Raw genomic sequence first — 56,256 nt, forward strand, 5'->3', positions numbered from 1 at the left:
CTGAAGCTAGAGGATCATCCGATGGAGCCGGTGCCGGGCGCGTTTCCCGGCGGGTTCGTGATGGGCGCGAACCTTGCCTTCACGCGCGACGTCATCGCGCGCACGGGCCGGTTCGATACGCGGTTCGGCGCCGGCGCGCGGTTCGTGGCGGCGGAGGATACCGATTTCCTGTTCCGCGCGATCGCGGCCGGGGTGGTCGTGGCCTATGACCCCTATTTCGCCGTCGAGCATCATCATGGGCGCTGCCGGCCCGATCAGGTGATCGCGCTGCTCGCGGGCTATGGCTATGGCGACGGCGCGCTCTACGCCAAGCATATCTTGACCGACCGTCGAATCCTGGGCGCGATCCGCCGCGACCTTGGCGATGCGCTCGGCGAAATCCGCGCGGGGACGCGGCCCTTTCCCTATATCCGGCGCTTCCACAGCTTCCGCCTGCGCCACATGCTGCGCGGCTTTCTCGCTTTTGCGGGCGCCGAACTTACAGCGCGCGTACGGCTTTCACCCACACACGAAAAGGCCTGATGCCGCGGCGTCGCAGCATCAGCCTTTGATCATTCGTATCGATTGAGCCCGCAGGCTCAGGCGGTGATTACTTCGAGCGTTCGACCTGCTCGAACTCGAGCTCGACCGGGGTAGCGCGACCGAAGATCGACACCGACACCTTGACGCGGCTGCGGTCGAAATCGAGTTCCTCGACCAGACCATTGAAGCTCGCGAACGGACCGTCGAGCACCTTGACCTGATCGCCGATCTCGTAGTCGACCTTGACCTTCTGCTTGGGAGCGGCCGCGGCCTCTTCCTTGCTGTTCAGCATCCACGTGGCCTCAGCCTCGCTGATCGCCTGCGGCTTGCCCATGCTGCCGAGGAAGCCGGTCACCTTGGGGGTGTTCTTGACGAGGTGATAGACGTCGTCGTTCATGTTCAGCTTGGCGAGCACATAGCCCGGCATGAACTTACGCTCGACCGCGATCTTCTTGCCGCGGCGGGCCTCGGTGATCGTCTCGGTGGGGACTTCGATCTGCTCGACGAGCTGCTCGAGACCCATGCGGGTCGCCTCTGCCATGATCGAGTCGCGGACCTTGCCCTCGAAGCCCGAATAGGCGTGAATGATGTACCAGCGCGCCATGTGCGGACCTTATTGAGCGAGTTTCAGAAGGGCGGTGACGATCGCCTGAAGGATCGAGTCGACGCCGAAGAAGAAGAGCGCCAGGATCGTCGTCATGATGACGACCATCACCCCGGTCATGATCGTCTCGCGACGCGTCGGCCACGTAACCTTCGAGGTTTCGGTGCGGACCTGCCGGATGAATTCGAGTGGGGACGTTTTAGCCACGGTGCTGTTCGAACCCGCCTGATGGAGACATGAAAAGAAGCGAGGCATAGACCCATAACCCGCTCCCTGTGAAGGGTCGCCCCGTCAATAGGGCCCCGTCAAAGGGGTCGGGCATGCGTCCGTCTCGCTGTCGGATGGCGGCGCAGATAGCTTCCGCGCCGACGGAACGCAAGGGGCGGGGCGGCAGCGTCCGCCGGGCGGCCCTGTGATGGCCCGACTCGGCAGCGCGTACGCCGCGATGCACCAGCCTTTCGCACACGGTTAAAAGCATAAGGGGATGCGTAGGAGGCGGGACCGGAAGGCGCGGGGGCGGGCGGTTGCGCCCTCTCCCCCGCCGGCCGTCAACCGGTGCCGGTCTTGCCGGCGGCGCTCTCCTGCGTTTCTGTTATGTTTGCCGGCGTGACGGACCGACATCGGTATATCAGCGCGCAGACCCAAAAAAAGGCCGGTCAAAGACCGGCCGTAAAAGTTTTAGGAGAGGATGCCTGAAAGGCACAGTCTTTGTGCATCGCAGCAGCGAATTTCACAACTGCGCAAATTGCATTATGAAATGCGTTTTGTGCAATCGTGACAGGCGCAGTACGTCGGCCGCTGACCAATGGGTAACGGCAGCTGTCGATCGGCGATGTGAGAAGATCTGGCAGGAGTGCTCGGATTCGAACCGAGGGCCTTCGGTTTTGGAGACCGACGCTCTAACCAACTGAGCTACACTCCTGTGCGGTGGCGGGCTCTAGCGCCATGTCCGCGGCAGGGCAAGCACCTGTTCATGCCCGACGCACGATTGTCGAACGTGCAACCAATCTGGCGTCGGGTTCAGGGCAGGGTGGGGTGATCCCCGTGTTGACCGCGGCTGACTCCTGACCTATAGGCGCGCCCTGTTCTTCGGGAGTCTTTCCCGCCGGGCATGCTTGAACATTGCTGGATGCATTCCAGGGCCTGAGGAGCGTTTTGCGCTTCCTAGGGTCCTTTTTGTATTCTCAGGCGCCTCAATGGCTCCAGCAAAGTAACCATTTGAAAGGTGAAGGCTTCAATGCCGACGATCAACCAGCTGGTCCGCAAGGGCCGCGATCCGCAGAAGGCCAAGTCGAAGGTCCCTGCGATGGAAGCCAACCCGCAGAAGCGCGGCGTTTGCACCCGCGTCTACACGACGACCCCGAAGAAGCCGAACTCGGCTCTGCGCAAGGTGGCCAAGGTTCGCCTGACCAACCAGCGCGAAGTCATCAGCTACATCCCGGGCGAGGGCCACAATCTTCAGGAGCATTCGGTTGTCCTGATCCGTGGCGGTCGTGTCCGCGATCTTCCCGGTGTTCGCTATCACGTCCTGCGCGGCGTGCTCGATACACAGGGTGTGAAGGACCGGCGTCAGTCGCGTTCCAAGTACGGCGCCAAGCGTCCGAAGTAAGCCGATCAATGCCAACCGACGCAAGTCGGCACTGGTATGTTTGATCACACAGGCTGAAGTTTAGAAGGAATATAAAATGGCACGTCGTCGTCGTCCCGAAAAGCGGGTCATCCTGCCTGATCCCAAGTTCGGGGATGAGGTTCTGTCGAAGTTCATGAACAGCGTCATGCTGGACGGCAAGAAGTCCGTCGCAGAGCTGATCGTGTACGGTGCATTCGAAACCGTCGAGAGCCGCGCCAAGCGCGACCCGATCGGCGTTTTTCACGATGCGCTCAACAACGTGAAGCCGGGCATCGAAGTCCGTTCGCGTCGCGTCGGTGGTGCAACCTACCAGGTTCCCGTCGAAGTGCGTCCCGAGCGTGCACAGGCGCTGGCAATCCGCTGGCTGATCGGTGCGGCACGTTCGCGCAGCGAGAACACGATGGCCGCACGGCTGTCGGGCGAGCTGATGGACGCGGCCAACAACCGCGGCAACGCGGTCAAGAAGCGCGAAGACACGCACCGGATGGCAGAAGCCAACCGTGCATTCTCGCACTACCGCTGGTAACAGCGGGCTTCGAAGCCTAGCATTGGTAACCGTGTCACGGGCGGTCTTTCGCCCGTAACGCAAACACCTATATATTGGGGAGCCGGCACGTTCGGCTCCCCATATCCTTAAGGAAGCACGATCATGGCCCGCAGCCATCCGCTCGACCGTTACCGCAACATCGGCATCATGGCGCACATCGACGCCGGCAAGACGACGACGACCGAGCGCATCCTCTATTACACCGGCAAGTCCTACAAGATCGGCGAAGTGCATGAAGGCACCGCGACGATGGACTGGATGGAGCAGGAGCAGGAGCGCGGGATCACGATCACGTCGGCTGCAACCACCTGCAAGTGGCGCGCCGAAGAAGGTAAGGGTGAAGAGCACCTTATCAACATCATCGACACCCCGGGCCACGTCGATTTCACGATCGAAGTCGAGCGTTCGCTGCGCGTCCTCGACGGCGCGGTCGCGTGCTTCGACGGCGTTGCCGGTGTCGAGCCGCAGTCCGAGACCGTGTGGCGTCAGGCTGACAAGTACGGCGTGCCGCGCATGTGCTTCGTCAACAAGCTCGACCGCACCGGTGCCGACTTCTACTTCTGCGTCGACTCGATCATCGAGCGTCTCGGTGCGCGCCCGGCGGTCCTGTACCTGCCGATCGGCATGGAAGGCGGCTTCAAGGGCCTGGTCGACCTCGTCGAGAACCGCGCGATCATCTGGCTCGAAGAGAGCCTGGGCGCGAAGTTCGAATATCAGGACATCCCGGCGGACATGGCCGACAAGGCCGCGAAGTATCGCAGCGACCTGATCGAGATGGCTGTCGAGCAGGACGATGCTCTGATGGAAGCCTATCTTGAGGGTAACGAGCCCAGCGTCGCCGACCTCAAGAAGCTGATCCGCAAGGGTACGCTCAGCATGGCGTTCGTCCCCGTGGTCTGCGGTTCGGCGTTCAAGAACAAGGGCGTCCAGCCCCTGCTCGACGCCGTGGTCGACTATCTGCCGTCGCCGCTCGACGTTCCCGCGATTCAGGGTCTGAAGCTCGACGGCGTGACGCCGGACGAGCGTCCTTCGTCGGACGAGGTTCCGTTCTCGGCACTGGCGTTCAAGATCATGAACGATCCGTTCGTCGGCACGCTGACCTTCGCCCGCATCTATTCGGGCAAGCTGGAGACCGCATCGCAGGTCACCAACTCGGTCAAGGACAAGAAGGAAAAGGTCGGCCGCATGCTGCTCATGCATGCGAACAGCCGTGAGGACATCCAGGAAGCGTTCGCGGGCGACATCGTCGCTCTCGCAGGCCTCAAGGACACCACGACGGGCGACACGCTTTGCGCGATGAACGCACCGATCATCCTCGAGCGGATGGAATTCCCCGAGCCCGTGATCGAGCTGTCGGTGGAGCCGAAGACCAAGGCCGACCAGGAGAAGATGGGCGTCGCGCTCAATCGTCTCGCACGCGAGGATCCCTCGTTCCGCGTGTCGTCGGACCCCGAGTCGGGCCAGACCATCATCAAGGGCATGGGCGAGCTCCATCTCGAGATCCTGGTCGACCGCATGAAGCGCGAGTTCAAGGTCGAGGCCAATGTCGGCGCTCCTCAGGTCGCGTATCGCGAATATCTGAAGAAGCCGGTCGACGTCGACTACACGCACAAGAAGCAGTCGGGCGGCACCGGCCAGTTCGGTCGCGTGAAGGTCAAGGTCACGCCGGGCGAGCGCGGTTCGGGCATCACGTTCAAGGACGAGATCAAGGGCGGCAACATTCCGAAGGAATATCTGCCCGCGATCGAGAAGGGCTTCCGCGAGACCGCTGCTTCGGGTTCGCTGGTCGGCTTCCCGATCATCGATTTCGAGATCGTGCTGTATGACGGCGCGTATCACGACGTCGACTCGTCGGCTCTGGCGTTCGAAATCTGTGCACGTGGCGCAATGCGCGAAGTGGCGCAGAAGTCGGGCATCACGCTGCTCGAGCCGGTCATGAAGGTTGAGGTCGTCACCCCGGAGGACTATCTGGGCGACGTCATCGGCGACATGAACAGCCGTCGTGGCCAGATCCAGGGCACCGACAGCCGCGGCAACGCGCAGACGGTCGAGGCGATGGTGCCGCTGGCCAACATGTTCGGCTATGTGAACTCGCTCCGCTCGTTCACGCAGGGCCGCGCGCAATACTCGATGCAGTTCTCGCATTATGATGAAGTGCCGCAGAACGTCGCTGACGAGGTGAAGGCGAAACTGGCCTAACCCTTTAAGGAGGTAGGGCTAGCGTCAGGCTTTAACAGCCGCTATGGGGCCGCGTTCGCGCGGTTCCCGGTGTGGCACCGGAATACGAATCAGAAGGTAGGAAACAATGGCCAAGGCAAAATTTGAGCGGAACAAGCCGCATCTCAACATCGGCACCATCGGTCACGTCGATCATGGCAAGACGTCGCTCACCGCTGCGATCACGAAGGTTCTGGCAGAGACGACCGGCGGTACCGCTGTCGACTTCGCAAACATCGACAAGGCACCCGAGGAGCGCGAGCGCGGCATCACGATCTCGACCGCACACGTCGAGTACGAGACGGCCAACCGTCACTACGCGCACGTCGATTGCCCGGGCCACGCCGATTATGTGAAGAACATGATCACCGGCGCAGCCCAGATGGACGGCGCGATCCTCGTCGTTTCGGCGACCGATGGCCCGATGCCGCAGACCCGTGAGCACATCCTGCTCGCACGCCAGGTCGGCGTGCCCGCAATGGTCGTGTTCATGAACAAGGTTGACCTGGTCGACGACGAGGAAATCCTCGAGCTGGTCGAGATGGAAATCCGCGAGCTGCTCAGCTCGTACGACTTCCCGGGCGACGACATCCCCGTCATCAAGGGTTCGGCAACCTGCGCGCTGTCGGGTTCGAACCAGAAGCTCGGCGCCGACGCCGTCACCGAGCTGATGCAGGCCGTCGACGACTACATCCCGCAGCCCGAGCGTCCGCTCGACAAGCCGTTCATGATGCCGATCGAGGACGTGTTCTCGATCTCGGGTCGTGGTACGGTCGTCACCGGCCGCGTCGAGACCGGCATCGTCAAGGTTGGCGAGGAAGTCGAGATCGTCGGTATCCACCCGACCGTTCGCAAGACCACGGTCACGGGCGTCGAGATGTTCCGCAAGCTGCTCGACCAGGGCCAGGCTGGCGATAACGTCGGCGCGCTGATCCGCGGCGTCGCTCGCGACGAAGTCGAGCGTGGCCAGGTGCTCTGCAAGCCGGGCACGATCAAGCCGCACACCGACTTCAATTCGGAAGTGTACGTGCTGTCGAAGGAAGAGGGTGGCCGTCACACGCCGTTCTTCGCCAACTACCGCCCGCAGTTCTACTTCCGTACGACGGACGTGACCGGCACCGTCGAGCTGCCTGAGGGCACCGAGATGGTCATGCCAGGCGACAACGTGTCGCTCGGCATCAAGCTGATCGCACCGATCGCCATGGACGTGGGCCAGCGCTTCACGATCCGCGAAGGCGGCCGTACCGTCGGTGCAGGCGTCGTCAGCCAGATCGACAAGTAAGCATCCGCTCCTTCGGGAGATGATCGAAAAGAGCCCGGCTTCTCGCGAGAGAGGCCGGGCTTTTTTCGTGTTTGGACGTGCTAAAGTTGGAAATCCGGCTAGCTGCAATATTTGCCTCATGCTTGCGCACGTTGTTGCGAGATCTGCCACTAGGCGGACGACGAGCCCGGCAGTTATCCCTTGACCAAGGCCGAACAGTGCGATGTCCAAACCAGGTCGTCAGTTCATTTCTAGGATTGTTGCTGCTTGTGACATAGATGCGGAACGATATTCGCAGACTGGGGGCCCTGCCTATGGAGCATGACTACACGGCGCTAGGGCTATCGCTTGATGCAGGCAGCTGGGCCGATTGGTTCGCGGGCACCATGTCTCTCGGGGCGGTCGTTACTGCCCTTATGGGCTACTGGGTCGTTCACCGGCAGCGGGTCGCAGACCTTAACGATCGAGAAAAGCGCGTTGCAGAATCGGTCGGTTGGAACGCTCTTCAAACTTTCAACGATACCGCGACTATCGCAAAACATCTGAAGGAGAGCCTGGAGGCTGATGTCGACGTCAGGTTTCAGGGGCGGAAATTTGCACGCGTGCGTCCACTCGGAATACCGAGCAAGCCCACCGCCGATTTGAACCAGGAAGAGGTCGGCCTTTTGCTGAAAGCGAGAGCGCCAGAATTGTTGATGGAGCTTCAAGATGCGATCGCGCGCTATGACTCAATCCGCTTTGCTATGCAGGAATATAAAAAGTCGGCATGAGGCACTCTATCAATTAATGCCGACACCGATTGCAACGGACGGTGCTCGTATGACACACGAGCTGACGAGAGAAGAGCATGACAAGGTGACGCCCTACGCGGTCATGCTCGATGTTTTGCTGGAAAGCATCATCGATTTGGTTGCGGAGGGAGTTGAGAAGGGGGCTTCTCTATTGATTCTTTATGGTGGCGCCGTGAAGGTCTACTTCGGGGCGTGGCACTTGGAATTCTCAAAAGACGTTGCCGTAGCCGATCTGACCGTGTTCCGATCGATGCCGTTGGATCGTTCTAAGGTGTCGCCTTAGGTGTTTAGCCTGATGCGAAATGCGCTGCGACTGCCATCAGAGACGGCAGCATGCTGCGGAAAAACCGAGGCCCCCCCGGTTGCATTTCACCCGACTCTCCCGTAATGGCCCGCCTTCGGTTTAAACATCAACCAGCAAGAGCCCGGAAACGGGCCCGCTCTTTCGCATCGGTAGGGACTATGGACAGCAATATCCGCATTCGTCTGAAGGCGTTCGATCACCGTGTGCTCGATCAGGCCACTGGCGACATCGCCGACACCGCACGCCGCACCGGCGCGCTCATCCGCGGTCCGATTCCCCTTCCGACGCGCATCGAAAAATTCACCGTGAACCGCGGCCCGCACATCGACAAGAAGTCGCGCGAGCAGTTCGAGGTGCGCACGTACAAGCGTATGCTGGATATCGTCCAGCCGACGCCGCAGACGGTCGATGCGCTGATGAAGCTGGACCTCGCCGCTGGCGTTGACGTCGAGATCAAGCTCGCCTAAGGGCGAGCGCGGCGCGGTCGACCGGTAACGGTCCCGCGCCGTTCGACATTGGGATACCGCCGTCGGTGCAAACTGACGGGGCAGCGTCCCCCGTCACGTTCCTGCTTTCGCAGGAACACCAGCCCGGGACGGGGCGCGTTTCGTATTTACCGGGTTGATCCGACTCCATTCAGGGCTTTTGCCGGGGATGGGGTCAGGTGGATGCATCATGGAGCTTGCTCCGGACATGGTCCGCAAGCCCCCGAGGAATAGTCCGACGGGGCCTCTGTCTAGGAAGGGACAAGATCATGCGTACTGGCGTGATCGCGAAGAAGATGGGGATGACCCGCCTGTTCCAGGAAGATGGTCGGCATGTGCCGGTCACCGTTCTGGCACTTGAAGGCAATCAGGTCATTTCCGTTCGCGAAATGGATCGTGACGGCTACACCGCCGTCCAGCTTGGTGCAGGCGTTGCCAAGTCGAAGAATGTCGCAAAGCCGCAGCGCGGCCATTTCGGCAAGGCCGAAGTGGAGCCCAAGGCTGTCGTCCATGAGTTCCGTGTGAACGCAGACGGCCTGCTCGACGTTGGCGCCGAGATCTCGGCCGACCATTATGTCGCAGGCCAGATCGTCGATATCCAGGGCAAGACCCAGGGTAAGGGCTTCCAGGGCGGCATGAAGCGTTGGGGCTTCGGCGGTCTGCGGGCAACCCACGGCGTGTCGGTCTCGCACCGTTCGCTCGGTTCGACCGGTCAGCGCCAGGATCCGGGCAAGGTCTTCAAGAACAAGAAGATGGCCGGCCACATGGGCGACAAGTATCGCACCCAGCAGAACCTCGAGATCGTATCGACGGACGTCGAGCGTGGTCTCCTGTTCGTCAAGGGTTCGGTTCCTGGCTCCAAGGGCGGCTGGCTCTTCGTCAAGGACTCGGTCAAGGTCGCGCGCCACGCCGACGCACCGTTCCCCGCCGGTCTCAGGACCGCCAACAGCAACACCGCAGCAGACACGCCGGCCGAAACGACCGACGCACCTGCAGCCGACGGCCAGGAGGGCTGAGCGTGAAGATCAAGCTTTCATCTTTCGCCGGCACCGAGGGCGCGGACATCGAGCTCAACGACGAGATCTTCGGTCTCGATCCGCGCGCCGACATCCTGCACCGTGTGGTCACCTGGCAGCTCGAGAAGCGTCGCGAGACGGCTCGTGGCACCCGTGAGCGTGCAGACGTCGCTCGCACCGGCAAGAAGTTCGGTCGCCAGAAGGGCGGCGGTACCGCACGTCACGGCGATCGCCGCGCACCCGTGTTCATCGGTGGTGGTAAGGCTCACGGCGCTCGCGTCCGTGACTTCAACCCGTCGCTGAACAAGAAGGTTCGCGCGCTCGGTCTGCGCATGGCGCTCAGCAGCCACGCTAAGGCGGGTTCGCTGGTCATCATGGACAGCCTGGCTGTCGAGGGTGGCAAGACCAAGACGCTGCAGGGCGATCTCGCCAAGCTCGGCTTCGGCAAGCGTCCGCTCGTCATCGACGGCGACATGGTCGACACCAGCTTCGCATTCGCTGCGGGCAACCTGTACGAAGTGAACGTGATGCCGGCAGCCGGCGCCAACGTTTACGACATCCTGAAGCATGACACGCTGGTGCTGACGCGCGCCGCTGTCGAAAAGCTGGAGGCGCGCTTCCATGGCTAAGAAGCAGAAGGCGGGCATCGATAATCGTCATTACGACGTTATCCTGGCCCCGCACATCACCGAGAAGACGACGACTCTGTCGGAGCACAACGCGGTGGTGTTCAAGGTGTCCAACGACGCCACGAAGCCCGAGATCAAGGCGGCCGTAGAGGCGCTGTTCGACGTGAACGTCGTCGGCGTGAACACGCTCGTCCAGAAGGGCAAGACCAAGAAGTGGAAGGGCACGAACTACTCGCGCTCCGACATGAAAAAGGCAATCGTGACGTTGAAGGACGGTCAGTCCATCGACGTGACGACGGGGATCTGAGGCCATGGCACTCAAGCATTATAATCCGACATCGCCGGCACGCCGCGGTCTCATCCTGGTCGACAAGTCGTCGCTCTGGAAGGGCAAGCCCGTCAAGGCGCTGACCGAAGGCAAGCACAAGACCGGCGGTCGTAACAACAAGGGTCATGTAACCTCGCGCGGCATCGCCGGCGGTCACAAGCAGAAGTACCGCTACATCGACTTCAAGCGTCGCAAGTGGGACGTCGAAGGCACTGTCGAGCGGATCGAGTATGATCCCAACCGCACCGCGTTCATCGCCCTGGTCAAGTACCCGGACGAAGAGCTCGCCTACATCCTGGCGCCGCAGCGTCTGGCCGTTGGCGACAAGGTCCTCGCGGCCAAGAAGACCGACGTGAAGCCAGGCAATGCCATGGAACTCGGTCAGATGCCGGTCGGCACCATCGTCCACAACGTGGAGATGAAGCCGATGAAGGGTGGCCAGATCGCCCGTTCGGCCGGCACGTATGTGCAGGTCGTCGGTCGCGACAAGGGCATGGTGATGGTCCGCCTGAACTCGGGCGAGCAGCGCTACATCCGCAGCGATTGCATGGCGACGGTTGGCGCGGTTTCGAACCCCGACAATCAGAACCAGAACCTGGGCAAGGCAGGGCGTTCGCGCTGGCTTGGTATTCGTCCGCTGACGCGCGGCGTCGCCAAGAACCCGGTCGACCATCCGCACGGCGGTGGTGAAGGCCGCACCTCGGGTGGCCGTCATCCGGTCACGCCGTGGGGCAAGCCGACGAAGGGTGCGCGCACGCGTCACAACAAATCGACCGACAAGATGATCATCCGGTCGCGTCATTCGACGAAGAGGAAGGGCTAACATGGCTCGTTCAGTCTGGAAGGGTCCGTTCGTGGACCTTCATCTGCTCAAGAAGGCAGAAACCGCCCAGGACACCAACGCGCGTTCGCCGATCAAGACCTGGTCGCGTCGCTCGACGATCCTGCCGTCGTTCGTGGGCCTCACGTTCAACGTCTATAACGGCCGCAAGTTCGTGCCGGTCTCGGTCAACGAGGACATGGTCGGGATGAAGCTGGGCGAGTTCGCGCCCACGCGCTACTTCCCCGGCCACTCCGCCGACAAGAAGGGCAAGCGCTGATGTCTAAGCAAGTCAGCCCGCGCAAGGTCGCGGACAACGAGGCGCTTTCGGTCGGTACGCAGATCCGCGGTTCCGCACAGAAGCTCGGCCTCGTCGCTGCGCTCATCCGTGGCAAGAAGGTCGGCGATGCGATGAACATCCTCGCCTTCTCGACCAAGGGCATGGCGATCGAAGCCCGCAAGGTGTTGGCCTCGGCCATCGCCAATGCGGAGAACAACCACAACCTCGACGTCGACTCGCTGGTCGTCGCCGAGGCATCGGTTGGCAAGTCGATCACGATGAAGCGCTTCGCGACCCGCGGCCGCGGCAAGTCGACCCGCATCCTCAAGCCATTCAGCCGTCTGCGCATCGTCGTGCGCGAGCAGGAAGAAGCATAATGGGTCAGAAGAGCAACCCCATCGGTCTGCGTCTGCAGATCAACCGTACCTGGGATAGCCGCTGGTACGCCGAAGGCGCCGACTATGGTCGGCTCCTGCTCGAGGATCTCAAGATCCGCGCATATATCATGAAGACGCTGCCGCAGGCTGCGATCTCCAAGGTTGTGATCGAGCGTCCGGCCAAGCTGGCCCGCATCTCCATCTTCGCTGCACGCCCCGGCGTGATCATCGGCAAGAAGGGTGCGGACATCGAGAAGCTGCGTTCGACGATCGGCAAGATGACGTCGTCGACCGTGTCGCTGAACATCGTCGAGATCCGCAAGCCGGAAGTCGATGCGCGTCTCGTTGCACAGGGCATCGCCGATCAGCTCGAGCGTCGTATCGCCTTCCGTCGCGCCATGAAGCGTGCGGTTCAGTCGGCGATGCGTCTCGGTGCCGAAGGCATCCGCGTGAACTGCGGCGGCCGTCTTGGCGGCGCCGAGATCGCACGGTCGGAGAGCTATCGTGAGGGTCGGGTTCCGTTGCACACGCTGCGCGCGAACATCGATTATGCCGAGGCTACGGCGCACACGTCTTACGGCGTTTGCGGCGTGAAGGTCTGGGTCTTCAAGGGCGAGATTCTCGGCAACGATCCGACGTCGTACGACCGCATCATGATGGAGGCTCAGACCTCCGGCGTGCGGCCGCAGCGCGACGATCGTCGCTAAGGGGCAGGAACAGACATGCTGCAACCAAAAAAGACCAAGTTCCGGAAGGCCTTCAAGGGCAAGATTTCGGGCGACGCCAAGAGTGGCTTCTCGCTCAATTTCGGCTCCTACGGCCTGAAGGCCATGGAGCCCGACCGGATCACCGCACGCCAGATCGAGGCGGCCCGCCGCGCGATCACGCGTCACATGAAGCGCCAGGGGCGTTTGTGGATCCGCATTTTCCCAGACCTTCCGGTCTCGGGAAAGCCAGCCGAAGTCCGCATGGGTAAGGGCAAGGGCGCGCCGGAATATTGGGCCGCTCGCGTCAAGCCGGGTCGGATCCTGTTCGAGCTCGACGGCGTCGACGGCAAGATCGCCGCCGAGGCATTCGAGCGGGCGGCCATGAAGCTGCCGATCAAGGTAAAGGTCGTTGCCCGCCTGGGCGACACCTCGCATCTGGGAGGCGAGTAAGATCATGGCTCGTATCGACGACATGAAGGCCAAGAGCGACGACCAGCTGTCGGAGTCGCTTGGTGAACTGAAGCGCGAGCAGTTCAACCTGCGCTTCCAGGCCGCCACGAACCAGCTCGAAAAGCCGAGCCGCGTTCGTGAGGTCCGCCGCGACATCGCTCGCATCAAGACCCTGCAGGCTCAGCGCACCAGCGCTGACGCCGCGAAGTAAGGAACACATCATGCCGAAGCGCGTGCTGACCGGTCTGGTCGTGTCCGACAAGGGCGACAAGACGGTGGTCGTGACGTCGAGCGTAAGGTGAAGCACCCGCTCTACGGGAAGATCATCCGTCGCTCGAAGAAGTATCATGCTCATGACGAGAGCAACGAGTTCAAGCAGGGCGAGACCGTGCGGATCGAAGAGACCGCACCGATCTCCAAGCTGAAGACCTGGAAGGTGATCGAGCGGGTCAACACCCACGCGACGCCGGAGCGGGCTTCGGCCGAGGGCTGAATCAAACATGAGGGCAGGGGGGCAACTCCCTGCGCTCTTGTTTTCGTAAACGGGAACGGCTAAGCGGCCGCTCCTCCCCGCTGCGGATTCGTCCGCGGCGGGGTGATTTTTTAGGCGGGGTTCGGTCGGTATCGACCCCAGAGACAGAGAAGGGATACGGATCCATGATCCAGATGCAGTCCAATCTCGACGTCGCTGACAACAGCGGCGCGAAGCGGGTGCAGTGCATCAAGGTGCTTGGGGGTTCCAAGCGTCGTGTTGCAGGCGTTGGCGACATCATCGTCGTCAGCATCAAGGAAGCGCAGCCACGGGGCCGTGTGAAGAAGGGCGACGTTCACCGCGCGGTGATCGTGCGTACCGCCAAGGATATCCGCCGTGCAGACGGTACGGTCATCCGCTTCGACGGCAACGCCGCGGTGCTGGTCAACAAGAACGAGGAGCCGATCGGCACCCGTATCTTCGGCCCAGTCGTTCGCGAGCTGCGTGGCAAGAAGCACATGAAGATCATCAGCCTTGCGCCGGAGGTGCTGTAATGGCGAGCCAGCGTATCAAGAAGGGTGACAAGGTCATCATCCTGTCCGGCAAGGACAAGGGCAAGACCGGCGAAGTCACGATGTCGATGCCGAAGACCGACAAGGTCGTCGTCTCGGGCGTGAACATCGCCGTGCGCCACACCAAGCCGACCCAGGGTGACCCGCAGGGTGGCCTGGTCCGCAAGGAAGCGCCGATGCACGTCTCGAAGGTCGCGCACGTGACCGCAGACGGCAAGCCGACCCGCGTCCGCTTCGAGGAGCAGGATGGCAAGAAGGTCCGTGTCGCCGTCAAGACCGGGGAGAAGATCAATGGTTGATCAGAACACCGCCGCTGGCGCCGAGGCCGCCTACACGCCGCGCATGCGGAAGATGTATGATGAGACGATCATCAAGGCGATGACGGAAAAGTTCGGCTACAAGAACGTCATGGAGATCCCCCGGATCGACAAGATCGTGCTGAACATGGGTGTCGGCGAGGCGACGCAGGACAAGAAGAAGGTCGACCAGGCAGCTCAGGAAATGGAGCTGATCGCCGGCCAGAAGCCCGTTGTGACCAAGGCCAAGAAGTCGATCGCGCAGTTCAAGCTGCGTGAGGGCATGCCGATCGGCGTGAAGGTTACCCTTCGCCGCGAGCGCATGTACGAGTTTCTTGACCGTTTCATCACGATCGCTCTTCCCCGCGTCCGCGATTTCCGCGGTCTCAACCCGAAGAGCTTCGATGGCCGTGGCAACTATGCCTGCGGTATCAAGGAGCAGATCGTGTTCCCAGAAATCAGCTATGACCGGGTCGACAAGGTCCGCGGCATGGATGTGATCGTGACGACGACCGCCAAGACCGACGACGAGGCTCGCGAGCTTCTCCGTCTCTTCGGCTTCCCGTTCCCGATCGAAGACGACGCTGCCGACGAGAAGAAGGCAGCTTAACTACCAACCGCCGCCCCTGACCTCGTGTCACGGGCGGCGCTTCAGGAAAGAAAGAACTTAAGTCGATGGCGAAACTGAGTTCAGTCAACAAGAACGAGCGCCGCAAGCGCATGGTCAAGCAGTATGCCCCGAAGTACGCGGCACTGAAGGCAATCGCAGCGGACAAGACGCTCGACGATGGTGAGCGTCTGATCGCTCGCCTCAAGATGGCGGCAATCCCGCGCAACGCGAACCCGACCCGCATCCGTAACCGGTGCGAGCTGACCGGTCGCCCGCGCGCTTATTACCGCAAGTTCCGGCTCTGCCGTATTCAGCTGCGCGATCTGGCCAACAAGGGCCTGATCCCCGGCGTCACGAAGTCGAGCTGGTAAGGACTACATCATGGCAGTGACCGATCCCCTGGGTGATTTGCTCACCCGTATCCGTAATGGCCAGCGCGCGAAGAAGGACTCCGTCCTGACTCCGGCGTCGAAGCTGCGCGTCCGCGTGCTCGACGTTCTGCAGCGTGAAGGTTATATCCGTGGCTATAGCGAAGAGCAGATGGGCCCCGCGGCCGGCCTTCGCATCGAGCTGAAGTATTTCGAGGGCCAACCTGCGATCAAGCATGTCGCGCGCGTCTCGAAGCCCGGCCGTCGCGTCTATTCCGGTTCGCAGGAACTTCCCCGCGTCCGCAACGGCCTCGGCATCACCATCGTCTCGACGCCCCGCGGCGTGCTTTCGGATTCCGAAGCACGTGAGCAGAACGTCGGCGGCGAAGTCCTCGCGGAGGTGTTCTGATGAGCCGTATTGGTAAGAAGCCGGTCACCGTACCGGCGGGCATCACGCCGACGATCGAGGGCAAGCAGCTGACGATGAAGGGCCCCAAGGGGACCCTGAAGATGCCGCTGCGCGACGAGATCAGCTACACGATCGAAGACGGCGGCATTTCGGTGCAGCCGGCCAACGACACCAAGCGCGCTCGCGCGTTCTGGGGCATGCAGCGGACCATGGTGCAGAACCTGGTCACCGGCGTGTCGGAAGGCTTCACCAAGAAGCTGCTGATCAGCGGCGTCGGCTATCGTGCCGCAGCCCAGGGTCGCAACCTCAAGCTGCAGCTCGGCTACAGCCATGACGTCAACATCGACGTGCCCGAGGGCATCGAGGTGAAGACGCCGGACAACACGACGATCGAGATCTCGGGTTCGGACAAGCAGATGGTTGGCCAGCTGGCCGCGGAGATTCGTCAGTGGCGCAAGCCCGAGCCGTACAAGGGCAAGGGCATCAAGTACGACGGCGAGTTCATCTTCCGCAAGGAAGGGAAGAAGAAGTAATGACCAAGGGACTTTCTCTTTTCGCCAAGCGGCGTCGCCGCAACCGTACCGCGCTGCGCGCACGCGCGGGCACCCGTCCTCGCCTGTCCGTGCATCGCTCGGGCAAGCACATCTATGCCCAGGTGATCGACGATGCCGCCGGCACGACGGTCGCTTCGGCCTCGACGCTGGAGAAGGACGTGCGCGGCACGTCCGGCGCCAACATCGACGCGGCGACTTCGGTCGGCAAGCGCGTCGCCGAGGCTGCCAAGCAGCGGGCGTGACCCAGGTCGTGTTCGATCGCGGCGGCTTCCTCTACCACGGTCGCGTGAAGGCTCTTGCCGATGCCGCGCGCGAAGCCGGATTGGAGTTCTAAGACATGGCTGACGAAAACAACACGCCAGCGGTAATCGCACCCGAGACGACCGCACAGGACGTCACGGCTCAGAACGTGCCCCAGAGCACCGGATACCAGGGCAACAGCGGCGGTGGCCGTGGTCGTCCGGGTGGCGGCGGCGGTGGCGGTCGTGGTGGCCCCGGCGGCAACCGTGGCGGCGGCCCCGGTGGCAACCGTGGTGGTCGCGATGGCGGTCGTGGCGGTCGTGACAATCGTGGCGGTCGTCCGGGTTCGGACGATGGCGGCGAAGAGCTGATCGAGAAGCTGGTGCACATCAACCGCGTCTCGAAGACGGTCAAGGGCGGCAAGCGCTTCGGCTTTGCAGCACTCGTCGTAGTCGGCGACGGCAAGGGCCGTGCAGGCTTCGGTCATGGCAAGGCACGCGAAGTGCCGGAAGCCATTTCGAAGGCGACGCAGCTGCCAAGAAGAAGATGGTTCGCGTTCCGCTCAAGGACGGTCGCACGCTGCATCATGACGGCAACGGTCACTTCGGTGCCGGCAAGGTCACGCTGCGGTCGGCGCCTCAGGGTACGGGCATCATCGCCGGTGGCCCGATGCGCGCCGTCTTCGAGTCGCTGGGTGTCGCAGACGTCGTGACCAAGTCGGTCGGCACGTCGAACCCCTACAACATGATCCGCGCAACGTTCGAAGCCCTTGGCGAGCAGACCTCGCCCAAGGCCGTCGCACAGCGTCGCGGCAAGAAGATCGCCGACCTGCTCGGCCATGGTGGTTCGAAGACCGCCGAGGCCGATGCAGCTGCGATCACGGAGTAAGCGATCATGGCTACCATCAAGATCACGCAGACCGGGTCGCCGATCCGCCGCGAGAAGGACCAGCGCGCAACGCTGGTCGGTCTCGGTCTGAACAAGATGCACAAGACCCGCGAGCTGGAAGACAGCCCAGAGGTCCGCGGCATGATCCGCAAGGTGCAGCACATGGTGTCGGTCGAAGGCTGAGCCTTCACGACCCACGTGACAAATACGGGAAAGGGGGCTAACGGCCCCCTTTCTTATTCCAGAATCCAACCCGGTTTTTCAACCAGCGCGTAACAAGCGAAAGCGAGTGCATTACCATGAAGCTCAACGAACTCCGCGATAACGAAGGTGCCCGTAAGTCCAAGATGCGCGTCGGACGCGGCATCGGCTCGGGCAAGGGCAAGACCGGCGGCCGCGGCCAGAAGGGCCAGAAGAGCCGTGAGGGCGTGTCCATCGCCGGCTTCGAAGGCGGCCAGATGCCGCTCCACATGCGTCTGCCTAAGCGCGGCTTCAACAACATCTTCCGCAAGGACTTCGCAGAGGTCAACCTCGGCGCGATCCAGCTCGCGGTTGATGCCGGCAAGATCGAGGCGAACGCCACGCTCGACCACAACGCGCTCAAGGCCGCTGGCCTCGCACGCGGTGGCAAGGACGGCGTCCGCCTCCTCGCCAAGGGCGAGCTGACCACGGTCCTCTCGTTCACCGTCGACGGCGCGTCGAAGGGCGCGATCGAGGCGGTCGAGAAGATCGGCGGCAAGGTCGAGGTGATCCACTTCGTCCCCGCAGCCGAGAAGGCTGCCGCCAAGAAGGGCGTGAAGTACAAGGAGCGTGCGGCGCACAAGGCGTCGTTCAAGGCCTGAGCCGAACGAGAAAGGGGGCGGGTGCGAGAGCGCCGGCCCCTTTTTTTTATATGCCTGACCTGGCGGCTTCCTGTCGCCCGCTTTCGACCCGCCCGTTTTTCAGGACCACCCTTCCTCCGTTCGCCCTGAGCGTAGTCGAAGGGTACGTCACCTGGGGCAACGTCCTTCGACTTCGCGCAGGACGAACGGGGCAGGGGGCGACCGAGCGCCCCTCGGGCTCGCATAACGCACCTAGGCATTAGACAAGCGCGCTCCTGCGCCTATATGAGCGGCGGGGGCGGTCACAACGCTTCCCGCCTTCTTTGTTTCCAGGACGATCACACGTATGGCATCCGCAGCCGACCAGATGGCGCAAAGCGTCAGCCTGTCCAAATTCGCCAAGGCGACCGATCTCAAGAAGCGGTTGTGGTTCACGATCGGCGCCCTGATCGTCTTCCGCCTGCTCAGCTATGTTCCGTTGCCGGGTGTCGACCCGACCGCGCTGGGCCTGTTGTCGCAGCAGACACAGGGCGGCGTGCTCGACTTCTTCAACACCTTCTCGGGTGGCTCGCTCAGCCGCATGTCGCTGATCGCGCTCGGCGTGATGCCCTACATCACCGCCTCGATCGTGGTGCAGCTCGCGACCTCGCTGAGCCCCACGCTTGCCGCGATCAAGAAGGACGGCGAATCAGGCCGCAAGCGGCTGAACCAGTATACCCGCTACGGCACGGTCGGCCTGACCGCGGTGCAGGGCTATTTCATCGCCGTCGGGCTCGAGACGCTCGGCGCGAACCAGGGCATCGCCGCGGTGATCGAGCCGGGCATGACCTTCCGCATCGCGGCGGTCATCTCGCTGATCGGCGGCACGATGTTCCTGATGTGGCTCGGTGAGCAGATCACCAGCCGCGGCATCGGCAACGGCGTCTCGCTGATCATCATGGCGGGCATCGTCGCGCATCTGCCGACGACCCTGGTGAACTTGCTCGAGGGCGGCCGTTCGGGCAGCCTCGACCCGATCAAGCTGATCGGCATCATCGTCGCGGTCGTCCTCCTCGTCCTGTTCATCTGCTTCATGGAGCGCGCGCAGCGTCGCATCCTGATCCAGTATCCCAAGCGCCAGACGCAGCGCGGGATGCAGGCCGATCGCAGCCATCTGCCGCTGAAGATCAACACCGCGGGCGTCATCCCGCCGATCTTCGCCTCGTCGCTGCTGCTGATGCCGCTGACGATCTCGCAGTTCGCCGGACAGCGCGTCGCGGGTGAGTCGCAGTGGGGCGATTTCATCATCACCCTCAACCAGTATCTGCAGCACGGCAGCCCCGTGTACATGCTGCTCTACGGTGCCGGCATCATCTTCTTCTCGTTCTTCTACACCGCGATCGTCTTCAATCCCGAAGAGACGGCGGACAATCTGAAGCGGCATGGCGGGTTCATCCCCGGCATCCGTCCGGGCAAGAACACCGAGAACTATTTCGATTACGTACTGACGCGCATCACCGTCATCGGTGCCGCCTATCTGACGATCATCTGCCTGCTGCCCGAATATCTGGTCACGGCGCTGTCGATCCCCTTCTATCTCGGCGGCACCAGCCTGCTGATCGTCGTCAACGTGACGATGGATACGGTGACACAGATCCAGAGCCATCTGCTCGCGCATCAATATGGCGACCTGATCAAGAAGGCGAAGCTGAAGGGCGGTCGACTTCGCTAAGTTGCGGGGTTACCGGTTTATAATCCTGCACGAACGAGGGGAGTGCGTTTCGTGAATATCATCCTTCTTGGCCCGCCAGGCGCGGGCAAGGGCACGCAGGCCGCGACGCTCGTGGCCGAACGCGGCATGGTCCAACTGTCCACCGGCGACATGCTGCGCGCTGCGGTCGCAGCGGAATCGCCCGTCGGCCTTCAGGCGAAAGCCGTGATGGCCGCCGGGGGCCTGGTCAGCGACGACATCGTGTCGGGCATCATCGGTGAGCGGCTCGACCAGCCCGATACCGCAAACGGCGTGATCTTCGACGGCTATCCGCGCACCGCGGCCCAGGCCGAGGCGCTCGACGGGCTGCTTGCAGCCCGGGGCCGTACGCTCGATTACGTGATCGAGCTCGGTGTCGACGAAGCCGCACTGATCGACCGCGTGGTCGGCCGGTATACCTGTGCCAACTGCGGCGCCGGCTATCACGATCGGTTCAAGCAGCCGGCGGTTGCCGGGGTCTGCGACGTGTGCGGCTCGACCGAGTTCAAGCGCCGTCCCGACGACAATGCCGAAACCGTCAAGACGCGGATGGCCGAATATCGCGCCAAGACCGCGCCGATCCTGCCGATCTACGATGCGCGCGGGCTTGTACGCCGCGTCGACGGGATGGCGGACATCGGCCATGTCGGCGTCGCGATCGCAGCGATCCTCGACGACCGCTGATTGGACGATCACCGGCCCGAACATGACAGGTTTGTCATGTTCGGGTCATCCCCCTGTCGAGTGCCCGATCCTAAGAGACACGTGTCGCCCGAAAGAGCGGCGCGAGTTTCCAGAGATCGGTGCCCGTCACTCCCGGGGGGTACCGTGGGGGCCGGCGGGAAGTGATTTCCGCCGGCCTTTCCGTTATGGGACAGGGGAAAGCGATGACGCCGTGAACCGCAAGATCCTGATAGTCGAAGATGATGTGTCCACCGCGAGCTATCTCGCAAAAGGACTGACCGAAGCGGGCTACGCCGTCGAGACCTGTGGCGACGGGCGTGACGGACTGTTTCTTGCCAGCGAGGGGATCTTCGACCTCATCATCGCCGACCGGATGCTGCCGGGGCTCGACGGCCTCGCCATGGTCAGCGCGGTCCGCGCGGCCGGCATCGTCACCCCGGTTCTCATCCTCTCCGCGCTCGCGGCGGTCGACCACCGCGTCGACGGGCTGAAGGCCGGGGCCGACGACTATCTGTGCAAGCCCTTCTCGTTCGCGGAACTGTCGGCGCGTGTCGAGGCGCTGGTGCGCCGGTCGGACCGGCTGGCGAGCGACCCGCAAAAAACCAAGCTGTCGGTCGGCGATCTCGAGATCGACCTGCTTTCGCGCGTCGTGTCGCGCGGCGGGCACACCATCCGCTGGGTGCGCGTGAATTCAACCTGCTCGAATTCCTCGCCCGGCATGCGGGGCAGGTCGTGACGCGGACGATGATGCTCGAAAAGATCTGGAACTATCACTTTGATCCAGGATCGAACGTCGTCGACGTTCATATCGGGCGGTTGCGGCGCAAGCTCGAGGACGGGTTTCCGACGCCGATCCTCCATACGGTACGCGGGGCAGGATACCGGCTCGCCATGGAGGGCTGAACCGCGATGCGCCTGTCGGTCACCGCGCGGATCGCGCTGCTCGCGATCATGCTGTCGCTGGTGTCCAATCTCGCGCTGATCGGCTTCGTCTGGAAACAGACCAGCGCCGATGCGATCGATGCGATCCGGCGCGAGACCACCGAACAGTCTGATGCGCTGCGCACCGTCTGGCAGGTCGGCGGTATTCCCGAACTGCGCCAGGCGATCGACGAGGCGGTCAGCCCCGGCGACGTCTCGCTGGTACTCGCGCTCGTCGACGCGGACGGACGAACCGTCCAGGGAGTCGCGCCTGCGCGGCTGACCGTGCCGCTGCGGATGACCCGCTTCAGGATCGCCCGGCTTGGCGACGACGCGTTGTGGAACGCGCGCGAGACGGGGTACGCGCTGTATCCGATCGGCCGGCAATGGCTGCTGACCGGCCGCAACCTCGACCTGATCGCGGCGGAGGAACGTGCGATGGAGCGCGCGCTGGCCTTCGCCATCACGCTGTCGCTCGCGCTCGGCATCGTCGGAGGACTCGTTCTCGCGCGCTATGTCGGTCGGCGTCTCGACGGGATAGCGAGCGTAGTCGAGGCCGCGGGCGAGGGGGACTTGTCACGCCGGGTGGCCGTGGTCGCGGGTGGCGGTGACGCGTTCGACCGGCTGGCCGCGCGGCTGAACGTCATGCTCAGCAAGCTTGAGGGGGTGATGGCCGAGCTGCGCGTCGTGACCGACAGCCTGGCGCACGACCTGCGCTCGCCGCTGGCACGGTTGCGGACCAAGACCGAGCAGGCGGTGCTGATCGCGGACCCCGACGCGCGTGAAGTGGCATTGGGCGGGTTGCTGACCGAGACCGACCTGGTCATGCGGATGTTGACGATGGTGATCGAGATCAGCCGGTCGGGATCGGTGTCGCGCGACCGGTTCATCCAGGTGTCGCCTGCGAATCTGCTCGAGGAGATCGGTGAGCTCTATGCCCCGGTCGCCGAGGATGCCGGCCTGAGCTTCGACGTGGCGATCGACGATCGGCCACCGGCCATGGCGTTGCACCGCGAACTGCTAAGCCAGGCGATCACCAACATGATCGACAACGCGCTGCGGCACGGGGCCAGCGGCGGCACGGTGACGCTTCGCCTGCTCGAGCGCGGTGACGGCGTCGCGATCCAGGTCGAGGATCGCGGGCCCGGAATCGCGGTGGCGGACCACGCGCAGGCGCTCAAGCGGTTCGGGCGGCTCGACAGCGCACGCACGACCCCGGGGGCGGGGCTGGGCATGGCGCTGGTCGAGGCGGTCGCGCGGCTGCATGACGGGCGGTTCGAACTGGGGGACAATGCGCCCGGCCTCGTTGCGCGGATCGTCCTGCCAGTCTGACTGCGAGCGGGGATGGCTTTGTGCGGCCGGACGCGCCAAGGGATTGGCGATGGACGCACTTTCGCTTTTCGGGCTTGCCGCAGTCTCCTTCACCCTGCTGTGCTATGCCAGGGAATCGGGATCGCACTGGTGGACGTTCGGCTTCGCGGTGGGGTGCCTGTTCGGATCGGCTTATGGCTTCCTGCAGGGGGCATGGCCGTTCGGGCTGGTCGAGCTGATCTGGTTCGTCGTCGCGCTGCGGCGCTGGATCGTGCTGCGACGGGTGGCCGAGCCCCGGCCCTGACGCGGTTGCACGGCGCGCATCGCGGGGGCGCACCACGCGGGCGGCGGAACCCGCGGCTTGACAGTTCATTAGCGCGCGCCTAATTCGACCTCCCCGATACGACGGTTCCCGGCGGCGCTCTTTTGCGTTCGCCGTTATCGTGCGTTTCGGATCATCGCTAGGAGATGAGGGCCGTGCAGCCATGCCGGACCTCGTGGAGCAGGAGAACCAAGTTCATGGCACGTATCGCGGGTGTTAATATCCCGACCAACAAGCGCGTGGTGATCGCGCTGACCTATATTCACGGCATCGGTTCGACCAAGGCCAAGGAAATCGTCGCGAAGCTCGGCATTGCCGACACCGCGCGTGTCCAGGACCTGACCGACCAGGAAGTGCTGCACATCCGTGAGGCGATCGACGCCGACTACACCGTCGAAGGCGATCTGCGTCGCCAGGTGTCGATGAACATCAAGCGCCTGATGGATCTCGCCTGCTATCGTGGTCTTCGTCACCGTAAGGGCCTGCCGGTCCGCGGCCAGCGCACGCACACCAATGCGCGCACCCGCAAGGGCAAGGCTAAGCCGATCGCCGGCAAGAAGAAGTAATCCGACTCAACCCCGGATTACTCCGCCGGCGCTGGTCCCGAGGGACCGCCCGGCGTCACGCAGATACAGGTCAGGAAATACACCATGGCACGCGAACCTCAGCGCATTAAGCGGCGCGAGCGCAAGAACATCACCTCTGGCGTCGCACACGTGAATGCCAGCTTCAACAACACCATGATCACGATCACCGATGCCCAGGGCAACGCGATCTCGTGGTCGTCGGCTGGCGCAATGGGCTTTAAGGGCTCGCGCAAGTCGACTCCGTACGCGGCGCAGGTCGCAGCGGAAGACGCCGGCAAGAAGGCCGCCGAGCACGGCGTCCGGACGATCGAAGTCGAAGTGAAGGGGCCCGGTTCGGGCCGCGAGTCGGCACTGCGCGCGCTGCAGGCAGTCGGTTTCCAGATCACGTCGATCCGCGACGTGACCTCGATCCCGCACAACGGCGTTCGTCCTTCGAAGCGTCGTCGCGTCTGATTTCTCCGACGTTGCCCGTGCGCGGTTGATCGCGCGGCACGGGTGCATATTCATGGCCGGTGGACGTCCTGTCCGCCGGCCCCCAAATTAGGGGAAGCAAGTGTCTGTCAACGCAAAGAACTGGCAGGAACTCAAGAAGCCCAGCGGCCTGGAGAAAAAGGCCGGTGGCGACACCAAGCGCAAGGCGACCTTCATCGCCGAGCCGCTCGAGCGTGGCTTCGGCCTGACGCTCGGCAACGCGCTGCGTCGCGTGTTGCTTTCGTCGCTGCAGGGCGCGGCCGTGACCTCGATCAAGATCGAGAACGTGCTGCATGAGTTCTCGTCTCTGGCCGGCGTCCGCGAGGACGTGACCGACATCGTCCTCAACGTGAAGCAGATCGCGATCCGCATGCAGGGCGAGGGGCCCAAGCGCCTCCAGCTCTCGGCAACGGGTCCGGGTGAAGTCAAGGCCGGCGACATCGCCGTCTCGGGCGACATCGAGATCATGAACAAGGATCTCGTGATCTGCCACCTCGATGAGGGTGCGACGCTCAACATGGAGCTGACCGCCGACATCGGTAAGGGTTACGTGCCCGCGACCGCAAACCGCCCGGCCGACGCGCCGATCGGTCTGATCCCGGTCGATGCGCTCTACTCGCCGGTACGTCAGGTGTCGTACAAGGTCGACCCGACCCGCGTCGGTCAGGACTTGGATTACGACAAGCTGACGCTGACGATCGAAACCGACGGCACGATCACCCCGGAAGACGCAGTCGGCTATGCCGGTCGCATTCTCCAGGACCAGCTCGCGCTGTTCGTGCACTTCGACGATTCGTCTGTCACCCGTTCGTCGGCCCCGATCGGCCAGGCAGCACCCGCTGCCGGTGGTGCGGAGCCCGCAGGCGACACGCAGCAGATCAACCGTTACCTTCTCAAGAAGGTCGACGAGCTCGAGCTGTCGGTGCGTTCGGCGAACTGCCTCAAGAACGACAACATCATCTATATCGGCGATCTGGTCGGCAAGACCGAAGCCGAGATGCTGCGCACGCCTAACTTCGGCCGCAAGTCCTTGAACGAGATCAAGGAAGTGCTGTCGTCGATGGGTCTTCGCCTGGGCATGGAAATCCCGGGCTGGCCGCCTGAGAACATCGAAGAGATGGCCAAGAAGCTCGAGCAGGAAATCATGGGCTGATCTGGCACCGGGGCAGCCATGCTGCACCGGAGACCAGACAGCCCGGCCGGCGGGTCGGTTTCGACCGACCCGTTCGACGACACGGCTTTGCCGGGTCGCCACCCGGCTGAAGACAAAGTGGGCAAGGTGCGGGTTTCGTGATTGACGGAACCCGTCCTTGCCGTCTTTACGAAGGCAACGGTCGCCGGCCTTAACGGCGACCAGCTCCCGGGTACCTCATACGGCCCCTGAACGAACGAAAAGGTATTAAACATGCGCCATCGCGTAGGCGGCCGTAAGCTTCAGCGGACCTCGGCCCACCGTCTTGCTCTGTTCCGCAACATGAGCGCCGCGCTCATCAAGCACGAGCAGATCACCACCACCGTCGCCAAGGCAAAGGAACTGCGTCCTTACATCGAGAAGCTGATCACGCTCGCGAAGAAGGGTGGCCTGTCCAACCGTCGTCTCGCGCACGGCAAGCTGCTCGACGATGCCCAGCTGGTGAAGCTGTTCGACGTTCTGGCGACCCGCTATGCGGATCGCAACGGCGGCTACACCCGCGTCATCAAGGCCGGCATCCGCATGTCGGACGCCTCGCCGATGGCCGTCATCGAGTTCGTCGACCGCGACGTCTCGGCGAAGGGCCAGGATTCGGGTCCGGTGATGTCGGACGAGGATTACAACGAAGCGGCATAATCCCCGCCTCTCGTTAGTCGAATTGCAGGCCGCGTTTCCCATCCGGGAGGCGCGGCCTCTTTCGTTACGGGTCCCATCCGGCTATGCGCCCGACATGGAGCACCCAGACAGCATTCTCATCGTCGATTTCGGCAGCCAGGTAACCCAGCTGATCGCCCGCCGCGTGCGCGAGGCGGGCGCTATAGCGAGATCGCCCCCTTCCAGTCCGCCGCGGCCGCGTTCGAGCGGATGCAGCCAAAGGGGATCATCCTGTCGGGTGGCCCCGCCTCGGTCACGACCGAGAACAGCCCCCGGGTGCCGCAGCATTTCTTCGAGGCGGGGATCCCGATCCTCGGCATCTGTTACGGCCAGCAGGTCATGTCCGCGCAGCTCGGCGGCAACGTGATCGTCTCGGGTGACGGCGGCGAATTCGGCAGCGCGTTCGTCGAGGTGAAGTCGCCTTGCGCGCTGTTCGACGGGCTGTGGGCCGAGGGCGAGCGGCACCAGGTATGGATGAGCCATGGCGACAAGGTCGACGCGATCCCGCCGGGCTTTACCCCCGTCGCGGTATCGACCGGTGCCCCCTATGCGATCGTCGCGGACGAGGCGCGGCGCTTCTACGGCGTGCAGTTCCATCCCGAGGTCGTCCACACGCCCGATGGCGGCAAGCTGATCGCGAACTTCGCGCGGCACGTCTGCGGTCTCAGCGGCGACTGGACAATGGCCGAGTTCCGCGAGACCAAGATCGCCGAGATCCGCGCGCAGGTCGGCAGCGGCCGAGTCATCTGCGGTCTGTCGGGCGGCGTCGATTCGGCGGTCGCGGCGGTGCTGATCCACGAGGCGATCGGCGAGCAGCTCACCTGCGTCTATGTCGATCACGGCCTGATGCGCGCGGGCGAGAGCGAGCAGGTCGTCAGCCTGTTCCGCGGCGCCTACAACATCCCACTGATCCATGTGAACGTCGAGGAGCTGTTCCTCAGCGGTCTCGCGGGCATCACCGACCCCGAACTGAAGCGCAAGTTCATCGGCAAGACCTTCATCGACGTGTTCGATGCCGAGGCGAAGAAACTGGGCGGGGCGGAGTTCCTGGCTCAGGGTACGCTCTATCCCGACGTGATCGAGAGCGTCAGCTTCACCGGCGGGCCGTCGGTAACGATCAAGAGCCACCATAATGTCGGCGGTCTGCCCGAGCGGATGAACATGAAGCTCGTCGAGCCCTTGCGCGAACTGTTCAAGGACGAGGTCCGCGCGCTTGGTCGCGAGTTGGGCCTGCCGGAGATCTTCGTCGGCCGTCATCCGTTCCCCGGACCCGGCCTCGCGATCCGCATCCCCGGCGAAGTCACCAAGGAACGCTGTGACATCCTGCGCAAGGCGGATGCGATCTACCTCGAGGAGATCCGCGCGGCGGGGCTCTACGACACGATCTGGCAGGCGTTCGCGGTGCTGCTGCCCGTGCGCAGTGTCGGCGTGATGGGCGACGGCCGCACTTACGACAACGTCCTCGCCCTGCGCGCAGTGACGTCGACCGACGGGATGACCGCGCAGGCGTTCCAGTTCCCCGGCGACTTCCTGCCGCGCGTGGCGACCCGGATCATCAACGAGGTCAAGGGCATCAACCGCGTCACCTACGACTATACGTCGAAGCCGCCCGGCACGATCGAGTGGGAATGATTCGGGGCCATTTTTGGCTATCGCGATCAATCGGCAAAGCTCGGTCAAAGCATTGAAATAAAAAAGACTATCTCACGCTATCTATCGAGGTCAATCGCGGAGCAGCGGTTGGCCCTGGCGTCCTGCGTGACGGTATCCGGCAAACTTGCACTTGGCCCAATCCAGCGATACCGTCAGAGGTATTGAAGCCAGTGACGGTATTCTTTCCGCACTAAGCCATTGTAAATCATGCGACAATTTCGGCAGAATTGCCGAAAATCGCCTGACGGTATTTTGCGTAGAGGAGGTCGGTATGCTCACCGATGTTGCCCTTAAGAACCTGAAACCACGCGAAAAAGCATACAAGGTCACGGACCGTGACGGCCTTTATGTTCAGGTCTCAACCTCCGGGACGCTGACGTTTCGGCTGGACTACCGGCTGCATGGGCGACGCGAGACGCTGACGCTCGGGAAGTACGGTCCCTCCGGTTTGTCCCTTGCTCGAGCCCGTGAAGCGACGATCGACGCTAAACGTGCAGTCTTCGAAGGCAGGTCCCCTGCCCAGGAAAAGCAGCGCGACAAACGCCGGATCAAAGAGGCCAAGAGCTTCGGTGAGTTTGGTGAGCGCTGGTTGGTGAAGGCGCCGATGGCGGACAGCACCCGCGCAATGCGGCGTTCGATCTTCGAACGAGAGCTTCTGCCAGTCTGGAAGAATCGGCTGCTGACAGAAATCACGCCGGATGACCTGCGCGCCCACTGCGGCAAGATCGTCGATCGCGGCGCTCCGGCGACTGCGATCCATGTCCGCGACATCCTGAAGCAGATCTACGGATTTGCGATCTTGCACGGCGAGAAGGTCGCCAATCCGGCCGACGATGTCGGCCCCGCCTCGATCGCGAAGTTCGTTCCAAAGGACCGGTCGCTGTCGCCGACGGAAATTCGCGTGATGCTCAAGCAGCTCGACCATGTGGCGACGCTGCCAACGATCCGACTCGGGATGCGCCTCTTTCTGCTGACAATGGTGCGCAAGAGCGAGCTGCAGGATGCGGTCTGGGACGAGGTGGACTTCGAGAACGCCGTGTGGACGATCCCCAAGGAACGCATGAAGCGATCCAAGGCGCATAACGTCTATCTCTCGCAGCAATGCCTCGACATCATGATCGCGTTGAAGACCTGCGCGGGTAACTCGCGCTACCTTCTGCCGTCTCGGTATGATGCGGATGCGCCGATGTCCCGGGCGACCTTTAATCGCGTCACCTATGCCGTCGTGGAGCGTGCGCAGAAGGAAGGCTTACCGCTGGAGCCGTTCACGGTACATGACTTGCGCCGCACCGGATCGACCCTGCTCAACGAACTGGGGTTCAACAGTGACTGGATCGAAAAGTGCCTGGCCCATGAAGATGGGCGATCCTCGCGCGGCGTCTACAACAAGGCGGAGTACGAGCATCAGCGGCGGCATATGATGCAGGAGTGGTCTGATATCATCGATGCTTGGGTGGCGGGGCAGAAGCGCGTGCCGGTCCTGATTCCGCCCTCGATGCCTATGCTCGTGCCTGATCCGGCGCTTTGACGGGGCGCGCCTTGCGCTTGCGTACATCAGGATGCGGCGCGCGGTCGATGGGCGATCGCCGAGCTGTCGCCAGGCGCTCGGTCAGCCACGCTTCGACCTCGGCCAGATCCCACACCACACAGCGCGGGGTGAGCGCAAAGCGACGAGGGAATTCGCCGCGCAGTTCCATCTCGTAGATGGTGGTGTCGGCCAGCGGTATGATCTGCCGAAGCTCATGGCGGCGGATCATCCGCTTTTTGAGGGCCTCAGGTTTCGTCGACATAACTCTACTCCAACGGGATTGGCGTCTGATGCCGATTGGAGCCGATAGACCCGACATGAAAAGAGCGAACACACCGGCGTAGGGCCCGCGGCGGCAATGGCGTACAAATCGGCGGGCTCGTTCTGGTTGTCCCTTGGCCCTAGTCATGCGCAGGACGCAGTCCGTCGAGCGGAGCGACGACGTCAACAAACTGCCGGCGCAGGCTTGCCAGTCCGATTGCCAGAGCCAGGTCTTGCCAATCCGAAAGGCCGCGTATCGTGCGTAGATCAATAAATTGAAGTGAAGAAGCAGTCGCCCTTAATCCTGCGCCAGCTTAACTGCTCAATCTTGAACTCCCGACCGAAGTTGCATCGTCACCTCCCGTTCCATACAGACCGTATTTCGGTGTCGACCACAGCAGCGTCTCCTCAGTCAAGGCGCCGTTATGGTAATTCGGTAACTACCCCAAAGGCGACACCAGGGCATGACAGGCGGAGGGATCACTGATTTGTTCCGATAGACGTGGTCGAGGAATCCGTTGCCAATCCTTGATAGGTCGATTCCTGCCACCCGAGTCCGAGTGATTTTTGGATGGCGATATAACTTGCCGTAAGAGCCGCAACCGCACTTTGAAGGTTTGATGCAGCAAGCACTTTCTGACGACCGGACTCGAGTGCGTCACTGCGGGAAATCACCTGTCGCTGGAAGCGTTGTTGTGTCAAAATGTCTGACTCGTCAGCCGATCGCTTGATCTCGGCGAGCGCTGCCACATTGCGACGTTGCTGTGCAAAGCGCGCGAGCGAATTCTCGGCGTCCTGGAACGCACCTAGAACGACCTGTCGATACTGTGCCTCAGCTTCGTCTCGTCCAGCGCGCGCTTGCGTTATCTGGGCCGAAGTTCGTCCAAAATCGAGCAACCCCCATTGTAGCTGGGGCACGGCAATGTTGGAGATATTTCCCAGATCGACCAGGTCTCCGACAGACGTTCCGCCGATGCCTAGGATCCCCATAAAGCTGATCTTGGGAAAAACGCGCTGCTTCAGCGACGCCAATCCGGGCGGTCGTGGCCGCCAGATTGCGCTCGGCGGCGCGTATGTCGGGTCGACGGCGAAGTAGAGAGGCGGGATCGCCGATGGCGACGACCTGTGGTGGCAAGGGGACGTCACGCGGGATAGCCAGCAAGGAATCGAGCCTCCCTGGCGCCTCCCCTGCAAGCACGGCGAGCGCATTGAGATAAATTCCGATCTCCGCCTCAGCCGTAGCGAGATCGCCGTTGGTAGCCTGAATGGCGCGGTTCGCCTGACCAATGGCAAAGGCCGGCACCGTGCCCTGCTGAAAGCGTTGCCGAGCGAGGCCTAGCTGCTGCTTCTGCAGGTCCAGCCCCCCACGAAGTGCAGCGGCGCGCTGCTGCCGGTCCCGCAGATTCGTATAACTTTGCGCAACGTCGGCTGCGAGTTGAACGTGTGCATCTGCCGCGTTGTAGGACGCCGCTGCGGCTAGTGCGTTAGCGGATTCTATTTTTCGGATCTGGCCTCCCGCAAAATCGATTTCCCAATTTGCGTTCAGGCCGAGATTGAAAAACTGGAGAGAGGAATCCGCGTCCTGGGAAGGGGGCGTTGCGCCGTTCCCCTGAGCTGACTGCAGATCGATCCCGGGAAGGTCGGCGAAGATTCCGGTCGCTTGTGCCCCAGCTTTCGGAAAGCGGTTAGCGCGCTCCTGGCGCACGGATGCACGCGCCTGACGGAGTCGCGCCTGGGCGACATCGATCGACGGATTCGCTGCAAGTGCGCGTTGCTCAAGCTCGTTCAGGACCGGATCTTGAAGGGCCGTCCACCACTCAGCAACTGCGGGGTCATTGGTGCTCGTACTCGCGGTCTGGCGCACGAACTTGGATTGGGGGGCGGCGCGATCCAACCCCGGCGGTCCGGCGTAGTCCGGGCCAACGACACATCCGCCGAGCAGCAAGGGGGCGAGAACGAGACCTCTGAAGTTTATCATCGCAGCCTCAATGCATCGCCATGGACTGCCCTTTAGGCAGCGGGCGCAGGAACAAAACGAGTGGAAGCGTGGCTAGTGTCGCAAGCGCCATCGCCAGGAAAATGTCATTGTACGTCATGATGAAGGCCTGCTGCTGAATGGTCCCGGCAAGCGACTGAAGGGCGGCGTCCATCTGGCCGAACGTCCTGGTCATGCCGGCGAGATAATCCTGCAACCTTGGGTCGTTTGCCCAAAGGGTCTCTTCCATCCGTCGGCTATGGAGCGACATTCGCTGGTCCTGAAAGGAGGCCAGGGCGGCCAAAGCGAACGACCCGCCGAGATTTCGTGCGGCATTGAAGATGCCTGATGCATCACCGGCATCCTCCTTGCTGACCGAAGCGATAGTGGCCTGGTTCAGGAACAGCATGGTGAGGATCATGCCGACACCACGCAGTAACTGTCCGGCGGTAAAGGCTTCTCCGGCAGATTCCGCGGTGAGGCTGGTGTTGACGAGGCAGCTGGCGGCCATGAGCGCAAGGCCTGTGCCAACGGCGATCCTGATATCGACGACGCGGATAAGCAGCGGGATGACGGGCATCAGCAGGAAGGCAGGCACACCCATGAGGAAAATCACCTGACCCGTCTCAAGGGCGTTATAGTTAGCGATCAGCGCGAGGAATTGCGGGATGACGAAGGTCGAGCCGTACATCACCATGCCCAGCGCCAGCGCCATGACGACGACGCTGCCGAATTGTCGATTCATCACGATCCGCAGCTTAAGCACAGGCTTGGCGGCCCTGAATTGTCCGATACCCAGCATGACAAAACCAATCAGGGTCATGATCGTCAGCCGGACGATGTACGTCGATTCAAACCATTCTTCACGGTGCCCTTCCTCAAGCACGACCGTCAGTCCTCCCAGGCCGAGGATCATGCCGACGATCCCGAACCAGTCCGCCTCGCGGAAATAGACCCAGTTCGTTTTCTCGTGCGGCAGGCCGAGAAGCAGCAGCAGCAAGAGCAGACCGCAGACCGGCACGTTGACGAAGAAGGCATAATGCCAGCTCAGATTTTCCGTGAGCCAGCCTCCGAGCAGGGGGCCAAGAACCGGACCCAGGATGACGGTCATTCCAAAAAGGGCCATGCCGATTGGCTGTTGCGATGGCGGGAGGCGCTTTGCGACGATCGTCATCGCTGTCGGGATGAGCACGCCGCCCGTGAACCCCTGACCCGCCCTTCCGACGATCATTGTCATCAGATCCGTAGCGGTGCCGCACAGGACCGAGAATCCTGTAAAAGAGGTCACAGAGATGAGGAGAAGTGTCCTCAACCCCAAAAGCCGTTCCAGCCACGCGCTCAGCGGTATGATGATGATCTCGGCAACGAGAAAAGCCGTGGCGATCCACGTTCCTTCCGTGCCGGTCGCTCCGATCTCCCCTTGGATAGTCGGCAGCGCCGAGTTGACGATCGAGATGTCGAGTGTCGCGAGCAGCGCGCCCAGCGCGCCGGCCGCGACCGCGATCCAGGCCGTCGAGTCGGCTCGCTCGGCGCGTAACGTCCCCGGAGATGCAGCAACCGTCGCCACGCTCAGCGCTTCCGACTTACGGCCTGCCGGATTCTCTCCAGGTCGCCTTTGGCCGAACGGGTATCGACAGTAATGCCGACCGACATTCCGGGAACCAGAAGGGGCCTGACTTCGGGCGGCGCATCGATCGCGATACGGACGGGCACGCGCTGAACGATCTTCGTGAAGTTGCCGGTCGCGTTTTGCGGCGGGAGCACGGAGAACTGGGCACCTGTGCCCGGTGCGAAGCTGGCAACCCGCCCTTTCAGCTCGACCCCGGGGAGCGCGTCGACGTCGATGCTGACGGGCTGGCCGACTCGCATGAGACCTAGCTGCGTCTCTTTAAAATTGGCCTCGATGAAGAGGCGCTCCACCGGCACCAGCGTCATCAGGCGCGTTCCGGGCTGTACGAACTGCCCTACCCGGACAGCGAGATCGCCGAAGCGACCATCGATCGCTGCCTTGAGCAACGTCGATTCGGTGTTCACACGCGCGGCGGAGAGCTGAGCGCGAGCGGCTTCGGCTTGCGATTGCGCCTGTCGTACCTGCGCACCAAGCGTGCCAACGCGCCTTTCTGCTGCGGTAAGGCCGGCCTGAGCAGCATTGGCGCGCTCATCTGCCTGTCGTGCCTGCGTCTGAAGCTGAGCAAATCGCTCGCCTGGCTCTGCGCCAGACGCCGCCAGCGGCTGATAGCGCGCAACCTGCTGCCGCGCGAGCGCCTCGGCGCGCGCCGAGGCCGCCTGAGCACGCGCCTGGACGATTGTCGCCTGCTGTTCAGCGATCTGCGAACGGCTCGTCTCGACCGCAGCTTTCGCTGTGTCGATCTGGCTGGTGATCTGCTCGCTTTGGGCTCGATATTCGCGAGGGTCCAGTTCTGCCAACTGCTGCCCTTTGCGGACCGCTTGGTTCGCGCTGACAAACACGCGCTCGACATATCCGGCAACTTTCGGGGCCACCACGACAGAGTCCGCCGCCACATAAGCGTTGTCGGTTTTCTGCATGAACTGGCTTTGTTGCACAAAGATAATTAAGCACAAATATGGTTTTACTGACGAGATCTATGCAACGCGGATGGTGGTCGGTGTTCCTATTTGTGAAAATCGATTGAGAACTGCGGCACGGAGTTTGAGCTCGGTAATCTGACGATCAAAGGTGCGCGATGCGACGCGCTCGCCGAGCAGCTTGAAGCAGTGCATCTTCGTCTCGACCAGGCTGCGGCGATGGTAGCCGCTCCACTTCTTCCAGATTGTTCGACCGAGCCTTTTCATCGCGCGTAGCGTTTCGTTGCGAGCATCGGCGCGGCCGCCGGCTTCTTCCATGCTGGCCGCCCCGGCGTACGGGAATGACCGCGTCTGCGCCCCGGGCTGCGATCGCGGCCCGACACTTTCTGGTGTCGTAGGCGCCATCACCCCCGACGATCGTAATCCGTTCGTCCGTCGGGATTTGCGCCAGCAGATCCGGCAGTTGAGCAGCCCCCACCGGGTGGTCCGGGTAGATAGTTAGTGCATTGTGGCCTCCGCCGCCATCGCCGGGCGGAGGTGGAGCGAAGCGGAGCCGGAGGCTGGCAATGGCGGTGTCGCCGCTTCTGGTGCCGGTGGGCGGTAGCCCAAGCTGCTGTGCGGCCGGACGGTGTTGTAATGGCGCCGCCACGCCTCGATCAGCACCCTTGCCTCGGCGAGACTGTAGAAGATTTCCCCGTTGAGCAGCTCGTCGCGCAGCGAGCCGTTGAAGCTCTCGTTATAGCCGTTCTCCCAAGGCGAACCCGGCGCGATGTAGAGCGTCTTCACGCCGACTTGGCCGAGCCATTGCTGGACCGCGGTAGCGATGAACTCGCTGCCATAGCACATTGGGAAGCGCCGGTTCGGGAGCCGCTATGGCCCTGATGGAGACAAGGCCGCGTAGCGGCCGCAGGGTTCATCAGGGCAAGCCATGGCCGGCCAGCGGGTGTCTAAAGTGAAGTTGTCGAGACAACACTTTGGAGGCCGACCGACCATGACCAAGCTCACCCCTACGCCTGCTGGCGCCGTGCTGGTAGCCATCGACATGTCCAAGAACCGGCAGGAAGTCCTGATCGAGCGACCGGAAGGCGGCCGGCGCCGGCGGCTGTCCGTCATGGCAACCAAGAAGGACTATGACGACTTCGCCGAACAGCTCGCTGCCATCGGCCGTCCCATCGTCGTCGGTTCGAGGCGACGGGTAATTACCATCGCACGCTGGCACATCGGCTGCTGACGGCAGGGTTCGAGCTGCGCCTCATCTCGTCGGTCGCGCTCGCCAGAACGCGCGAGGCGCTGCACAATGGCTGGGACAAGAACGACCCCAAGGACGCGCAGGTCATCCTGCACATGCTGCGGATCGGGGCGACGCAGCGTTATGTCGATCCGCTGGCGGCCGGGATCAACGACCTGCAGGAACTGTCGAAGACCCACGAAACGATCTCCAAGGCCAAGACGCAAACCTGGCATCGGATCCTCACCCACTATTTGCCGCTCTACTTCCCTGAGATCGCCCGCTTCGCCGGCAACAGCAGATCCGACTGGTTTTTGCGCTCATCGAGCGGTTCCCCACTCCTGCCAGCATCACCGCGCTCGACGCCGAGACATTCTCGGCCGTGGCCTGGCCTCTCATCGGCCGCAAGGTTTCCAAAGCGCGTCTTATCAATGACATATACGAAACGGCCTGCGCTTCGGTGGCTCTGCCAGTCCCGGAGGATTCGGCAGCAATCACCATGTTCCGTATGGTCATTGCGCAGGGGCGCAGTCTCATCCAGCAGCGTGACGAGATAGAGCGGCTTGCCCATGCCAGGCTGGCCGAGCATGTCGATTACCAGCTGCTGCGCAAGATTCCCGGCATCGGCCCGATCAACGCGCTGACCATCCTGGCGGAAGCCGGTGATCTGCGCCGGTTCAATCATCATCGCCAATTTCTGAAATTCTGCGGCCTCGATCTCGCGACGTGTCAGTCAGGCACGTTCCGTGGCCGGACAAAGCTGTCCAAGTACGGCAACGCACGATTGCGCCGGACTTTCTGGATGGCTGCTCAAGTTGCCGCGCGTCAGCGCGACAATAGCTTCCGCGATAAGCTCGGACGATATGTCGCCGGGCACGCGGACGATGCCGACCGTCGCCGCAAGGCGATGACGGCGCTCACCGCCAAGATGGCGCGCGTGGCTCACGCCGTCATCAAGACGGGGGGACAGAGTACCCGGCCGTTCCTCGAACGGTCGGATGCCAGGTGGAAGGACCCCTCTCTGATGTGCCGTGAGGGCGCGAGAGCGACCCTGTAGATAATGTTCGGGCCTTCCACCTGGGTGCGTATCTCGTCTTAAGGATGGTGAGGACCACGGCCGCCTCGGCGCCGCTGGATCCTGTGTTTGCTATGGCAGGGAGCGATCCCGTTGACGGTGGGAGCCATCTGGCTCAGAATGCATGCCGCGCCGATGGTTGTCGGCGCATGGATATCTGCTGGCTGAAACCCGCCGCTGCTTCCCAACATAGGACGTTGTCGCTCACGATCGTCTTCGGCGCACCACGCCTTGCGATCAGGTCGCCTAGCTCACGCACGACCCGCCTGCCCGAGATCGACGTATCCACCACCGCCGCCAGGCACTCACGGGTCACATCATCGACGACATTGAGCACGCGGAACCGACGGCCCGTGGCGAGCTGATCATGCACGAAGTCCAGGCTCCAGCGCTGGTTGGGAAGCGCCAACACCAGCGCAGGCGCCCGCGCGCCGACGGCGCGCCTTCGTCCCTTCCTCCGGCGCACCGTCAGGCCTTCCTCTCGATACAGCCGTTGGGTCTTCTTGCGGTTGATCGTGATGCCGTCTCGGCGAAGCAGGATGTGCAGGCGTCGATAGCCGAACCGCCGACGCTGCTGTGCCAGCTCACGCAAACGCGACCGCAGGTCGCCATCATTATCCCGGCACGAGCGATACCGCATGCTCTTGCGATCCGCTCCGACGACAGCACACGCCCGCCGCTCGCTCATCCCCAACGTCGCCTGGAGATGCGCGACCGCTTCCCGCTTCGCGGCAGGCGCTACCATTTTTTGATAGCAGATCCTTCAGACCCGCATTGTCGAGCATCGTATCCGCCAACAACCGCTTGAGCCTGCCGTTCTCCTCCTCCAGCGCCCGCAGCCGCTTCGCGTCGGACACCTCCAGACCGCCGAACTTGGCCTTCCAGGCGTAATAGGTCGCGCTCGACAGACCGTGCCGCCGGCACAACTCCGTCACTACCGCGCCCGCCTCGGCCTCCTTCAAGATGCCGATGATCTGCTCTTCCGAAAACTGCTTCCGCTTCATCCGTCCGTCCCTTCTTCGGGGTCGGACTCTAGCTCCAAATGGAGGAAAAAACGGGGGTCACGTCACAGCAAGGAGGTTCCCCGTGAAGTTGGTCACGAGTTCGATGCAGCGCTTGCATGTCGAGTTGCTCCTCGGTTTTCAATTCCACGAACCGCATGGTCGGCCGGGTTGCCGCTTCCGCGATCGGCTCCGGGTCGCGGTCGTCGTTCTTCTGCGCCTTAACGTATGGACGGACATATTCCGACGACATCAGCCGAACGACATAGCCTTGTCGTGCCAGCGCCCGTCCCATCGATGAGCTCGGCAGCAGGCCTCTATAGCCACGACGCAGGACGGCAGGTCTCCGGCGTATGTGATAAGTGACCCTGCTCGTCGCCGCAAAGCGGACCTGATATACGCGGAGAGCCACCGGCCGCAGATGATGTCGCGACCTACAAAGATGCCTCCCACGTAGCGGATTTGGGGAAAAAGAGTCTTTCCGAACACCCGATCCATCTTGCCCCTCCCGCGCCTCTTGACTGCTCGACGAAACCGATGATACTCACTTCTAAGCATGCTTAATTGTGTATGCCTTCGGCAGGAAAAGAGCGTCCCGTGGGATGCCCTTGATAGTTCGCAAGTGAAAAATACTAACGTCTCCAAGGTTCCGAAGTGGGCGGACGAACCGCCTTGGTCAATTAGACCGAGACCCTGAAGTACGAAAAGCTCGGAGAGGATGAGGATTATGGCAATCCGCGTAGTGCTTATCGACGCATACGGCGATGGACGAGAAATTGAGTCACAAGAGGGCCAATCTCTAATGGAGGCCGCGCTAGCCGCTGGCGCTCCAGGGATAGACGCCGACTGCGGCGGAGCCTGCGCGTGTGCTACCTGTCAGGTCTACGTTCATCCCGACTGGCTGTCCCGCCTACAACCGATCAGCGGCGGCGAGGCCACAATGTTGGAATTTGCAGCCAACAAGGCAGATAATAGCCGATTAGCATGTCAGATCCGGTTGACGTCAACGCTTGATGGCCTGACCGTCACAACTCCAGAATATCAGTTCTAATAAGCGATCAACCTGCAGCCGCTAGGCTGATCTGAAGGGAGAGCCCCATGTCGCTCACGGAAAAACCTATTGAGACCGCCGAACGGAAGCGCTTCTACGATAAGATTGAGCGAAATTCGTACACCCCGCTTTGGAATGTTTTGTCCAGCATCATAACACCTACACCAAGAAGTGGGTGTCAATCGCACATATGGCACTTCGACGATGCAAAGGACTACCTACTTGAAGCTGGCGGCCTCATCACCGCGAAAGAAGCCGAACGTCGTGTCCTAATACTTGAAAACCCTGGGCTACGTGGACAGTCAAAGATAACCACCTCATTGTACGCCGGACTTCAAATTGTCCTTCCGGGTGAAGTAGCGCCAGCCCATCGACATAGTCAATCCGCCCTACGCTTTGTGATGGACGGCTCCGGTGCCCACACCTCGGTGGATGGTGAACGTACCTCTATGCAGTTCGGCGATTTCGTGATCACCCCCCCTGGGGCTTGGCACGACCATGGTAATGATAGTCCAGAGCCGATGGTTTGGCTCGATGGCCTCGATATCCCCATCGTCTCGATGTTTGACGCATCATTCGCCGAAGAGCATCATGAGGACCAACAGCCTATCGATCGGCAAGCCGGGGATAGCGGATGGCGGTTTGGCGCCAACATGCTGCCGGTAGATTATAAGTCATCGCGAGTTGTATCGCCGATCTTTAACTATCCATATGATCGATCCCGTGAGGCTTTGCGACACCTTGTGACACAGGGCGATTTGGATCCGTGTCATGGCATAAAGATGCGGTATATCAATCCTGTTGATGGCGGCTGGGCGATGCCCACAATCGCGCCGTGCTTACAACTTCTCCCAAACGGCTTTCGCAGCCACCCCTACCGCTCGACCGATGCAACGGTATTTGTAGTCACGGAGGGCACTGGGCGAACAACTATTAATGATCAGGTGTTCGAGTGGCGGCCGAAAGACATATTTGTTGTTCCTAGCTGGCACACGGTTACACATGAGGCCGACTGTGAAAGCGTACTCTTCTCATACTCCGATCGTGTTTGCCAAGAAAAGCTTGGATTGTGGCGCGAGGATCGTGGGAATAGTAGTCCCTTCCAGAGCCGATAAGCTAGTTCCTTGGTCGATATGCTAAACGCGTTTCTTGTTACACCGCCGCACTTGAGGAACCTGGGATGAAACATGAACTGTTAACGGTTGACGAAGTGGTAGGATGTTGGGCGATAATGCCCACCCCGGCGAAGCCAAACGCCTCTGATCCGCGGGCTGACGACACAGTCGACTTGGAGGAAACGGCCCGTGTCGTTGATGCTTTGATCGCTTCGGGTGTAGACGGTATATTGTCCATGGGGACCTTAGGGGAAGGCGCGACGACTACCTGGGCTGAGCAAGAGGCGTTCATGCGAACACTTGCTGATGCAGGCCGTGGCCGGATACCAATCTTCAGTGGTGCAACAAGCCTTAATACACGCGAATCAATCCGCATGACGAGGGCGGCGCGCGAAATTGGACTTACGGGTGTGATGCTAGGCCTGCCAATGTGGGTTCAGCCCGATCTGCCAACGGCGGTACAATTTTTTTCGTGACGTCGCGGATTCGTGCCCAGACATGGCGATCTGCGCTTATGCCAACCCGGAGGCTTTCAAATTTGATTTTCCTCGGCCATTCTGGGCTCAGATATCGACCATTCCCCAAGTCGTATCCGCAAAATATATTAACACAGCGGCGCTCTACGCAGACTTGAATCTCACGCAGCGCCGCATCAGACTAATGCCACTTGATGTCGACTACTACGCGGCATCTCGACTCGATCCAGAGAACTGCAAGGCGTTTTGGACAAGCGGCGCAGTTTGCGGGCCTGCTCCCGTAATCCAACTGCGAGACGCGATAGCCGCAGCTACACAATCTAACGATTGGACCAAGGCGAAAGAACTAACCGACAGGATTGCATTTACCTATCGCACGCTTTTTCCTAACGGCTCCTTCAAAGAGTTTTCTGTCTATAACATTGGCATTGAGAAAGCTCGGATGGATGCAGCAGGATGGATGACGGCGGGCCCGTGCCGACCACCTTACCATCTCGTGCCTGAATCGGTGCTGGATGGCGCTAGAGAGTCGGGTCGACAATGGGCGAGCCTTGCCGCTGCACTAGAGCAGGAGGGCCACAAGTGATGAGGGGTGCATTGGATTTCTACTTCGATTTCATGAGTCCGTTCGCGTATCTTGCGTTTCAAAGAGTTCCTAGCGTTTGCAAGACTTACGACTTACAACTGCGCCTTCGTGTCGTAGATCTTCCGAAGCTAAAGCTATTGGCTGGAAATACGGCGCCGCCTAACGTCAACTTGCCGTTAAAGCTTGCCTATTTCCGGGCCGATATTGAGCGATGGGCTTCAATCTATAGTGTTCCAGCGACGTTTCCTAAGACCTTGGATACAGCGGGGCTGAACAGGGCCCTACTTTTCGCGCTCGACAAAGGAGAAGGCTTGAGCTTCACTGGGCAGGCGTGGGACCAAGTTTGGGGCGCCGGTAGGGATCCTGCCGATCCAGCGCTACTCGCGGAACTCGCCGGCGGTCACGGTTGGCAAGTCGACGAGATAAACCGCTGGACCTCGTCACCCGAAGCTATCGCGCGATATGACAACGGAACTCAACAAGCTCATGACGCCGGAGTCTTTGGTACACCAACTATGATTGTAGGCGACCAAATGTGGTGGGGGAATGATCGCCTCGATATCATGGAAGCTGCGCTTCGGGAAGGGGCATAGCTGAATTATTTTTGTCATCAGGAGGACAACATGGCGCTTCAGAAACTGTCGCATGCACATCTTAGAGTTAAAGATTTGTCGGAATCAGTTCGATTTCACACGGAAGTACTGGGGCTTGAAGAAGTTGCCTGCGAGAATGGTGTCACATACCTGACTTGTGGCACAGACGGTACATATGATGTTGCGGTAAGTGAGGGCGGGACCGGTGTGATTAGCTTCGCCATTGCGGCTGATGACAATGAAGATCTAGTTAAATATAAGTCACGTGTTGAAGGCGCTGGTGTGAGCGTGCGTGTGATGACGGATCCGGCACCTGGTGTGGAAAGAGCCATTGAGTTTGACCTTCCACCCCAACGTCAGAAGATGCAGATAGCCGTCCTTCGATCATCCGAACGGCAACACTACTACAATCCTGCCGCCCGCAAAACAAACCATCTTAGCGGTCTGGCGCCACTTGATCTTGATCACATTACGCTACGGGTCGGACCTGATGCCAGTCAGACGTTGGACTTTCTAACGCGTCACTTGGATTTTATCGCAGCGGATATCGTCGAATTTCCTTCGGGCGATGGTCGCCTCGCAGCGTGGCTACATGTAGGCGACTTTCATCACGATGTGGCGATGTTCGCAGGCGCTCCCAGCGAGACTCTAGATCACCTTGCATGGACCATCCCAAACATGGAGTATATGAAGCTCATGCTCGATCAAGTTGCGAGAGGGGGAGTAATGACGGAGGCGGGTCCAGGTCGGCATGGTGTGGGGTCAAACCTGTACTCGTACTTTTTTACCCCAGACGGAAACCGTTACGAACTTTCTGGCGAGATGCGCGGTGTGTCGACCGCAAAGCAGGACCATTCATTCGCCGGGCCGATGATCCTGGTATCTTCAGTTCCTGGGGTGCGCAATTTCCAGAAAGTTTCAAGGTCGGATCCTAGCCCTATTACCGGCCGCGCCGTTCAGCTCTTGGGCCGAGAGGGAGGGCGCGGGACCTTTACGAGAATTATTGTCCGCGAAATCAATAGTTGGGATGATGTCGATGGAACGCGTGGTTATCGTAGGTGGTGGATTAGCTGCGGCATCGGCGGCCAAAACCCTGAGGGCGGAGGGTTTCGGCGGAGGTATAGCCATTTATTCCGAAGAGCGTCACCACATATACGACAGGCCACCGTTGTCGAAGGCAGTATTACAAGGTGCAGCTAGTGCCGAAAGCACATGTTTGCTCAGCGCTGAAATGGTTCGAGATCTCAGGATTGATCTTATGCTCGGTGAAAGGATCGTACAAATCGATCGTAGCCGCCAATCAGTGATCCTTAGCTCAGGAGAAGTGGCTCCGTACGATAGCCTTCTTATTGCTACTGGCAGCCGCCCTCGGAAGCTTTCGGCCCATTTCGTCAATAAGGCAAATGTTGTTTACTTACGAACTCTGGACGACGCGGACCGCTTACGTTCGCACATGGGGCCGGGCAAACACCTTTTATCTATTGGTGCTGGATGGATAGGACTAGAAGTAGCTGCAACAGCACGGAAGATGGGCATGAACACAAACGTAGTCGAGTTATCCGACCGACTATGCGGCCGCAGTCTGCCCCCCGACGTAGGAGAGGCATTGGCCAAAGTTCACCGCGACAACGGCACAGTATTGCATCTCAAGACGACGATCGATGAGGTATTTGGAGGTGAACGTGTCGAGAGTGTTAAGCTTTCGAGTGGGGACCTGATACCAGTTGATATAGTCGTTGTAGGTGTTGGTGCAATAGCGAACGATGATCTTGCCGAAGCAGCCGGTCTTGAGACTAACGCCGGTGTTCTAGTGGACGAACGGCTACGCACCTCCGATAACCTGATTTACGCCGCTGGTGACGTTGCCGCAATGCGCTCAAACGATGGCCTACCTAAGCGACAGGAGTCTTGGGCGAACGCCCAAGACCAAGGCGCTGCAGCGGCGCGTAGTATACTTGGCAATAATACGCCCTACGTTGCAAACACTTGGTTTTGGTCTGATCAGTATGACCTAAACGTCCAGATGATTGGCGATAATCAACCAGAGAACGGGGTCGTACTCCGGCGCTTGGGTGAGGGTAGAACATTCACGAGGCTGTCGGTCGCAGACGGTCGGATTGTTGGAGCAATATGTTTCGGCATGCCCCGCGAAATGGCAATCGTACGGCGCCTCATGGCGAAGGGCTACATCGTTAATAACGAGGCCTTGGTAATAGAGCCAGATCTTAGGAAGCTTCTCTAAGGGCAACACGGTTCTTAGATCTTCAACTTTTTATAAAGCGCCGATAAAGGTGCGTCTTCGTTGGGAGTGGATATGATGCTGAAACATTCGATCTATATCCTTGGATTTGCCCTATCGGCTGCCTTCACTCCTAGTGTTGCGCGGGCGCAGGACCTAGGTGGTCAAACCACCAACTCAAATTCGGCAACCGTAGACGATGGCGGCTGGTTCGTTCGGGGCGGGCCGGTCGGAATTTTCTTCAGTCCTGCTGCCGATCTTTCGGTCGGCGGGGCGCCTTTTCGAGGCGCTGACGTGACGGTGAACGACAATTACTCTGGCGATTTTGACCTTGGGTATCGTATCAATCGCTATATCTCAACTACCTTGACAATTGGTATCCCGCCGACGGCGAAAATCCGCGGCGCGGGAACATTGGCTGGAGCTAATCTGGGGAAGGTTACTTATGGTCCTGCTATCCTCGCCGCCCAGTTTAGAATACCGACGGGGAGCAGGCGATTTGAACCGTACATTGGAGGTGGGGTAAACTATACCGTTATCCTGAAGTCTAAAGGGCGTGACGTGGCGAACTTTGATGTGAGTAATGCGTGGGGTCCTGTTCTTCAGGGGGGGTGTCGAGAGTATGATAAGTGATAAATTGGGGATTTATGTCGACGTCCGGAAGATATGGCTAAAGGCCGATATCAGCGGCAATCTTGGGGTTGGCGGGCCTCCGGCGACAGGCAAGGCTACTTTGAGTCCTCTACTAGTAGGGGCTGGGGTGGTCTTCCGATTTTAGCGCTGAAGAATATTTTCGCATGATCGTTTATAGATCCTTCTACGATGCAATATGTTTGGCTACAGACGCACCCGTCCTGGCACGATGCCGTCGTCGCCAGCCTCGGCTGCGGTTCGTTCAGGTACTGCTCGACTCGGTCGGCCAGACGCTGGAGGCGTTCGGCACTGGGGCTGTATTTGTGAGCAGCCCACACCTTGTGGTCCGGATAGATAGCAGTGCGTTCGAGCCTCCGTCATCGCTGGGCCTAGGTGGAGCATAGCGGAACCGGAGGCTGGCAGTGGCGGGGTCGCGGCTGGCATGAACTCGTCGATCGGCGCATCGATCTGGTGCGCTGTCGGCAACTCGTCGCGCAAGACCGTATAGAGCGGATCGGCGCGCAGTTAGGCGTTGTGAGCCGCTGCCGGTTCCGTGGACACCAAGATAAGGTGTTTCTGGAACTGGTGGATGGAGATGCAACGACGGAAGTTCAGCCGCGAGTTCAAGCTCGAGGCGGTGAAGCTGGTACGGGAGCGGGGCGTGTCGGTTTCGCAGGCCGCTCGCGATCTGGACCTGCATGAGAACGTGCTACGCAAGTGGGTCCGCGAGCAGCAAGCTGATCCGGGATCGGCATTCCCCGGTCACGGCGTGATGAAGCCGGAGCAGCAGGAGATTGAGCGGCTGCGCCGCGAGTTGGCTAGGATGAAGGTCGAGCGCGACATCCTAAAAAAAGCGGCGGCCTACTTCGCCAGGGACTCGATATGAGGTTCGAGTTCGTCGCGAAGCACCGAGGGATCTGGCCGGTATCGTGGATCTGCGAGACGCTCGGTGTTTCGCGCAGCGGCTTTCACGCCTGGCTGGTTCGTGCGCCAAGTGCCCGCGCCCGTAGCGACGAGGAGTTCGGTGCCAGGGTCCGGGCCAGCTTCATCTCCAGCTATCGGACGTACGGTGCACGCCGCGTCTGGCACGACCTTCTGGCCGACGGCCTCTCATGTGGCTTGCATCGTGTCGAGCGGCTGATGCGTGTTCATGGCCTGAAGGCTCGACCCCGACGTCGTGGCTTGCCCAAGGACGATGGTCTGCGGTCGGTCATTGCCGACAACCTCCTAGACCGCCAGTTCACCGCCGAGGCGCCCAACCAGAGGTGGATCGCAGACTTCATCTATATCTGGACCGCTGAGGGATGGCTGTATGTCGCGTCGTGATCGACCTGTTCTCGCGCCGTGCGGTCGGCTGGTCGATGAGCGATACCATGACCGCCCCGCTCGTGACCGATGCGCTAATGATGGCGATCTGGCGACGCGGAAAGCCCGACGCCCTGCTGCACCACTCGGACCAGGGCAGCCATTATACGAGCGAGCAGTTCCAGCGGCTGATGGCCGACAATGGCGTCACCTGCTCGATGAGCCGGTCGGGCAACGTCTGGGACAATGCTGCAATGGAGAGCTTCTTCTCGTCGATGAAGACCGAACGGATCGGACGGAAGACGTATCGAACGCGCAATCACGCGAAGGCCGACGTGTTCAATTATATCGAGCGCTTCTACAACCCGACGCGCCGGCACTCAACGCTGGGCTATCTCAGCCCAATGGACTTCGAGCGGCAAGCGCATGTAGCCTAACTCGGTGTCCATAGGACCGGCAGCAGCTCATCGGCAACACACCCTTCAAACCCGCCTCTCCGCCTAAACACCTAAGCTGCGCGTCGGCTAAATGGATCTAGAGCCTTCCAGAGACCGGTTCAGCGTTTCACAATTGGCGCCTGGTACGCCCGCGCGACGGCCGCTATTGGCTCCAACCGAGCAAGATCCAAGCCAGTCTGAATGCCTCGTTCCTCGAAGCACCTCACCAACTTCTCCGTTGCAACATTGCCACTGGCGCCGGGTGCGTAAGGGCAACCACCAAGGCCGCCTATCGCCGCGTCGAATATCCGGACCCCTTCCTCGTAAGCAGCGCAGGCGTTCTCAAGGCCATGTCCGAAGGTATCGTGGGCATGCATCGCCCAAGCAGATGCTGCCGGAAAGGCGAGCATCGCCTCTTTGAACAACGCAGCCACTTGCAGCGGTTCTCCGCGCCCGGTCGTATCGCATAAACAAATCTCCGCGTCTGGCCAGGTCTCTAACGCACGATGGACAATTCTGAGGACGGATTCCACTGCAACAGTGCCTTCAAACGGGCAATGGAACGCGGTTGCAACGTTGAACCGCATGCGGGTGCCGTTCGGAGCGAGGGAGCGAAGATTCTGGAAGTCTAAAAGAGAGTCAGCGGGAGAACGAAGAACGTTCGCTCTGTTATGACTCTCAGATACCGACACGACATACGATAGAAATCGTGCACCGGCTAAGAGCGCATTGTGCCCATTCCTAGAGTTTGGAACGAGCACTTGTGTGATGAGGCCATCTATCTTGAGAGCACCGCAAAGCACCTCACGGGCGTCAGCTAGTTGCGGTATCGCGCGCGAGCTAACGAACGAGGTTGCCTCAATCCGTCGAATCCCTGCCAGAGAGAGATCACAGATGAAACCCAGCTTATTGGATGTCGGTATAAAGGGCCCTATGTTCTGAAAGCCATCCCGTGGACCTACTTCGACAATCTCAACTCTACTCATCAAGATTTCCTTACTGAGAATATGCGAACAAGACTTAAGAGCGTAGATTCTGCGACGTAGTCTTTGATAGCACAAGTTAGTAGCAATAACGGCTCACTTACAACGATGATGACGCACGCATGCTCCGGAATAGGTCTAAGCCCCGGTGCGTTCGGAATGAGCGAAAGGATCATGTCACGGTTTGATAGGAGTCCGGTTGAGACATCGGCGCAGCTCGTTAAATGCCGGAAGGGAATCGAGACTGGTGAATATGCGCCAAATTGTTGGCCAACGGCTTGTATCTAGACCAAACCGCTTATTGTTCAGCACTTGCGCATAAAGACAACAATCCGCTAATCCAGGTTGATCCAGGTGACAGTAGCGTCCAGTCTGACTATCGCGATTTAACATTTCCTCGAGAGCATTGAATGTCACTTCGACCCAATGCATGAACCATCTTTCCTGAGCCATCACGTCGGCACCAAATTGGGCCTTCAAGCGATTTAATACGCGCAGGTTGTTTAGAGGATGAATTTCACAGGCGATCATATAAGATAGCGCCCGGACCCTAGCCCGACCGCATGCGTCGTCAGGTAATAGACTTGGCCCAGGCTGTGTCTCGTCTAGCCATTCTATAATAGACAATGACTGTACGAGAAACTCGCCATTCTCGAGCTCAAGTACTGGCACAAGCCCAGCTGGATTCTTTGCCAGAAAGTTGGGCAATCTCGTCTCGCCGCTACTTAGCTTATACGAAACGTATTCGTAGGAGATGCCCTTAAGATTCAAGGCAGCACGCAACCTGATAGAGGTTGACGATCGGAAGAAATTATGAAGACGCATAGTCATCACCTATGACCTCGGTCGGCGAGGGCCGATTGTGGTGCTGATCGTGCCGAGCCCGTAAATCGATACATCGCACACATCGCCTATGTTCATCGGTCCTACCCCGGCAGGCGTTCCAGTCATGACGAGATCGCCTGCGCGGATCTCCACCGAGCGCGAGAGGATGGACACAATTTCGGGAACGGACCAAATCAGGTCAGCCAAGTCAGCACTTTGTTTCGTCACGCCATTCAAGGTCAGCTGGATTGCGCCTTTGACAGGATCGCCGACCGGCGCACCGACCTGTATTGGGCCGATCACTGCCGATTGATCGAACGCTTTGCCCCAATCCCACGGACGGCCTGCCGACCGAGCGGCGAGCTGTAAATCTCGCCGAGTGAGGTCATTGCCGATGGCGTAACCGAAGATATAGTCGTTCGCTTCGTCGACAGGTATGTCAACACCACGCTTACCAAGGGCGACGACTAGCTCCGCCTCGTAGTGAAAGTTCTCGGTCTCTGGCGGGTAATTAACTACTTGCCCGCTTTCGACAATCGCATCGCAGGGCTTTGTAAAGAAGAAGGGTGCTTCGCGATCAGGATCCTTGCCCATCTCTCGTGCGTGATCGGCATAATTTCGGCCGACGCAGAAAATGCGCCGGACCGGAAATCGTTCGGCACGACCGACGATGGGGAGGCTTACGAGTGGTGGGGGTGGAAAGCTGTAGTTCGTCAAGCCGATCGTCCCTTGCATATGAGTAGGTCCCGGGCTGCTACGCGAGCGATTCACGCGAGTGGCGGAGTAACAAGCAGGCACCCACCCAGCAGCAACGAAGCGATACATTTTTCCACTTCTGATGCAAAGCATGCTTTTGGTCTTGCCGGGAGGTAAATGGTCGGCTATTTGTGAAAGTCGGACATGCCCAAAGTGGCGGACGAGTCGAGTATAACCGACGTAGGAGAGGATCGCAGATGACCAACGCATCAGATGCCAGCGCTCTAGGTGCTGCACGCACATATACTGACGCCGACATTCTCGCCATGGTGGACGAAAAGGCCGGCAAGTATGACCCAAAGATTTATACCGACGAGTCCCTCTATCGCCTTGAGTTAGAGCGGATTTTCGCGCGTACCTGGGTTTGCATGGGTCACGAAACGCAGATTCCAAAATCCGGGGATTTCATGACCGCCTATATCGGGGAGGACCCTGTAGTCGTTGCCCGACAGAAGGATGGCGGAATCCGTGTTTTCCTAAATCAATGCCGCCATCGCGGCATGCGTATTTGCCGGGCCGACTCTGGTAACGCTAAAGCGTTCACATGCACCTACCATGGTTGGGCTTATAACCAGGGCGGTGACCTTGTAAGCGTGCCGATGGAGCAAGAGGCCTTTGGGGGATGCCTAAATAAAGCTGATTGGGGGCCAAAACAGGCGCGCGTCGAGACCTATAAAGGCCTTATTTTCGCTAACTGGGATTCAGATGCTCCTGCGCTGGACGAGTATCTAGGCGACGCCAAGTTTTACATGGATATCATGCTTGACCGATGCGAAGCTGGAACCGAAGCAATTCCTGGCATTCAGAAATGGGTTATCCCATGCAACTGGAAGTTTCCTGCCGAGCAGTTCGCATCAGATGCTTACCACGCCGGCACCACCTCACACCTGTCCGGCATTATGGCTGGCGTTCCGGAAGACGTGGATATCTCTCAAGTCGCCCCACCCACGGAAGGGTTGAACGTGCGAATGGCGAACGGCCATGGCTGCGGCTTATTTCTACGAAATCCCATGTTCTACATGACTATCTTGGGGCCGAAGGTCACACAATACCTCACGGCAGGACCCGCTTACGAGGAGGCAGTGCAAAGGCTCGGCCAAAACAGAGCCGACGTTAATCTTTGCCACTGCAATGTCTTTCCGAATTTGTCTTTTCTTGCGGGTATTAACTCCGTTCGCATGTGGCAGCCTCGCGGCCCGAACGAGATTGAAGTCTGGACATTCACGCTCGTCGATAAGTCGGCTCCCGGCGAGATTAAGGACGAGTGGCGCCGTCATACATCGCGTACATTTTCGGCCGGTGGCGTATTCGAACAGGACGACGGCGAAAACTGGTGTGATATCCAACAGGTCCTCCACGGTCACGTTGCTCAGCAGCAGTCATTCAACATTGAGATGGCTACGCACACTATCTCGAATGAGAACAAGGAGGGTTTCCCCGGCGATTCCTTCGGCTACACTTATGCGGAAGAAGCTGCTCGAGGGCTTTATACCTTCTGGACCAAGATTATGACCTCCCCGGACTGGCCGACTGTTCAACGATCGGAGCCCTTATTGTTAGCGGCGGAATAAGGGCCTTTCTTTAGGTGGTTTTAGGAATATCAGGAGGCTGCTGCTCCGCCAGCAGCTTGTTGTGGGTTATTGGAGTTCGATATGCTCGACGAGAAGTTGCTAGAGAAGTTTGAAACCAAGCCCAAGCTGGTAGCCCTAGAGCTTCAGCATGAGGTAGAGCAGTTTTTATACTGGGAATCCAAACTCCTCACTGACCGACGTTATCAGGATTGGTTCAGCTTGCTTTCCAGTGACATTCACTACTGGATGCCGATACGGTCGACGAAGATCATGCGCGAAGTCGCACAGGAATACACCGACGAGCAGGGTTTTGCCCACTTCGATGATAATTGGCACACGATGAAAGGGCGAATCCGAAAAATCATCTCTGACGTCGGCTGGTCCGAAAATCCAGCGTCGCGTCTCCGGTATATCGTTAGCAATGTCATGGTAGCGCCCGAAAGCGACACGTCACTGTATGTGAATTCCGCTATGATCGTCTACCGCACGAGGCAGGAGAGGCAGCTTGATATCTTCGCGTGCGAGCGGCGTGATTTAATCCGTAGGGTTGACACCGAAGCAGGTTTCGAACTTGCGCGTAGGCGTATCGTTATAGATCAGAGTACAATCCTTTCTAATAATCTCAGCTTCTTTTTCTAGCAAAGGCTTATTAATGTCGTGGATTACGGCGTTCCCGGACGATGACCTTGCCGAGGGGGAAATGAAGACCTTTGACGGGGGACCGCAGCCGATCTTGATTTGCCGTGTCGGCGGTCAAATCTACGCGGTCCAAGATACTTGCACTCACGATACATGGTCGCTTGCAGATGGTTTCCTAGACGGTGACGTCGTTGAATGCAGCCTCCACTTTGCTAAGTTTTGTGTAAAGACTGGCAAGGTAAAAGCCCTACCAGCCTGCGTAGCACTCAAGACATTCCCGGCGAAGAGTGATGCTGGGTTTATTCTTGTAGATTGTTAAAATAATATAATTGTTTGGAGGGATCGGATGCGTCTGAAAGATCAAGTCGTCCTCGTAACTGGCGGAGGGTCGGGTCTTGGCTTTGCGATCGTAAAGCGTTTTTGTCGAGGAAGGCGCGCGAGTTGCGGTGTTCGACCGATCTTCTGAGCGGGTGGAAAATGTAGTCCGCATTTTTGGAGAGAGCGTGGTTGGCATTGCCGGTGACGTTAGTAAGGTCGAAGACAATACTAATGCGGTTACGGAGTGTATAAACGCCTTTGGAAAGCTAGACACCTTTATAGGCAATGCTGGGATCTGGGACTATTCCCAGCCTATGGTAGCGACAACCGATAGCGCTTTAGGTCAAGCGTTCGATGAAATGTTTGAGATTAATGTCAAGGGCTACATCCTCGGCGCGAAGGCGGCGTTGAAGGAACTTTATAAGACGAACGGGCAAATTATTTTCACTGCTTCGAACTCTTCTTTCTATCCAGGTGGTGGCGGTGTTCTGTACACCGCAGCTAAACATGCGGTCGTTGGCCTAGTGAAACAGATGGCGCATGAATTTGCGCCACATGTACGGGTCAACGCCATTGCACCTGGAGGGATCGGGGGAAGCAATCTCGCGGGCGTTGGCGCGCTGTCTCAGCAGAACGCGAAGTTTGCCGACTTACCTTTAGACGAGATGATGAAGCAGATGCTTCCTCTCGAGCGCGCCTTTAAGGCCGACGAGTATGCCGGGGCATATGTTTTGCTCGCAGATCGTCGGGATAACCAAGCAGCCACAGGGGGAGTGATCAACTTGGACGGTGGTATTGGCGTGCGGGGGTTCGGCTCGCCCAACCTTGGTTCCACGCTCGTTGATGCATTCGGAGTCAAATGACGTTCGGCTAGAAAAGAGACTTTTGGTAAGTCGAACGGTTCAATGTCCAACACAGATCATTACCGGCGGTGGAACCCGCTTCCTTTATCCTTAGTGGTCCTCAAGCTTCAGATCGGATGAGTGATGGAAACGCTGCTTTTTATCGACAACGAACCAAAAACGCGCCTCAGAAGGTGCGACGTTTGAACGTCTTTCTCCTGTGAATGGCGAAATCGTAACAATCGGGGCGGCAGCCAACCCACAGGATGCGGTCGCGGCAATCGATTCAGCGCAAAGGTGCTTTTCGTCATGGTCGCAGAGCGGCCCAGGAGAGCGGCGTGCGCTTTTGTCGAAAGCGGCCGATGAGCTGGAAAAATCGCTCGACGAGTTCGTGAGCGCGATGAAGAGCGAGATCGGCGCAGGCGAGTTGTGGGCACGTTTCAATGTAGCGCTTGCTGCAAATGTCTTCCGCGAGGCAGCCGCGATGACCACGCAGATCCAGGGCAGCACAATTCCCTCCGACAAACCGGGAACTCTGTCTCTGACGGTACGGCAGCCGGTAGGAGTAGTTCTCTCAATTGTGCCTTGGAACGGTCCCGTAGTGCTGGCCGCCCGCGCTATCGCCTACCCCTTGATGTGCGGCAACACAGTTGTATTTCGCGCTTCGGAAACTTCTCCAAAGACCCACGCATTAGTCGCGGAAGCCGTTTATGCGGCCGGTTTCCCGGCAGGGGCGCTCAATTTCGTGACAAACGATCCAAGAGACGCTCCTGAGGTGATCGAGGCAATGATAGCGCACCCAGCCGTTAGGCGCGTCAACTTCACTGGGTCAACCCATGTGGGGCGGATCATTGCTGAAAGCTGCGGCAGGCATCTTAAGCCTAGCTTGATGGAGCTTGGCGATAAGTCGCCTATCGTAGTCCTCGACGACGCCGATATCAATTCCGCGGTTAACGCTACTGTCTTTGGCGCTTTTCTTTATCAGGGACAGATTTGCATGACGACCGAGCGAGTGATCGTCGATGCGAAGATTGCCGATCGCTTCGTTGAAAGATTGGTTGAACAAGTGGCCCACCTAACGGTCGGCGATCCTCGGTCGCAAGCAGAATGCGCGCTGGGTCCGGTTATCGGAAAAGGCGCCGTCGACAGGCTGAATATGTTACTCGACGATGCCGTGTCGAACGGTGCACTCGTCAGTATTGGGGGCCGCGCGGATAACGCGCTAATGGCGCCTACTGTCCTTGACCACGTTCATCCTGGAATGCGGATTTATTCGGAAGAAGCGTTTGGTCCCATTCTTCAAGTGATACGCGTTCAAACTGCGGACGAAGCTGTAGCGGTGGCGAATGACACGGAGTACGGACTCTCCGCGGCTGTATTTGGCACCGATATCACCCGCGCTTTAGGCGTGGCCATGCAGCTTCAAACCGGATCTGTTCACGTTAATGGGTCTACCGTAGCGAATGATGCTCAGGCGCCATACGGCGGAACCAAAGCAAGCGGATGGGGGAAGTTTGATAGCAAGTCAGTTATCGATGAGTTTACGGAGTTGAAGTGGGTAACGATTGAACAGCCTTCGCAGCAGTACCCTTTGTAGGAAGGTATTGCGCCCCAACCGCGATGACCTCGTTCCAAAGAAGTCCGCCCCCCCCCCAAAGGTAGAAGTCAGGCAAGTAACACTGTTCTGGGGTGGGGGCGCTCAGTTGCTCCTATGCGTTGTCGGTCTTTACCATCTGCAGCAGCTCGTAGCTTTGTCCTGGTAGCTACCGAAAGAGAACATGGAGTCGCTAATGAGCGAGATAAAGACAAAGTCCTTCGGCATACTGTCTGGCCTTCGCGTGCTCGAGATTGGGCATTATGTAGCTGCTCCGTTTTGTACTCGGCTGCTTGGTGACCTAGGCGCCGACGTGATAAAGGTCGAGCCTCGCACCGGTGATCCCATTCGCCAGTGGGGCGAGAACATCGGTGGTCATTCCCTATGGTGGTCGATGCATGGGCGAAATAAGCGCAGCATTACCCTCGACCTAAAGGCTTCTAAGGCCAGAGATGTTGTCCTTCGCCTCGTTAAAGAATGCGATGTTGTTGTGGAGAACTTCCGGCCAGGTCAACTAGCCCGCTTAGGGCTTGGACCGGACGTGCTTCGCGCCATTCAGCCAAGGTTGATCGTTGCTCATATATCTGGTTACGGACAGACCGGTCCTGATCGAGATCGTGCAGCATTCGGATTGATCGGTGAGGCCGTTGGGGGCTTGCGCTATCTAACCAATCACCTTCCAGGAGAAACTGATCTGCCGCCCGTCAGAGTCGGCGTAAGCATTGGTGACTCGATCGCTGGGCTATATGCAGCCTTTGGGATCATGAGCGCCCTTTGGCAACGGGACAGAGTAAATGGTGACAACGCCGCGCATACTGTCGACGTTGCGCTCAGCGAAGGCGTTCTTAGTATGATGGAGGGTATGCTTCCCGAATATGGGGCCTTGGGTAAGATTAAGCAGCCAACAGGCGGTGGAATAGCAACGGCGGCCCCGACGAACGCTTATCCTACACAGGACGGTCTGTGGGTATTGATCGGAGCCAACTCCGATCCCCTATTTGCGAAGCTTGCTAACCTCATGGGACGTCTCGATTTAGTGGAGTCGCCCAAATATGTCGGAAACCGAGCCAGAGTAGCGAACGCAACCGCCTTGGACAAGATCATAAGCACGTGGACCAGTCGATACGACGGGGCAGATCTTATCACGATGCTCGACGAGTGCGATATTCCCAATTCAAAGGCGTTCACTGCGGCCGATTGTGCAACGGACCGGCAGTTTAGGGCCCGTGGTATGGTGTTGGAGGTCAATGACCATAATTTTGTCGCTCCAGTACTTCATGCGGGAGTTGTGCCTCACTTTAAAGAGAGCCCAGGATCAATTAGATGGCCAGGGCCTGAAATCGGTGAGCACACTGACGAAGTACTAAGATCACTAGCGGGACTCAGCACCGATGAGATTGACGCTCTACGCATTGAAGGTGTCGTTTAGTGACTTGATTGACCGTTGCGAGGCATCAGCGATCGGTTTGTTCTGGAAGGCCTGTCATTAGAATAGGTCCTGACCACGGCTAGATTCGGTGCGGCGTATTTCGTAGATAACAACCTCTTCCTGTAAATGGACAGCGATATGAGATCGAGTGTAATCCCGCGTACGTTATTTAGAAAAGTCTGGGATTCACACGTGGCGGCCCACCTTGAAGGTGGAGTTGTGCTTCTCTATATCGATCGTCATCTAGTCAATGAGGTCACGAGTCCGCAAGCCTTCGAGGGACTCAGAGAAAAGAAGAGAAAGGTCCGTCGCCCCGACCGGACTATCGCAGTGGCTGACCACAATGTGCCCACTCAAGATCGGTCTGGGGGCCTCGCAGCGATTGCGGATCTGCCAAGTCGGACTCAGGTAGAGGCGCTTGAGAAGAACGCTTCGGACTTCACCATCCCGTATGTCCCGCTACGCAGCCGAATGCAGGGCATCGTCCATATAATTGGACCCGAACTGGGATTGACATTGCCTGGCTCGACAATTGTTTGCGGCGACAGCCACACGTCGACCCACGGAGCTTTTGGTGCTTTGGCGTTTGGCATCGGAACGTCGGAAGTTGAGCATGTTTTGGCGACTCAGACTCTGCTTCAGCAGCCAGCGAAAGCAATGTTGATAACAATCAACGGTCAACTGGGTAACGGCGTTACGGCCAAAGATCTCATCCTGCATATTATTGGGGCTATCGGAACTGCAGGTGCAAACGGTCATGTAATCGAGTATAGTGGCGAGGCAGTACGATCCCTTGATATGGCCTCCCGCATGACACTGTGCAACATGTCAATTGAGGCAGGCGCCAGAGCCGGGATCATTGCTCCAGACGACACTTGCTATAGCTGGCTAGCAGGACGTCCGTTTGCACCAAAAGGTGAGGCCTGGAACGCTGCAATCGCATATTGGAAAACCCTAGCGACTGACGTTGGTGCGATTTATGATCGCACCGTTGAGATAGACGCGACTTGCGTCGAACCGATGGTAACGTGGGGCACGAGTCCTGAAGCTGTTATCGGCATTCGGGATCGGATACCTGATCCAGCCGCTGAAGGCGATCCCGCTAAGCGTGCTCAGCTAAGCGCGATGCTCGAGTATATGGGACTCGAAGCTAACCAGCCGATCGCTGGAACTCCGATTGACATGGTGTTCATCGGTAGCTGTACCAACGGTCGGATCGAGGATCTACGTGCCGCCGCATCTTTAGTGAGGGGCGGGAGGGTTCATTCATCGGTGAGAGCGCTCGTCGTTCCCGGATCTATGCAAGTAAAGGCGCAGGCCGAAGACGAGGGGCTCGATACGATCTTTCGCACCGCCGGTTTTGAATGGCGAGATGCCGGTTGCTCGATGTGCCTAGGTATGAACCCGGACCAGCTAGGGCGAGGGCAGCGATGCGCCTCGACCTCGAACCGCAACTTTGAAGGACGACAGGGTCCAGGCGGACGAACGCATCTCGTGTCGCCAGCCATGGCGGCAGCAGCAGCCATC

Annotated in this window: 56 protein-coding genes, 1 tRNA gene and 14 pseudogenes (1 of these 71 only partly in view); 56 read left to right on the forward strand and 15 right to left on the reverse strand. The window is 60.0% G+C overall.

Features of this window, described 5'->3' with window-relative positions:
- Positions 1-522: pseudogene (locus NI18_RS22190) on the forward strand (glycosyltransferase family 2 protein); the annotation flags it as partial.
- 67 nt (positions 523-589) lie between these two features.
- Here NI18_RS22190 and nusG read toward each other — a convergent pair.
- The 3 genes from nusG to NI18_RS07720 all read right to left on the reverse strand — a co-directional run bounded on the left by nusG (position 590) and on the right by NI18_RS07720 (position 2,048).
- Positions 590-1,126 carry a transcription termination/antitermination protein NusG gene (gene nusG / locus NI18_RS07710; RefSeq protein ID WP_037529210.1) on the reverse strand — a complete coding sequence of 179 codons (537 nt, stop codon included), beginning with the start codon at positions 1,124-1,126 and terminating at the stop codon, positions 590-592.
- A gap of 9 nt (positions 1,127-1,135) precedes the next feature.
- Positions 1,136-1,333 (reverse strand): preprotein translocase subunit SecE, encoded by a 198-nt coding sequence (gene secE, locus NI18_RS07715; RefSeq protein WP_031393770.1) that lies wholly within the window; start codon positions 1,331-1,333, stop codon positions 1,136-1,138.
- A gap of 638 nt (positions 1,334-1,971) precedes the next feature.
- Positions 1,972-2,048 (reverse strand) — tRNA-Trp (locus NI18_RS07720).
- A gap of 315 nt (positions 2,049-2,363) precedes the next feature.
- Here NI18_RS07720 and rpsL point away from each other — a divergent pair.
- The 38 genes and pseudogenes from rpsL to NI18_RS07910 all read left to right on the forward strand — a co-directional run bounded on the left by rpsL (position 2,364) and on the right by NI18_RS07910 (position 29,250).
- Positions 2,364-2,735 carry a 30S ribosomal protein S12 gene (rpsL, locus tag NI18_RS07725; protein ID WP_010164594.1) on the forward strand — a complete coding sequence of 124 codons (372 nt, stop codon included), beginning with the start codon at positions 2,364-2,366 and terminating at the stop codon, positions 2,733-2,735.
- Between the two features lie 76 nt (positions 2,736-2,811).
- Positions 2,812-3,282: a 30S ribosomal protein S7 gene (gene rpsG, locus NI18_RS07730; protein WP_031393769.1), complete on the forward strand. Its 471-nt coding sequence runs from the start codon at positions 2,812-2,814 to the stop codon at positions 3,280-3,282.
- 123 nt (positions 3,283-3,405) lie between these two features.
- The gene (gene fusA / locus NI18_RS07735) at positions 3,406-5,502 is read left to right on the forward strand and encodes an elongation factor G (protein WP_031393768.1); all 2,097 of its coding nucleotides are present in this window, start codon (positions 3,406-3,408) and stop codon (positions 5,500-5,502) included.
- A gap of 106 nt (positions 5,503-5,608) precedes the next feature.
- On the forward strand, positions 5,609-6,802 hold the full coding sequence (gene tuf / locus NI18_RS07740; protein ID WP_031393767.1) for an elongation factor Tu: 1,194 nt from the start codon (positions 5,609-5,611) through the stop codon (positions 6,800-6,802).
- Between the two features lie 293 nt (positions 6,803-7,095).
- On the forward strand, positions 7,096-7,551 hold the full coding sequence (locus NI18_RS07745) for a hypothetical protein (RefSeq protein WP_128082128.1): 456 nt from the start codon (positions 7,096-7,098) through the stop codon (positions 7,549-7,551).
- Between the two features lie 49 nt (positions 7,552-7,600).
- Positions 7,601-7,855 (forward strand): hypothetical protein, encoded by a 255-nt coding sequence (locus NI18_RS07750; protein ID WP_037529214.1) that lies wholly within the window; start codon positions 7,601-7,603, stop codon positions 7,853-7,855.
- A gap of 179 nt (positions 7,856-8,034) precedes the next feature.
- Positions 8,035-8,343: a 30S ribosomal protein S10 gene (gene rpsJ / locus NI18_RS07755; protein ID WP_007406109.1), complete on the forward strand. Its 309-nt coding sequence runs from the start codon at positions 8,035-8,037 to the stop codon at positions 8,341-8,343.
- A 287-nt stretch (positions 8,344-8,630) separates the two neighbouring features.
- Positions 8,631-9,377 carry a 50S ribosomal protein L3 gene (gene rplC, locus NI18_RS07760; protein ID WP_037529216.1) on the forward strand — a complete coding sequence of 249 codons (747 nt, stop codon included), beginning with the start codon at positions 8,631-8,633 and terminating at the stop codon, positions 9,375-9,377.
- A gap of 2 nt (positions 9,378-9,379) precedes the next feature.
- Positions 9,380-10,006 carry a 50S ribosomal protein L4 gene (rplD, locus tag NI18_RS07765; RefSeq protein ID WP_037529218.1) on the forward strand — a complete coding sequence of 209 codons (627 nt, stop codon included), beginning with the start codon at positions 9,380-9,382 and terminating at the stop codon, positions 10,004-10,006.
- Positions 9,999-10,313 carry a 50S ribosomal protein L23 gene (locus NI18_RS07770; protein ID WP_031393763.1) on the forward strand — a complete coding sequence of 105 codons (315 nt, stop codon included), beginning with the start codon at positions 9,999-10,001 and terminating at the stop codon, positions 10,311-10,313. Before rplD ends, NI18_RS07770 begins: the two co-directional genes overlap by 8 nt.
- Before the next feature lie 4 nt (positions 10,314-10,317).
- The gene (rplB, locus tag NI18_RS07775) at positions 10,318-11,157 is read left to right on the forward strand and encodes a 50S ribosomal protein L2 (protein WP_031393762.1); all 840 of its coding nucleotides are present in this window, start codon (positions 10,318-10,320) and stop codon (positions 11,155-11,157) included.
- Between the two features lies 1 nt (position 11,158).
- Positions 11,159-11,434 carry a 30S ribosomal protein S19 gene (gene rpsS, locus NI18_RS07780; protein ID WP_031393761.1) on the forward strand — a complete coding sequence of 92 codons (276 nt, stop codon included), beginning with the start codon at positions 11,159-11,161 and terminating at the stop codon, positions 11,432-11,434.
- Complete coding sequence (gene rplV, locus NI18_RS07785; RefSeq protein ID WP_037529220.1) at positions 11,434-11,811, forward strand: 50S ribosomal protein L22; 378 nt, start codon at positions 11,434-11,436, stop codon at positions 11,809-11,811. The genes rpsS and rplV overlap by 1 nt, the downstream gene beginning before the upstream one ends.
- A complete protein-coding gene (gene rpsC / locus NI18_RS07790) occupies positions 11,811-12,518 on the forward strand; it encodes a 30S ribosomal protein S3 (protein WP_031393759.1) in 708 nt (235 codons plus the stop codon). The genes rplV and rpsC overlap by 1 nt, the downstream gene beginning before the upstream one ends.
- A 15-nt stretch (positions 12,519-12,533) precedes the next feature.
- Positions 12,534-12,968: a 50S ribosomal protein L16 gene (rplP, locus tag NI18_RS07795; RefSeq protein WP_031393758.1), complete on the forward strand. Its 435-nt coding sequence runs from the start codon at positions 12,534-12,536 to the stop codon at positions 12,966-12,968.
- 4 nt (positions 12,969-12,972) lie between these two features.
- Positions 12,973-13,179 carry a 50S ribosomal protein L29 gene (rpmC, locus tag NI18_RS07800; protein ID WP_031393757.1) on the forward strand — a complete coding sequence of 69 codons (207 nt, stop codon included), beginning with the start codon at positions 12,973-12,975 and terminating at the stop codon, positions 13,177-13,179.
- Positions 13,180-13,189: 10 nt separating this feature from the next.
- Positions 13,190-13,461 (forward strand): annotated as a pseudogene (gene rpsQ, locus NI18_RS07805) (30S ribosomal protein S17).
- 164 nt (positions 13,462-13,625) lie between these two features.
- On the forward strand, positions 13,626-13,994 hold the full coding sequence (gene rplN, locus NI18_RS07810; protein WP_031393755.1) for a 50S ribosomal protein L14: 369 nt from the start codon (positions 13,626-13,628) through the stop codon (positions 13,992-13,994).
- Positions 13,994-14,311 carry a 50S ribosomal protein L24 gene (rplX, locus tag NI18_RS07815; protein WP_031393754.1) on the forward strand — a complete coding sequence of 106 codons (318 nt, stop codon included), beginning with the start codon at positions 13,994-13,996 and terminating at the stop codon, positions 14,309-14,311. Before rplN ends, rplX begins: the two co-directional genes overlap by 1 nt.
- Positions 14,304-14,918, forward strand: coding sequence for a 50S ribosomal protein L5 (gene rplE / locus NI18_RS07820; protein ID WP_037529226.1), 615 nt, complete (start codon positions 14,304-14,306; stop codon positions 14,916-14,918). Before rplX ends, rplE begins: the two co-directional genes overlap by 8 nt.
- 65 nt (positions 14,919-14,983) lie before the next feature.
- Positions 14,984-15,289: a 30S ribosomal protein S14 gene (rpsN, locus tag NI18_RS07825; RefSeq protein WP_031393752.1), complete on the forward strand. Its 306-nt coding sequence runs from the start codon at positions 14,984-14,986 to the stop codon at positions 15,287-15,289.
- Positions 15,290-15,299: 10 nt separating this feature from the next.
- A complete protein-coding gene (gene rpsH / locus NI18_RS07830) occupies positions 15,300-15,695 on the forward strand; it encodes a 30S ribosomal protein S8 (RefSeq protein ID WP_031393751.1) in 396 nt (131 codons plus the stop codon).
- A complete protein-coding gene (gene rplF, locus NI18_RS07835; RefSeq protein ID WP_031393750.1) occupies positions 15,695-16,228 on the forward strand; it encodes a 50S ribosomal protein L6 in 534 nt (177 codons plus the stop codon). Before rpsH ends, rplF begins: the two co-directional genes overlap by 1 nt.
- Positions 16,228-16,583 (forward strand): annotated as a pseudogene (rplR, locus tag NI18_RS07840) (50S ribosomal protein L18). Before rplF ends, rplR begins: the two are co-directional and overlap by 1 nt.
- A gap of 3 nt (positions 16,584-16,586) precedes the next feature.
- Positions 16,587-17,377 (forward strand): annotated as a pseudogene (rpsE, locus tag NI18_RS07845) (30S ribosomal protein S5).
- A gap of 6 nt (positions 17,378-17,383) precedes the next feature.
- Positions 17,384-17,560, forward strand: a complete 177-nt coding sequence (gene rpmD, locus NI18_RS07850; protein WP_031393747.1) for a 50S ribosomal protein L30 — start codon at positions 17,384-17,386, stop codon at positions 17,558-17,560.
- 116 nt (positions 17,561-17,676) lie between these two features.
- Positions 17,677-18,219: a 50S ribosomal protein L15 gene (gene rplO, locus NI18_RS07855; protein WP_031393746.1), complete on the forward strand. Its 543-nt coding sequence runs from the start codon at positions 17,677-17,679 to the stop codon at positions 18,217-18,219.
- Between the two features lie 325 nt (positions 18,220-18,544).
- Positions 18,545-19,909 carry a preprotein translocase subunit SecY gene (gene secY, locus NI18_RS07860; RefSeq protein WP_031393745.1) on the forward strand — a complete coding sequence of 455 codons (1,365 nt, stop codon included), beginning with the start codon at positions 18,545-18,547 and terminating at the stop codon, positions 19,907-19,909.
- 51 nt (positions 19,910-19,960) lie between these two features.
- The gene (locus tag NI18_RS07865) at positions 19,961-20,611 is read left to right on the forward strand and encodes an adenylate kinase (protein WP_037529375.1); all 651 of its coding nucleotides are present in this window, start codon (positions 19,961-19,963) and stop codon (positions 20,609-20,611) included.
- A 211-nt stretch (positions 20,612-20,822) separates the two neighbouring features.
- Positions 20,823-21,514, forward strand: a pseudogene (locus tag NI18_RS07870) (response regulator transcription factor).
- 6 nt (positions 21,515-21,520) lie between these two features.
- Complete coding sequence (locus NI18_RS07875) at positions 21,521-22,864, forward strand: HAMP domain-containing sensor histidine kinase (protein WP_037529232.1); 1,344 nt, start codon at positions 21,521-21,523, stop codon at positions 22,862-22,864.
- A 49-nt stretch (positions 22,865-22,913) separates the two neighbouring features.
- Complete coding sequence (locus NI18_RS07880; protein ID WP_037529234.1) at positions 22,914-23,147, forward strand: hypothetical protein; 234 nt, start codon at positions 22,914-22,916, stop codon at positions 23,145-23,147.
- Between the two features lie 215 nt (positions 23,148-23,362).
- Positions 23,363-23,731, forward strand: coding sequence for a 30S ribosomal protein S13 (gene rpsM, locus NI18_RS07885; protein WP_031395238.1), 369 nt, complete (start codon positions 23,363-23,365; stop codon positions 23,729-23,731).
- 84 nt (positions 23,732-23,815) lie between these two features.
- A complete protein-coding gene (rpsK, locus tag NI18_RS07890; protein WP_031395237.1) occupies positions 23,816-24,205 on the forward strand; it encodes a 30S ribosomal protein S11 in 390 nt (129 codons plus the stop codon).
- Positions 24,206-24,305: 100 nt separating this feature from the next.
- Complete coding sequence (locus NI18_RS07895; RefSeq protein WP_031395236.1) at positions 24,306-25,376, forward strand: DNA-directed RNA polymerase subunit alpha; 1,071 nt, start codon at positions 24,306-24,308, stop codon at positions 25,374-25,376.
- Between the two features lie 252 nt (positions 25,377-25,628).
- Positions 25,629-26,051, forward strand: a complete 423-nt coding sequence (rplQ, locus tag NI18_RS07900) for a 50S ribosomal protein L17 (protein WP_031395235.1) — start codon at positions 25,629-25,631, stop codon at positions 26,049-26,051.
- Between the two features lie 94 nt (positions 26,052-26,145).
- Positions 26,146-27,701 (forward strand): annotated as a pseudogene (guaA, locus tag NI18_RS07905) (glutamine-hydrolyzing GMP synthase).
- Between the two features lie 292 nt (positions 27,702-27,993).
- Positions 27,994-29,250: a tyrosine-type recombinase/integrase gene (locus NI18_RS07910; RefSeq protein ID WP_037529235.1), complete on the forward strand. Its 1,257-nt coding sequence runs from the start codon at positions 27,994-27,996 to the stop codon at positions 29,248-29,250.
- Here the strand turns inward: NI18_RS07910 and NI18_RS07915 are convergent.
- The 7 genes and pseudogenes from NI18_RS07915 to NI18_RS07935 all read right to left on the reverse strand — a co-directional run.
- Entirely contained in the window at positions 29,222-29,512 is a 291-nt protein-coding gene (locus tag NI18_RS07915) for an AlpA family phage regulatory protein (RefSeq protein ID WP_037529236.1), read from the reverse strand. The genes NI18_RS07910 and NI18_RS07915 overlap by 29 nt on opposite strands.
- 479 nt (positions 29,513-29,991) lie before the next feature.
- Complete coding sequence (locus tag NI18_RS27910) at positions 29,992-30,543, reverse strand: TolC family protein (RefSeq protein WP_347574822.1); 552 nt, start codon at positions 30,541-30,543, stop codon at positions 29,992-29,994.
- A gap of 214 nt (positions 30,544-30,757) precedes the next feature.
- Positions 30,758-31,489: pseudogene (locus NI18_RS27915) on the reverse strand (TolC family protein); the annotation flags it as partial.
- Positions 31,490-31,496: 7 nt separating this feature from the next.
- Positions 31,497-33,053, reverse strand: coding sequence for an MDR family MFS transporter (locus NI18_RS07920; protein ID WP_037529238.1), 1,557 nt, complete (start codon positions 33,051-33,053; stop codon positions 31,497-31,499).
- A gap of 2 nt (positions 33,054-33,055) precedes the next feature.
- A pseudogene (locus NI18_RS07925) lies at positions 33,056-34,039 on the reverse strand (HlyD family secretion protein); the annotation flags it as partial.
- 51 nt (positions 34,040-34,090) lie between these two features.
- Positions 34,091-34,496: pseudogene (locus tag NI18_RS26660) on the reverse strand (transposase); the annotation flags it as partial.
- Between the two features lie 35 nt (positions 34,497-34,531).
- A pseudogene (locus NI18_RS07935) lies at positions 34,532-34,870 on the reverse strand (integrase core domain-containing protein); the annotation flags it as partial.
- A 154-nt stretch (positions 34,871-35,024) separates the two neighbouring features.
- Here NI18_RS07935 and NI18_RS07940 point away from each other — a divergent pair.
- Positions 35,025-36,286: pseudogene (locus NI18_RS07940) on the forward strand (IS110 family transposase).
- 246 nt (positions 36,287-36,532) lie between these two features.
- Here the strand turns inward: NI18_RS07940 and NI18_RS07945 are convergent.
- Both NI18_RS07945 and NI18_RS23140 read right to left on the reverse strand, forming a co-directional pair.
- A pseudogene (locus NI18_RS07945) lies at positions 36,533-37,340 on the reverse strand (IS3 family transposase); the annotation flags it as partial.
- A gap of 76 nt (positions 37,341-37,416) precedes the next feature.
- A pseudogene (locus NI18_RS23140) lies at positions 37,417-37,781 on the reverse strand (hypothetical protein); the annotation flags it as partial.
- A gap of 283 nt (positions 37,782-38,064) precedes the next feature.
- Here NI18_RS23140 and NI18_RS22195 point away from each other — a divergent pair.
- From NI18_RS22195 to NI18_RS07975, 9 genes and pseudogenes are all read left to right on the forward strand, one after another.
- Positions 38,065-38,388, forward strand: a complete 324-nt coding sequence (locus NI18_RS22195) for a 2Fe-2S iron-sulfur cluster-binding protein (protein WP_052149083.1) — start codon at positions 38,065-38,067, stop codon at positions 38,386-38,388.
- Between the two features lie 47 nt (positions 38,389-38,435).
- On the forward strand, positions 38,436-39,503 hold the full coding sequence (gene gtdA / locus NI18_RS07955) for a gentisate 1,2-dioxygenase (RefSeq protein WP_037529241.1): 1,068 nt from the start codon (positions 38,436-38,438) through the stop codon (positions 39,501-39,503).
- Between the two features lie 65 nt (positions 39,504-39,568).
- A complete protein-coding gene (locus NI18_RS27920) occupies positions 39,569-39,979 on the forward strand; it encodes a dihydrodipicolinate synthase family protein (protein WP_347574823.1) in 411 nt (136 codons plus the stop codon).
- Between the two features lie 22 nt (positions 39,980-40,001).
- On the forward strand, positions 40,002-40,565 hold the full coding sequence (locus NI18_RS27925; RefSeq protein ID WP_347574824.1) for a hypothetical protein: 564 nt from the start codon (positions 40,002-40,004) through the stop codon (positions 40,563-40,565).
- A gap of 11 nt (positions 40,566-40,576) precedes the next feature.
- The gene (locus NI18_RS22205) at positions 40,577-41,158 is read left to right on the forward strand and encodes a 2-hydroxychromene-2-carboxylate isomerase (RefSeq protein WP_198526961.1); all 582 of its coding nucleotides are present in this window, start codon (positions 40,577-40,579) and stop codon (positions 41,156-41,158) included.
- Positions 41,159-41,188: 30 nt separating this feature from the next.
- On the forward strand, positions 41,189-42,358 hold the full coding sequence (locus tag NI18_RS26665; protein ID WP_306286283.1) for a VOC family protein: 1,170 nt from the start codon (positions 41,189-41,191) through the stop codon (positions 42,356-42,358).
- Positions 42,252-43,400: an FAD-dependent oxidoreductase gene (locus tag NI18_RS07965; RefSeq protein WP_306286302.1), complete on the forward strand. Its 1,149-nt coding sequence runs from the start codon at positions 42,252-42,254 to the stop codon at positions 43,398-43,400. The genes NI18_RS26665 and NI18_RS07965 overlap by 107 nt, the downstream gene beginning before the upstream one ends.
- Positions 43,401-43,475: 75 nt before the next feature.
- Positions 43,476-44,030: an OmpW family outer membrane protein gene (locus tag NI18_RS22210; RefSeq protein WP_198526962.1), complete on the forward strand. Its 555-nt coding sequence runs from the start codon at positions 43,476-43,478 to the stop codon at positions 44,028-44,030.
- A gap of 595 nt (positions 44,031-44,625) precedes the next feature.
- Positions 44,626-45,772, forward strand: a pseudogene (locus NI18_RS07975) (IS3 family transposase).
- Between the two features lie 119 nt (positions 45,773-45,891).
- On the opposite strand, the gene NI18_RS07980 reads toward NI18_RS07975, so the two are convergent.
- From NI18_RS07980 to NI18_RS07985, 3 genes are all read right to left on the reverse strand, one after another.
- The gene (locus NI18_RS07980; RefSeq protein ID WP_037529244.1) at positions 45,892-46,758 is read right to left on the reverse strand and encodes a hydroxymethylglutaryl-CoA lyase; all 867 of its coding nucleotides are present in this window, start codon (positions 46,756-46,758) and stop codon (positions 45,892-45,894) included.
- A 174-nt stretch (positions 46,759-46,932) separates the two neighbouring features.
- The gene (gene maiA / locus NI18_RS23145; RefSeq protein WP_128082129.1) at positions 46,933-47,586 is read right to left on the reverse strand and encodes a maleylacetoacetate isomerase; all 654 of its coding nucleotides are present in this window, start codon (positions 47,584-47,586) and stop codon (positions 46,933-46,935) included.
- 3 nt (positions 47,587-47,589) lie between these two features.
- On the reverse strand, positions 47,590-48,315 hold the full coding sequence (locus NI18_RS07985) for a fumarylacetoacetate hydrolase family protein (RefSeq protein WP_037529247.1): 726 nt from the start codon (positions 48,313-48,315) through the stop codon (positions 47,590-47,592).
- Positions 48,316-48,533: 218 nt separating this feature from the next.
- Here NI18_RS07985 and NI18_RS07990 point away from each other — a divergent pair, with 218 nt between their 5' ends.
- From NI18_RS07990 to leuC, 7 genes are all read left to right on the forward strand, one after another.
- On the forward strand, positions 48,534-49,907 hold the full coding sequence (locus NI18_RS07990; RefSeq protein WP_037529249.1) for an aromatic ring-hydroxylating dioxygenase subunit alpha: 1,374 nt from the start codon (positions 48,534-48,536) through the stop codon (positions 49,905-49,907).
- Positions 49,908-49,988: 81 nt separating this feature from the next.
- Entirely contained in the window at positions 49,989-50,546 is a 558-nt protein-coding gene (locus NI18_RS07995) for a 3-phenylpropionate/cinnamic acid dioxygenase subunit beta (protein WP_037529251.1), read from the forward strand.
- Positions 50,547-50,559: 13 nt separating this feature from the next.
- Complete coding sequence (locus NI18_RS23150) at positions 50,560-50,865, forward strand: non-heme iron oxygenase ferredoxin subunit (protein WP_084215095.1); 306 nt, start codon at positions 50,560-50,562, stop codon at positions 50,863-50,865.
- A 127-nt stretch (positions 50,866-50,992) separates the two neighbouring features.
- A complete protein-coding gene (locus NI18_RS08000; RefSeq protein ID WP_306286284.1) occupies positions 50,993-51,727 on the forward strand; it encodes an SDR family NAD(P)-dependent oxidoreductase in 735 nt (244 codons plus the stop codon).
- 199 nt (positions 51,728-51,926) lie between these two features.
- The gene (locus NI18_RS08005; RefSeq protein WP_084215096.1) at positions 51,927-53,303 is read left to right on the forward strand and encodes an aldehyde dehydrogenase; all 1,377 of its coding nucleotides are present in this window, start codon (positions 51,927-51,929) and stop codon (positions 53,301-53,303) included.
- 193 nt (positions 53,304-53,496) lie between these two features.
- Complete coding sequence (locus NI18_RS23155; protein WP_306286285.1) at positions 53,497-54,729, forward strand: CoA transferase; 1,233 nt, start codon at positions 53,497-53,499, stop codon at positions 54,727-54,729.
- Positions 54,730-54,867: 138 nt separating this feature from the next.
- Positions 54,868-56,256, forward strand: the 5' portion of a protein-coding gene (gene leuC / locus NI18_RS23160) for a 3-isopropylmalate dehydratase large subunit (RefSeq protein WP_084215115.1). The gene runs 39 nt beyond the window's last position; the window shows 1,389 of its 1,428 coding nt (coding positions 1-1,389); it begins with the start codon at positions 54,868-54,870; its stop codon lies beyond the right edge, outside the window.

It is taken from the genome of Sphingomonas sp. Ant20, from assembly GCF_000783375.1.
In the GTDB taxonomy this organism is placed as follows: domain Bacteria; phylum Pseudomonadota; class Alphaproteobacteria; order Sphingomonadales; family Sphingomonadaceae; genus Sphingomonas; species Sphingomonas aerolata.

Coding starts and splice junctions, on each gene's coding strand:
- rpmC (WP_031393757.1), top strand. CDS start 12,973: ATGGCTCGTATCGACGACATGAAGGCCAAGAGCGACGACCAGCTGTCG.
- rpsL (WP_010164594.1), top strand. CDS start 2,364: ATGCCGACGATCAACCAGCTGGTCCGCAAGGGCCGCGATCCGCAGAAG.
- secY (WP_031393745.1), top strand. CDS start 18,545: ATGGCATCCGCAGCCGACCAGATGGCGCAAAGCGTCAGCCTGTCCAAA.
- rplB (WP_031393762.1), top strand. CDS start 10,318: ATGGCACTCAAGCATTATAATCCGACATCGCCGGCACGCCGCGGTCTC.
- rpsK (WP_031395237.1), top strand. CDS start 23,816: ATGGCACGCGAACCTCAGCGCATTAAGCGGCGCGAGCGCAAGAACATC.
- nusG (WP_037529210.1), bottom strand. CDS start 1,126: ATGGCGCGCTGGTACATCATTCACGCCTATTCGGGCTTCGAGGGCAAG.
- NI18_RS07995 (WP_037529251.1), top strand. CDS start 49,989: ATGCTCGACGAGAAGTTGCTAGAGAAGTTTGAAACCAAGCCCAAGCTG.
- rpsN (WP_031393752.1), top strand. CDS start 14,984: ATGGCGAAACTGAGTTCAGTCAACAAGAACGAGCGCCGCAAGCGCATG.
- fusA (WP_031393768.1), top strand. CDS start 3,406: ATGGCCCGCAGCCATCCGCTCGACCGTTACCGCAACATCGGCATCATG.
- rpsC (WP_031393759.1), top strand. CDS start 11,811: ATGGGTCAGAAGAGCAACCCCATCGGTCTGCGTCTGCAGATCAACCGT.
- rpmD (WP_031393747.1), top strand. CDS start 17,384: ATGGCTACCATCAAGATCACGCAGACCGGGTCGCCGATCCGCCGCGAG.
- NI18_RS27920 (WP_347574823.1), top strand. CDS start 39,569: ATGAAACATGAACTGTTAACGGTTGACGAAGTGGTAGGATGTTGGGCG.
- NI18_RS26665 (WP_306286283.1), top strand. CDS start 41,189: ATGGCGCTTCAGAAACTGTCGCATGCACATCTTAGAGTTAAAGATTTG.
- NI18_RS07770 (WP_031393763.1), top strand. CDS start 9,999: ATGGCTAAGAAGCAGAAGGCGGGCATCGATAATCGTCATTACGACGTT.
- maiA (WP_128082129.1), bottom strand. CDS start 47,586: ATGACTATGCGTCTTCATAATTTCTTCCGATCGTCAACCTCTATCAGG.
- NI18_RS07745 (WP_128082128.1), top strand. CDS start 7,096: ATGGAGCATGACTACACGGCGCTAGGGCTATCGCTTGATGCAGGCAGC.
- NI18_RS07985 (WP_037529247.1), bottom strand. CDS start 48,315: ATGCAAGGGACGATCGGCTTGACGAACTACAGCTTTCCACCCCCACCA.
- rplC (WP_037529216.1), top strand. CDS start 8,631: ATGCGTACTGGCGTGATCGCGAAGAAGATGGGGATGACCCGCCTGTTC.
- NI18_RS07880 (WP_037529234.1), top strand. CDS start 22,914: ATGGACGCACTTTCGCTTTTCGGGCTTGCCGCAGTCTCCTTCACCCTG.
- NI18_RS07915 (WP_037529236.1), bottom strand. CDS start 29,512: ATGTCGACGAAACCTGAGGCCCTCAAAAAGCGGATGATCCGCCGCCAT.
- tuf (WP_031393767.1), top strand. CDS start 5,609: ATGGCCAAGGCAAAATTTGAGCGGAACAAGCCGCATCTCAACATCGGC.
- rpsJ (WP_007406109.1), top strand. CDS start 8,035: ATGGACAGCAATATCCGCATTCGTCTGAAGGCGTTCGATCACCGTGTG.
- NI18_RS07990 (WP_037529249.1), top strand. CDS start 48,534: ATGACCAACGCATCAGATGCCAGCGCTCTAGGTGCTGCACGCACATAT.
- rplF (WP_031393750.1), top strand. CDS start 15,695: ATGAGCCGTATTGGTAAGAAGCCGGTCACCGTACCGGCGGGCATCACG.
- rplV (WP_037529220.1), top strand. CDS start 11,434: ATGTCTAAGCAAGTCAGCCCGCGCAAGGTCGCGGACAACGAGGCGCTT.
- gtdA (WP_037529241.1), top strand. CDS start 38,436: ATGTCGCTCACGGAAAAACCTATTGAGACCGCCGAACGGAAGCGCTTC.
- NI18_RS22195 (WP_052149083.1), top strand. CDS start 38,065: ATGGCAATCCGCGTAGTGCTTATCGACGCATACGGCGATGGACGAGAA.
- rpsG (WP_031393769.1), top strand. CDS start 2,812: ATGGCACGTCGTCGTCGTCCCGAAAAGCGGGTCATCCTGCCTGATCCC.
- rplE (WP_037529226.1), top strand. CDS start 14,304: ATGGTTGATCAGAACACCGCCGCTGGCGCCGAGGCCGCCTACACGCCG.
- rplN (WP_031393755.1), top strand. CDS start 13,626: ATGATCCAGATGCAGTCCAATCTCGACGTCGCTGACAACAGCGGCGCG.
- NI18_RS22210 (WP_198526962.1), top strand. CDS start 43,476: ATGCTGAAACATTCGATCTATATCCTTGGATTTGCCCTATCGGCTGCC.
- NI18_RS07910 (WP_037529235.1), top strand. CDS start 27,994: ATGCTCACCGATGTTGCCCTTAAGAACCTGAAACCACGCGAAAAAGCA.
- rpsM (WP_031395238.1), top strand. CDS start 23,363: ATGGCACGTATCGCGGGTGTTAATATCCCGACCAACAAGCGCGTGGTG.
- NI18_RS23155 (WP_306286285.1), top strand. CDS start 53,497: ATGAGCGAGATAAAGACAAAGTCCTTCGGCATACTGTCTGGCCTTCGC.
- NI18_RS07875 (WP_037529232.1), top strand. CDS start 21,521: ATGCGCCTGTCGGTCACCGCGCGGATCGCGCTGCTCGCGATCATGCTG.
- rplO (WP_031393746.1), top strand. CDS start 17,677: ATGAAGCTCAACGAACTCCGCGATAACGAAGGTGCCCGTAAGTCCAAG.
- rplQ (WP_031395235.1), top strand. CDS start 25,629: ATGCGCCATCGCGTAGGCGGCCGTAAGCTTCAGCGGACCTCGGCCCAC.
- NI18_RS27925 (WP_347574824.1), top strand. CDS start 40,002: ATGGCGATCTGCGCTTATGCCAACCCGGAGGCTTTCAAATTTGATTTT.
- NI18_RS07750 (WP_037529214.1), top strand. CDS start 7,601: ATGACACACGAGCTGACGAGAGAAGAGCATGACAAGGTGACGCCCTAC.
- NI18_RS07980 (WP_037529244.1), bottom strand. CDS start 46,758: ATGAGTAGAGTTGAGATTGTCGAAGTAGGTCCACGGGATGGCTTTCAG.
- rpsS (WP_031393761.1), top strand. CDS start 11,159: ATGGCTCGTTCAGTCTGGAAGGGTCCGTTCGTGGACCTTCATCTGCTC.
- NI18_RS23150 (WP_084215095.1), top strand. CDS start 50,560: ATGTCGTGGATTACGGCGTTCCCGGACGATGACCTTGCCGAGGGGGAA.
- rplP (WP_031393758.1), top strand. CDS start 12,534: ATGCTGCAACCAAAAAAGACCAAGTTCCGGAAGGCCTTCAAGGGCAAG.
- rpsH (WP_031393751.1), top strand. CDS start 15,300: ATGGCAGTGACCGATCCCCTGGGTGATTTGCTCACCCGTATCCGTAAT.
- rplX (WP_031393754.1), top strand. CDS start 13,994: ATGGCGAGCCAGCGTATCAAGAAGGGTGACAAGGTCATCATCCTGTCC.